Source organism: Zavarzinella formosa DSM 19928, from assembly GCF_000255705.1.
Taxonomy (GTDB): Bacteria; Planctomycetota; Planctomycetia; order Gemmatales; family Gemmataceae; genus Zavarzinella; species Zavarzinella formosa.
Map to the genome: position 1 here is coordinate 1,463,348 of NZ_JH636439.1, position 57,671 is coordinate 1,521,018.

35 protein-coding genes and 1 tRNA gene (2 of these 36 running past the window's edge) are annotated in these 57,671 nt (G+C 57.2%); 16 read left to right on the forward strand and 20 right to left on the reverse strand.

What is annotated here, in order from left to right; translation table 11 throughout:
• The 3 genes from BGIM_RS0106850 to BGIM_RS0106860 form a co-directional block, all read left to right on the forward strand.
• On the forward strand, nt 1-4,022 hold the 3' portion of the coding sequence (locus BGIM_RS0106850) for a PVC-type heme-binding CxxCH protein (RefSeq protein WP_020469056.1). 943 nt of this gene lie to the left of the window's left edge; only the last 4,022 of its 4,965 coding nucleotides appear in the window; its start codon lies off the left edge, out of view; it ends in the stop codon at nt 4,020-4,022.
• 141 nt (nt 4,023-4,163) lie between these two features.
• Nucleotides 4,164-7,517 carry an AsmA-like C-terminal region-containing protein gene (locus tag BGIM_RS0106855; RefSeq protein WP_157368644.1) on the forward strand — a complete coding sequence of 1,118 codons (3,354 nt, stop codon included), beginning with the start codon at nt 4,164-4,166 and terminating at the stop codon, nt 7,515-7,517.
• A 17-nt stretch (nt 7,518-7,534) separates the two neighbouring features.
• Complete coding sequence (locus BGIM_RS0106860) at nt 7,535-8,833, forward strand: LptF/LptG family permease (protein ID WP_020469058.1); 1,299 nt, start codon at nt 7,535-7,537, stop codon at nt 8,831-8,833.
• On the opposite strand, the gene BGIM_RS0106865 is transcribed toward BGIM_RS0106860, so the two are convergent.
• The 4 genes from BGIM_RS0106865 to BGIM_RS0106880 form a co-directional block, all read right to left on the reverse strand.
• Nucleotides 8,790-9,908: a hemolysin family protein gene (locus BGIM_RS0106865; RefSeq protein WP_020469059.1), complete on the reverse strand. Its 1,119-nt coding sequence runs from the start codon at nt 9,906-9,908 to the stop codon at nt 8,790-8,792. The two genes, BGIM_RS0106860 and BGIM_RS0106865, sit on opposite strands and share 44 nt — an antisense overlap.
• 40 nt (nt 9,909-9,948) lie before the next feature.
• On the reverse strand, nt 9,949-12,054 hold the full coding sequence (locus BGIM_RS0106870) for a S9 family peptidase (RefSeq protein WP_020469060.1): 2,106 nt from the start codon (nt 12,052-12,054) through the stop codon (nt 9,949-9,951).
• A 32-nt stretch (nt 12,055-12,086) separates the two neighbouring features.
• Nucleotides 12,087-13,307, reverse strand: coding sequence for a zinc ribbon domain-containing protein (locus BGIM_RS59750; protein ID WP_020469061.1), 1,221 nt, complete (start codon nt 13,305-13,307; stop codon nt 12,087-12,089).
• 127 nt (nt 13,308-13,434) lie between these two features.
• Nucleotides 13,435-13,887, reverse strand: a complete 453-nt coding sequence (locus BGIM_RS0106880; protein WP_020469062.1) for an ACT domain-containing protein — start codon at nt 13,885-13,887, stop codon at nt 13,435-13,437.
• Nucleotides 13,888-14,347: 460 nt separating this feature from the next.
• On the opposite strand from BGIM_RS0106880, the gene BGIM_RS0106885 reads away from it, so the two are divergent.
• From BGIM_RS0106885 to BGIM_RS0106920, 8 genes are all read left to right on the forward strand, one after another.
• On the forward strand, nt 14,348-19,048 hold the full coding sequence (locus BGIM_RS0106885; protein ID WP_020469063.1) for a hypothetical protein: 4,701 nt from the start codon (nt 14,348-14,350) through the stop codon (nt 19,046-19,048).
• 283 nt (nt 19,049-19,331) lie between these two features.
• Nucleotides 19,332-20,156, forward strand: coding sequence for an FHA domain-containing protein (locus BGIM_RS0106890; protein WP_020469064.1), 825 nt, complete (start codon nt 19,332-19,334; stop codon nt 20,154-20,156).
• A 174-nt stretch (nt 20,157-20,330) separates the two neighbouring features.
• Nucleotides 20,331-20,639 (forward strand): preprotein translocase subunit SecG, encoded by a 309-nt coding sequence (secG, locus tag BGIM_RS57070; protein ID WP_238537539.1) that lies wholly within the window; start codon nt 20,331-20,333, stop codon nt 20,637-20,639.
• Between the two features lie 28 nt (nt 20,640-20,667).
• Complete coding sequence (locus BGIM_RS0106900) at nt 20,668-21,564, forward strand: YicC/YloC family endoribonuclease (protein ID WP_020469066.1); 897 nt, start codon at nt 20,668-20,670, stop codon at nt 21,562-21,564.
• 71 nt (nt 21,565-21,635) lie between these two features.
• Nucleotides 21,636-22,223, forward strand: a complete 588-nt coding sequence (gmk, locus tag BGIM_RS49065) for a guanylate kinase (RefSeq protein WP_063607876.1) — start codon at nt 21,636-21,638, stop codon at nt 22,221-22,223.
• Nucleotides 22,220-22,468 carry a DNA-directed RNA polymerase subunit omega gene (locus BGIM_RS0106910; protein ID WP_020469068.1) on the forward strand — a complete coding sequence of 83 codons (249 nt, stop codon included), beginning with the start codon at nt 22,220-22,222 and terminating at the stop codon, nt 22,466-22,468. Before gmk ends, BGIM_RS0106910 begins: the two co-directional genes overlap by 4 nt.
• Before the next feature lie 21 nt (nt 22,469-22,489).
• Nucleotides 22,490-23,998, forward strand: coding sequence for a hypothetical protein (locus tag BGIM_RS0106915; RefSeq protein WP_020469069.1), 1,509 nt, complete (start codon nt 22,490-22,492; stop codon nt 23,996-23,998).
• Nucleotides 23,999-24,013: 15 nt separating this feature from the next.
• Nucleotides 24,014-24,958, forward strand: coding sequence for an SGNH/GDSL hydrolase family protein (locus BGIM_RS0106920; RefSeq protein ID WP_020469070.1), 945 nt, complete (start codon nt 24,014-24,016; stop codon nt 24,956-24,958).
• On the opposite strand, the gene BGIM_RS49070 is transcribed toward BGIM_RS0106920, so the two are convergent.
• Together BGIM_RS49070 and BGIM_RS0106930 are read right to left on the reverse strand one after the other, a co-directional pair.
• Complete coding sequence (locus tag BGIM_RS49070; protein ID WP_020469071.1) at nt 24,948-25,877, reverse strand: amidohydrolase family protein; 930 nt, start codon at nt 25,875-25,877, stop codon at nt 24,948-24,950. The genes BGIM_RS0106920 and BGIM_RS49070 overlap by 11 nt on opposite strands.
• A 60-nt stretch (nt 25,878-25,937) precedes the next feature.
• A complete protein-coding gene (locus tag BGIM_RS0106930) occupies nt 25,938-27,200 on the reverse strand; it encodes a PQQ-binding-like beta-propeller repeat protein (RefSeq protein ID WP_020469072.1) in 1,263 nt (420 codons plus the stop codon).
• 196 nt (nt 27,201-27,396) lie between these two features.
• Here BGIM_RS0106930 and BGIM_RS0106935 point away from each other — a divergent pair, with 196 nt between their 5' ends.
• The gene (locus tag BGIM_RS0106935) at nt 27,397-29,118 is read left to right on the forward strand and encodes a POT-type proton-dependent oligopeptide transporter (protein WP_020469073.1); all 1,722 of its coding nucleotides are present in this window, start codon (nt 27,397-27,399) and stop codon (nt 29,116-29,118) included.
• 79 nt (nt 29,119-29,197) lie between these two features.
• On the opposite strand, the gene BGIM_RS0106940 is transcribed toward BGIM_RS0106935, so the two are convergent.
• The 9 genes from BGIM_RS0106940 to BGIM_RS0106985 all read right to left on the reverse strand — a co-directional run bounded on the left by BGIM_RS0106940 (nt 29,198) and on the right by BGIM_RS0106985 (nt 45,311).
• Nucleotides 29,198-31,426 carry a helicase HerA-like domain-containing protein gene (locus BGIM_RS0106940; RefSeq protein WP_020469074.1) on the reverse strand — a complete coding sequence of 743 codons (2,229 nt, stop codon included), beginning with the start codon at nt 31,424-31,426 and terminating at the stop codon, nt 29,198-29,200.
• Between the two features lie 12 nt (nt 31,427-31,438).
• Nucleotides 31,439-33,661, reverse strand: a complete 2,223-nt coding sequence (locus tag BGIM_RS0106945) for an AAA family ATPase (protein WP_020469075.1) — start codon at nt 33,659-33,661, stop codon at nt 31,439-31,441.
• A complete protein-coding gene (locus BGIM_RS57075; protein ID WP_020469076.1) occupies nt 33,658-35,331 on the reverse strand; it encodes a hypothetical protein in 1,674 nt (557 codons plus the stop codon). The genes BGIM_RS0106945 and BGIM_RS57075 overlap by 4 nt, the downstream gene beginning before the upstream one ends.
• A 127-nt stretch (nt 35,332-35,458) precedes the next feature.
• Nucleotides 35,459-37,396, reverse strand: coding sequence for an alpha/beta hydrolase family protein (locus tag BGIM_RS0106955; RefSeq protein WP_020469077.1), 1,938 nt, complete (start codon nt 37,394-37,396; stop codon nt 35,459-35,461).
• Nucleotides 37,397-37,456: 60 nt separating this feature from the next.
• Nucleotides 37,457-38,791 (reverse strand): DUF1501 domain-containing protein, encoded by a 1,335-nt coding sequence (locus BGIM_RS0106960; RefSeq protein WP_020469078.1) that lies wholly within the window; start codon nt 38,789-38,791, stop codon nt 37,457-37,459.
• A gap of 37 nt (nt 38,792-38,828) precedes the next feature.
• The gene (locus BGIM_RS49080) at nt 38,829-41,045 is read right to left on the reverse strand and encodes a DUF1549 and DUF1553 domain-containing protein (protein ID WP_020469079.1); all 2,217 of its coding nucleotides are present in this window, start codon (nt 41,043-41,045) and stop codon (nt 38,829-38,831) included.
• Nucleotides 41,042-43,489 (reverse strand): PPC domain-containing protein, encoded by a 2,448-nt coding sequence (locus tag BGIM_RS0106970; protein WP_020469080.1) that lies wholly within the window; start codon nt 43,487-43,489, stop codon nt 41,042-41,044. Before BGIM_RS0106970 ends, BGIM_RS49080 begins: the two co-directional genes overlap by 4 nt.
• A gap of 350 nt (nt 43,490-43,839) precedes the next feature.
• Nucleotides 43,840-43,923, reverse strand: a tRNA-Leu gene (locus BGIM_RS0106980).
• Nucleotides 43,924-43,976: 53 nt separating this feature from the next.
• Nucleotides 43,977-45,311 carry a UDP-glucose dehydrogenase family protein gene (locus BGIM_RS0106985; RefSeq protein WP_020469081.1) on the reverse strand — a complete coding sequence of 445 codons (1,335 nt, stop codon included), beginning with the start codon at nt 45,309-45,311 and terminating at the stop codon, nt 43,977-43,979.
• A gap of 155 nt (nt 45,312-45,466) precedes the next feature.
• Here BGIM_RS0106985 and BGIM_RS49085 point away from each other — a divergent pair, with 155 nt between their 5' ends.
• The 3 genes from BGIM_RS49085 to BGIM_RS0107000 all read left to right on the forward strand — a co-directional run bounded on the left by BGIM_RS49085 (nt 45,467) and on the right by BGIM_RS0107000 (nt 50,094).
• On the forward strand, nt 45,467-47,524 hold the full coding sequence (locus BGIM_RS49085) for a vWA domain-containing protein (RefSeq protein ID WP_020469083.1): 2,058 nt from the start codon (nt 45,467-45,469) through the stop codon (nt 47,522-47,524).
• A 507-nt stretch (nt 47,525-48,031) separates the two neighbouring features.
• On the forward strand, nt 48,032-49,069 hold the full coding sequence (locus BGIM_RS0106995) for a tetratricopeptide repeat protein (RefSeq protein ID WP_020469084.1): 1,038 nt from the start codon (nt 48,032-48,034) through the stop codon (nt 49,067-49,069).
• Nucleotides 49,066-50,094, forward strand: coding sequence for a tetratricopeptide repeat protein (locus tag BGIM_RS0107000; protein ID WP_020469085.1), 1,029 nt, complete (start codon nt 49,066-49,068; stop codon nt 50,092-50,094). Before BGIM_RS0106995 ends, BGIM_RS0107000 begins: the two co-directional genes overlap by 4 nt.
• A gap of 42 nt (nt 50,095-50,136) precedes the next feature.
• Here BGIM_RS0107000 and BGIM_RS0107005 read toward each other — a convergent pair whose 3' ends face one another.
• Nucleotides 50,137-51,705 carry a glycerophosphodiester phosphodiesterase gene (locus BGIM_RS0107005; RefSeq protein WP_157368646.1) on the reverse strand — a complete coding sequence of 523 codons (1,569 nt, stop codon included), beginning with the start codon at nt 51,703-51,705 and terminating at the stop codon, nt 50,137-50,139.
• A 155-nt stretch (nt 51,706-51,860) separates the two neighbouring features.
• Here BGIM_RS0107005 and dnaK point away from each other — a divergent pair, with 155 nt between their 5' ends.
• Nucleotides 51,861-53,675, forward strand: a complete 1,815-nt coding sequence (dnaK, locus tag BGIM_RS49090) for a molecular chaperone DnaK (protein WP_020469087.1) — start codon at nt 51,861-51,863, stop codon at nt 53,673-53,675.
• Between the two features lie 23 nt (nt 53,676-53,698).
• Here the strand turns inward: dnaK and BGIM_RS0107015 are convergent, their stop codons facing one another.
• The 4 genes from BGIM_RS0107015 to BGIM_RS57085 form a co-directional block, all read right to left on the reverse strand.
• Nucleotides 53,699-54,328 (reverse strand): ExbD/TolR family protein, encoded by a 630-nt coding sequence (locus BGIM_RS0107015; protein WP_020469088.1) that lies wholly within the window; start codon nt 54,326-54,328, stop codon nt 53,699-53,701.
• Nucleotides 54,325-55,053, reverse strand: coding sequence for an ExbD/TolR family protein (locus BGIM_RS49095; RefSeq protein WP_020469089.1), 729 nt, complete (start codon nt 55,051-55,053; stop codon nt 54,325-54,327). Before BGIM_RS49095 ends, BGIM_RS0107015 begins: the two co-directional genes overlap by 4 nt.
• A gap of 15 nt (nt 55,054-55,068) precedes the next feature.
• Nucleotides 55,069-55,758 carry a MotA/TolQ/ExbB proton channel family protein gene (locus BGIM_RS57080; protein WP_020469090.1) on the reverse strand — a complete coding sequence of 230 codons (690 nt, stop codon included), beginning with the start codon at nt 55,756-55,758 and terminating at the stop codon, nt 55,069-55,071.
• Nucleotides 55,759-55,923: 165 nt separating this feature from the next.
• Nucleotides 55,924-57,671 carry the 3' portion of an Omp28-related outer membrane protein gene (locus tag BGIM_RS57085; protein ID WP_020469091.1) on the reverse strand. It continues 46 nt past the right edge of the window, so 1,748 of the gene's 1,794 nt are visible here — the last part of the coding sequence; the start codon falls outside the window, past its right edge — the gene reads right to left on this strand; the stop codon is at nt 55,924-55,926.

Sequence of the window (57,671 nt, forward strand, 5' to 3'; positions counted from 1 at the left end):
AGATCGACGACTCGAACACTCCCGGCTTCATCCCGGTGGAAACCAACAAGCCCGGCCCGCTGCCGGGCAAGAAACATTTGTTCCTGAGCGGGGAAGAGTCCGTTCAACGGATGAAAGTGGGCAAGGGTCTTCAAGTCAACTTGTTCGCGGACGAGAAGCAATTTCCCGAATTGGTAAACACCGTCCAAATGCAATGGGATTCGCGAGGCCGGTTGTGGGTGGCGACTTGGGCTTCCTACCCGCACTGGAAGCCGAAAGATCCCATGAATGACAAACTGGTGATCTTGGAAGACACGAACGGAGACGGCAAAGCCGACAAGTTGACGGTGTTTGCCGATGGGTTGCACAATCCCACCGGCTTCGAGTTTGCCAATGGCGGCGTGATTATCGCCCAAGCCCCGGACTTGATTTTCTTGAAAGACACGAATGGGGACGACAAAGCCGATGTGCGAACGCGAATCCTCAGCGGCATCGATTCAGCCGACACGCATCACACATCAAACAGCTTTGCCCGCGATCCGGGGGGGGCGTTGTACTTCCAAGAGGGAACCTTCCACCACACGCAGGTTGAAAGCCCTTGGGGGCCGACGCAACGATGCGCCAACGCCGGGGTGTTTCGCTACGAACCCCGTTCGCAAAAGTTTGACGTGTATGTTTCCTTTGGCTTCGCCAATCCGCACGGACACGTTTTCGACCGATTTGGCCAAGACATCGTGGTCGATGGCACCGGGGCCAATCCCTATCACGCCGCCCTGTTCTCCGGCCATCTCGACTATCCGAACAAGCATGGCCGGCCGCCGCAGGTGTATCAACAACGCACCCGACCTTGTCCGGGGATGGAATATCTCAGCGGCACGCATTTTCCGCAGGAGTTTCAGGGCAATTTGCTGGTGGGGAACGTGATCGGCCTCCAAGGCATTTTGCGGTATCGCATTTCACCGCAAGATTCCAGCTTCAAAGGCGAGGAACTGGAACCGATTGTCTCCTCCACCGATCCGAACTTTCGGCCTGCCGACATCAAGATGGGGCCGGACGGGGCCATTTATTTTTGCGACTGGCACAACCCGATCATTGGCCATATGCAGCACAATCTCCGAGATCCCAGCCGTGCTCACGAATATGGCCGGGTGTATCGGGTAACACACATAGACAGGCCATTGCAAGAACGAACCAAGATCGTCGGGGAGCCGATTGCCAATTTGGTAAATCTTCTGGAATCGACCGATGATCGGGTGCGAAATTTAGCCCGGTTGGAACTGGAATCTCGCGACCCCAAGGAAGTTTTGGCGGCGACCCATGCCTTTTATGACCGCAAGGATTCGACACCGGCGGTGCGTGAACTGCGCGGAATGGAAACGCTGTGGCTGCATCAGCGGCTTGACATCCCGGATGTCGGGCATTTGAAAACCATGCTCAAGGCCACGGACCCACGCATCCGAGCGGCGGCCGTCCGGGTGCTTTGTTACTGGCGGGATCGGGTTCCTGACGTGCTGGAAGAACTGAAGACACTGGCCGCTGACGAGGCCGGGAATGTGCGGTTGGAGGCTGTTCGGGCGGCCAGCTTCTTAACCACGCCGGAAGCGGTGGAAGTGCCGTTGATCGCCCAAGACAAGCCGATGGATGTGTATCTGGAGTTTGTCATCGGCGAGACGATGAAAGCCCTCGATCCGCATGTGAAAAAGGCACTCTCAGCCAACAAGGAAATTGCCTTCAGTACCCCGGCCGGGGCACGCTATTTCCTCAAGACGGTCAGCACCGATCAACTGTTGAAGATGAAGCGCACGCCCGGACTGTACATGGAACTGTTGTTCCGCGCCGGCGTGCAGGACAACGTCCGCAAGGAAGCGTTGGCCGGTTTGGCGGCAAACACCAAGAAGGGGGAACTGGCGGTTCTGTTGGGTGCCATCAAGACCTACGACCAGCAAGCCAGCCAGGCCGAGGGTGTGGGCTACGATCTCGTTCGCTTGCTCACCGACCGACCGGCGAGCGAGTTGCAAGCTTTCCGTAAGGAGTTATTGGATCTGGCCGACAATGCCAAAACCCCGGTGATTCGCCGACTGGCCATCGCCGCCCTGTTTACGGCCGACGGTTCGCCGGAAGCCATGTGGGCCGACGGTCAAAAGTCACTCGTTGCGTTGCAAGACACGGTGAACGCGGTGCCGATGGTGCGTGATGTCTCGCTGAGGGCCGCCATTTATCCGAAACTGGTTCAATTACTCGCTGGGCTGCCGTCTGGCTTGGCCGCCAAATTGCCGAAAGGCAAGCAAGTCAACGGCCGGTATGTTCGCATCGAACTACCCGGTAAACAGCGGACGCTCACGTTGGCCGAGGTGGAGGTAATCAGTCAGGGGGCGAACATCGCCCGGAATGGTAAGGCCACACAAAGTTCGGTGTCCAATGGCGGCACGCCAGATCGCGGCATCGACGGGAAGAAAAGCGGTTCCTACGGCGATGGCGGCCAAACCCATACCCGCGAGGGAACGGACAATCCTTGGTGGGAAGTGGATCTCGGGGCCGAGTATCCCATCGAAACCATCAATGTGTTTAACCGGACAGAAGGTAATCTCGGCAGCCGGTTGAACAACTTCAAACTGGTGGTTCTGAACAATGGCCGCCGGGAAGTGTTTTCAAAGGACAAGAACCCGGCTCCGGCGACCTCGGTGAGTTTCACGGTGGGCACCGAATCCGTGGATCAAACAATCCGTCGGGCCGCCATGCTGGCGATGACCACCGTGCGAGGGAAGGAGGCGGACACCTTCCGCAATCTTGCCCAGTTCGTCGCCAAGGACGAAGACCGGGGAGCCGCGTTGCAGGCGATGCTTCGGCTGCCAATTGCCGAGTTCCCCAAGGATCAGGCGAAGACGCTGCTGGAGACGTTGACGGGTTACATCCGCAATTTGCCGACCACGGAACGCACGTCGCCGACCGCCCTTGATTCGCTGCAACTGGCCGACTCTTTGGCCAGCCTCCTGCCGGTGTCGGAAGCCCGTGCGGTTCGCAAGGAACTGGGCGAACTCGGCGTGCAGGTAATCCGGGTGGGAACGCTCACCGATCAGATGCTCTACGACAAAGACCGGATGGTGATCCAAGCGGTCAAGCCCGTGGAATTTGTCTTTGAAAATACGGACATCATGCCGCACAATTTAGTGTTCATTCAACCGGGTTCACTGGAGGAGATCGGCAATCTGGCCGAAGCCCAAGGCACGCAACCGGGGGCGTTGGAACGACATTACGTTCCCGGATCAAACAAGATTCTGCTCGCCAGCAAGCTGCTACAGCCGCAATCGAGCGAGAAGATGTCGTTCGTCGCCCCGAAAGAACCGGGGGTGTACCCGTATGTTTGCACCTACCCCGGCCACTGGCGTCGGATGCACGGTGCCTTGTACGTGGTCGCCGATCTGGAAGGGTATCAGGCCGACCCGGAAGGGTATCTCGCCAAGAACCCGCTGCCGATCAAGGACGAGTACCTGAAGTTTAACCGGCCGCGCAAGGAATGGAAGCTGGAAGAACTGGCCGGAGTTGCCGATGCGATGAAATCCGGCCGGTCGTTTGCCACGGCGAAGCAAATCTTCACCATCGGCAGTTGCGTGTCGTGCCACAAGATGAACGGCGTCGGCCAAGAATTGGGACCGGACCTCACCAAACTCGATGCCAAACTGTATCAGCCGAGCGAACTGCTCAAGCATATGCTGGAACCGTCGCTGAAGATCGACGCCAAGTACAAGACGTACACATTCAACCTGAGTTCCGGCAAACCCGTCTCCGGGATGATTCTGGAAGAAACCAAGGACAAAGTGCTGGTGATCGAGAATCCGCTGGCGAGCAATCAGCCCAAGGTGATCGCGGTGGCCGACATCGACAGTCGTAAAGAATCGCTGAGTTCCATCATGCCGAAGGGACTGTTGGACAAGTTGACCAAGGAAGAAATCCTTGATCTGATCGCGTACATCATGGCAAAGGGGGACGCCAAACACCCGCTCTTCCAAGGATTGCATGATCATCACGGAAAGCATGACCATTAATGTTTGAATAATCGACCAAGCGAAAGAAATTTGTTCTTATTGGTGTTTGATTGATACCTGCGTTCTGGACTTGCGTAATCCAGCCGCCGAGTCTATCCTCCGGCGATGTGTGGCATGGAACGCCGCCATTGGGAGCAAGGCATGACGCCTGCACGCCGGGGGCTGATTCGGCTCGTTCGCGTGTGCTTCGTTCTTGTGGCCGTTGGCTACGGGGCGTGGTGGCTCTATGACTACGCCTTCAAACCCGGCGAGGTGCGTCGCCGGGTGTACGAAGCGTTGGAAGGCAAATTCGACGGCGTGGACATCGAACTCGGTTCTGCCCGCATGCGGCCGTTTCTCGGCGGCGTCAACATCACCGACCTCAAGCTGATTCGCCGGGACGACCCCAGCCGCACGCCTTTTCTGCATGTCCCCAAAGCCACCATCTGGTTCGACAAATCGCTGGCGTTGCAGAAATTGCCGCTTGGCAAAATCGAGTTGGAGGATTCGCACATCCGTTTGATTCGGGATGCCAACGGCTCGTGGAACGTCCAGGGATTGATGACTCCCGGCAAAAAGGGGGACGGCCCTGCACCGGTGTTGGTTCTCAAAAAGGCCCGTGTGAGCATCATCGACCAGAAGCAGGGGCTTTCCGGCGAGCTTGAAATCAAGAACACGGATTTGACGATCGTCAACGATCCCGAAACGCTATACACCGTCGAGGCCCGTGGAGAGGCCAGCCCGTTGGGCAAGTTTCATCTCAGTGGCAAATTTGAGGAAAATCTCGGAGCCAGCGGTCGTCTGCAAGTTCGCGAGGCAACCATCGGCGCCTCGCTTTCCCGGTTGCTTTCCATGTTGAAACCCGAGGCCGCCCAAGCCATTGACGGACTCGATGGACGCCTGGGACTGGATGTGAAACTCGATTGGAAGGCGAACCGGCCCATCATGCGCGGTTTGGATGTGGAGGTCAACTTCGGCGAGGGGGTTTACCGAAATCCCGACCTGCCCGCCGCTGTCACCGATCTGACTGCGAAGTTTCATTTTCGAGACGGAGAACTGAAGGCCGATCCGATCACCGGTAAATTGGCCGGGGCCAACTTCCAGGTAAAACTGGACATGGATTTCCGCGATCTGATGAATTTGGATCCGAAGGCCCCTCCGCCGGACATCATCGGGACGATGGACGAACGCATCCGACGATTGGAAATGGAGATCAAGGATATCCAGATCAACGCCGAATTGTTTGCCTTGCTCCCTCCCAAATATCAGGAAATCCAAAGTGATTACCTTCCCAGGGGGGCGGCCGACTTTAGCTTCGAGCAATACCGGGAGGGGGATCGCACCATTCGCAAAGGGGTCTTCCATCCCAAGGGGATGTCAGCCACTTATGAGGGGTTTGCTTACCCCGTGGATCACATTCGTGGAACCATTGATGCGACATTCAGCCCGGACCAGCCCACGAAATTGGTGTTTGACCTTGCCGGAGAAGGAAACGGTCAGGCCGTCACCTGCAAGGGGACGGTGACGCCCGGAGCGGAGCGGGATGTTGACTTGGTGATTTCCGGTAGTTCGGTCAAACTGGACAAAACGCTCATCGAGGCGTTGCCGGGAAAAATCCCCAAGTTTGTGCAAAGTCTTCGGGCAACCGCCGTGGGGGATTTCACGGCCAAAATCCGGCACAACGCCCGCATCCGTCAAGAACACGGGCCGGATGTGAACGACAACGAATTCGATATTTTCATCCGGGACGGGTCGTTGAACTATGATGAGTTCCCGTATCCGTTGAAAAACCTCACGGGCAATCTCTATATTCGCACGGTGCCGGATCATCCCACCATTCAACCAATGGCGCCGGGTCAAAACCCGGTCGTTGGCGACTCCGAAGTGGGGTCGGTCGCCTTCAAAAATTTCCGAGCCATCGGACCGGGCGGGACGAAGGTGAAACTCAGCGGTGGCAAGGTTCCGGAAGAGGGGGGGATGCTTCTCTCCATCAATGCCTACGCGGAATCGATGCAACTGTCAGGGGACTTGCAAAAGGCCGTCGGCAAACTCCACTTGGAAAAGGCGTGGAGCACTTTCGAGCCTTCCGGCCGGATGAATTGCAACATTGAAGTGAGAATTCACGAACGCTGTCCGAAAGGTTCCAAGCAACCGGTTCAGTTCATGCCGGCCCGCGATTTGGAACTCGGGCTGTCCTTCAACGGGGCGTCGATTTGCCCGAAGTTCTTTCCGTATGCGATTTCGGAACTGGCGGGCAAAGTTTACATCGCCAAATCCCGAGTGGAAATCCACGAATTGCGGGGCCGACACGGTCCCACGGAGGTGAGCCTCTCCGGCGCCGAGATTCGCCTGCCTGCCGCCGGTGGATTCTGGGCAAGTTTGTCTGACTTGAAGTTCTCGCCGGTGGTGACAGATCGGGAGTTCCTGACAGCGTTGCCAAAGGGGCTTCGCAGAGCCTGGGAAGGGCTTGAATTCAACGGGCCGGTGACCATTCACGCGAAAGAACTCGTGATCGACGACCAGGGAAAGCGACCAGAACCTTTGCCCAACATTCCGCAGGTCGCGGGAGTCGTTCCTGTCACTGCCCGCGGAACAATGGGTTCGACGCTTCCTGTCGCCCAACCGACTTTTTTCTGGGACGCCACGCTGACGTTTCAAAATGCGAGTTTTAAGACCGGCATGACATGGGAAAAAGCCACGGGGCAATTTGCGACCACCGGACGTTATGAGGGAGACCGGCTTGGCCGAGTGAAGGGCAATCTGGCCGTCGATCAGGCGATGGTTCTCAAGCAACCCGTCGAAATGGTCTCGGCCCATTTGGATGTGGATCCCTCGAAACCGGACATCCTGCTGTTCCCGTGGATCAAGGCGAAAATCTATGGCGGCGAGGTTGGGGGGCAAGCCAGGGTCGTGATGGGATCGCCTTTGAAGTTTGATCTTTCCCTCAGTGGCACGAGATTGCGACTGGAGGAGATCGCAGCCGTCAACAAGCTCGGGCCGAAGACGCATCTGACGGGCCTGTCCACGGCCCGGTTGAAGCTCTCCAATCCCGTTGATCCGACGACAAAAATACCGACCCTTGAAGGGGAGGGGGAATTCGACATCCCCAACGGCAAACTGCTTGACTTGCCGGTGATTTTGGATGTCATCAAGCTCGCCCGCCTGCGGCCAATGGACGAGACCATGTTCGAGGAGGCTCATGCGGTCTTCCGAATTCGCGGGAACCGGATGAAGTTCGATCAATTGGATCTGATCGGCAATGCCTTCAGCCTTGGCGGCGAGGGAGAGATGAACCTCGACGGCACGCGCGCAGGCTTTGAATTTTACACCGTCTGGACGAACATTCGGGACTTCTTCGGCGGCAAGGGGGAGATTCCCGCCCGCCTGAGCAGCAATCTGTACAAAATCAAGGTCTCCGGCAATCTCGGAGACGAAAAGCCCCGCGTGGAGCAGGTTCCCCTGCCCGTCGTGATGGAACCCGTCCGGCGGATGCTCGACCGGGCGGGCGGCAGGTAACCTCCGGGAGACAGATCTTGATATTCGGCACGATCAACAGAATGATCCTGATGGAACTCATCAAGGTCTTCCTAATGGCCCTGACGGGCCTCACCGGCATGTTCATGCTCGGCGGGGTGATTCAGGAAGCCTCCCAAAAGGGGCTGAGTCCGGGCCAGATCCTGGTTGCCATCCCGTTGATCATTCCGAACACGTTCCCGTATACGATCCCGGCGACAACGCTTTTTGCCACATGCATTGTCTACGGCCGAATGTCCGCTGACAGTGAAGTGTTGGTGCTGCGGGCTGCCGGGGTGAACATTTATCATTTGCTTTGGCCGGCAATTTTGCTGGGGATCGCCACCACCCTCGTCACCGCCGGCCTGTATTACGACCCCATTCCAAGATCCCAGCGAATTCTCCGTGAACAGTTGCTGAAGGATGCCGAGCAGGTGATCTACAGCCTTTTGAAACGCGAGGGGGGCCTGCGGCAGAACAACCTTGATTTCGTTCTGTATGTCCGGGACGTGCAGGGCAAGGATTTGATTGACGTCGTGGTGAAGAAGCGGAAGGCTGACCGCACGGGATACGAGTTGGTGGCTCGCGCCCAGACAGCTCGAATCCGCGTGCAATACGTGACCGACGTTCCCGAGGGTGATCCGGATGATCCCGAGTCGAAGGGGACGACCACCCGCCGGATCACCAATCCGGCGCTGCGAGTTGGCGGCCGATATGAACTGGTGGTGGTTATGGATCGTTGCGTGGTGGATTCCTTGAAGGGCGACACCGCGGCCGATCTTCACTATCAGGAATACTCCACCGCGCTGCCGGAGGCGATTTTCGGCAAGGACACCAAGGACCGGCCTTCTTCTCAGACGTGGAACGAATTGTTCGAGCGATTGGATGAGCTGCGTGTTGATATTGCCGATCAGGAAGCACAGGTCCAGAAGTTGGAGGCGGACAAGGAAAAGAAACACGATCTGAGCGGAAAAACCAACGGCGAAGTGGCCCGGGACATCCGAATATACACGATTTCGACACTCAATCGTTTCGTCGCCGGTGTCAGAACAGAGATGCAAATGCGGCCCGCGTTGTCGATGGGGTGCATGTGTTTTGTTCTGATTGGTTGTCCGGTCGGCATCTGGGCCAGTCGGTCCGATTATTTGAGCATTTTCATGATGTGCTTTCTGCCGACAATTTTGATCTATTACCCGATCCTGATGGCCACGCTTAATATGGCCAAGGACGGGAAGGCCCAGCCCTTTCTTGCCTGGACGCCCGATGTGGTGCTGGCTATCGGTTCGATGTTCCTGATTCGCCGCCTGATGAAACGTTGAGGCCGGTTTTTCCTCGTCGAGTCGGCGAAGAGGCCTCGTCGTGTTCGTCCTCGATGTCGCCGACAATTTCTTCGAGGATATCCTCAAGCGTAATGAGTCCGAGGAGTTTTCGTTCCTTGTCACGCACCAAGGCCATCGGTCGGCGGGTTCGCTTGAACATTTGAAGTGCGTGGGTGATTGGATCGTCGGCGTTGATGTACTCGGCCGGGTAAAGAGCGTCCTCCAGCACGAGCACGTTTTTGAGTGTCAGGAAATAGAACAGATTTTTCGTGTTCAAAATCCCCACCACATTTTCTTTCGTCCCGTCATACACAGGCAGCCGCGTGTGCCCGCACTTGCGCACGATGTCAAGCACCTTGTTGGGTTTGGTGTGCAATTCAATGGCATCCATCCGGTCGGCGGGAACCATGCAATCCCGCACTTTTTTGTCCGTCAGTTTGAAGACGTTTTTCACAAACAGGGCCTGATCCGATTCCAGCAGGCCGGCTTCCTGAGTGTCGTCCACCATCATTCGCAGTTCTTCGACGGACATCTTCGTTTCGTGATGGCCGCCGTCCGCGACACCGAGCCGTCGGAGTAAAAAGTGGCCGCTGGCGTTCATGAGGGCGAGGATCGGTCCGGTCACCAAGGAGAAGACATTGAACGTCCCGGCGGTCCACAGGGCCACCCGGTCGGGGGCGTGGATGGCGAACATCTTTGGAACCTGCTCGCCGAGGATCACATGCAGGTACGTGATAAAGGCAATCGACAAGCCCGTGGCGATTGTATGGCGGGTGAAGGCGTCACCCGTCAGCCCGATGAACACAAAGAAAGGTTCGAGCATTTGCTCGAAAATGGTTTCGCCGATGGCGCCGAGCGCGATGCTGGCCAGGGTGATTCCCAGTTGGGCGGCGGCGATGCTTTTGTCGAGATTGCCTTGGGCTTTCTGCACGGACTTCGCGCCGGGAACATTGGTCTGAACCAACTCCTCGACGCGGGTTTTGCGAAGCGAGACCAGGGCGAACTCGATGGCCACGAAATAGCCATTGATCGCGATCAGAACGGGAATCGCGATCAGACCGAGGATAATCAACATTCGGGCTCCGGCTTCCGTCTCGGGGTTGAGGGCGGGGCGATCACTTGCCCCCCGGTGGAACGTATTTCGTCAGCCATGCGAAGACTTCTCTGTGCCAAAATTCGCTATTCTTCGGCTTCAACACCCAGTGGCCTTCATCGGGGAAGTTGACGAACCGGGATGGCACGCCCATGCGTTGCAAGGCCGAGAAGAGTTCATGCCCCTGACCGATGGGACAACGGAAATCGAGGTCGTTGTGAACAACGAGCATGGGGGTTTTGAATTTCTTCAAATTCCCGGCCAGTTTGTGCGGGCTAAACTCGGCATATTTGCCGGGCACCTCCCACGGCAGGCCGCCGTGTTCAAATTCGTCGAACCACAGTTCGTCCGTGGTGCCCCACATGCTCTCAAAGTTCCAAACGGAGCAATGCGAAATCAGGCACTTGAATCGCCCGGTGTTCACGGCGAACCAATCCATCATGTAGCCGCCGAAACTGGCGCCGGCCGCCCCGATACGATCCTTGTCCACATAGGGGAGTTTCTCCACATAATCGGTCGCCTTCATCAGATCGCGGTAACACTTCCCGCCCCAGTCGCCGGAAATGTCATCGACGAATTTTTGGCCGTTCCCCGTTGATCCTCGCGGGTTGGGCAGGGCGACCACATAGCCTTGGGCCGCCCACAGGCTGGGGTTCCAGCGGTTGGACCAGCCGTCTTCCCAAGCGGATTGCGGGCCTCCATGCACGAGAAATGCGACAGGCCATTTCTTCGCCGGATCAAAGCCGGGGGGCTTGAGAATCCACATCTGCATTTTGATGCCGCCTTCGACCTCAATGGACACAGACTCCGGTTTGTTCACGTTGAGCTTGGCCAATAGCTCGTCGTTGGCCCCGTAAAAACGCTTCAAATTGAGAACGCCGGGTTCGCTTTCCTTGCCGCCGATCATGATTTCATTCGGATGTACATAGGAAGATCGCATGCACACGAACGATCCGCTTGATCCGAGCGAATGCAGGCTGGTCAGGTTGCCAATGCCGTTTGGATAGTGCGAGGATTTGCCGTCGGTTGAGAATGTGTAGGTAGCAACCGAACCCAGTTCATCAACGAATGCGTGCAACGTCTCCGGTCCTGTCCATCCAAACTCGCTGATTGAAATGTCTATCTTTTCGCTCAGGTTTTTGGGCTTGCCGGAGAACGCGCCGTCCGGCGAGCAATCGACAACCAGAATGTCCCACTTGTCGGCCTCGTAACCGGCTTTTTTCTGGCTGCGATACGCAATCTTCTTGCCATCGGCGCTGAATCGGGGGGAGTTATCCGCCGCCGGGTTGTCTTTCGTGAGGCTTGGCCAATCAATGGACTTGTTGTCCAGTGTCACCCGGCAGATGTCGTAATTGGTGCTCCATGCCTCGTCCTTGGCGGGAACCGCCGTGAAGACGATGTGTTTGCCGTCCGGAGTGAACGTGTGATCGTCCCCGGCGCTGAACGTCGAACTGGTGGGGTTAGCATCCCGGTTTCCCGGCGTGACATCGCGAACGTCCGTCCCGTCGGCTTTGCACACAAAAATGTGCTGCCGTTTGTCTTCTATATATTCGTCCCAATGTCGGTAAAAGAGCCGAGAGAAGACCTTCGCCTTCACCGGGCTTTTCTCGGCTTCGTCGATTTTAGCTTTGTTTTTTGCGTCGCTTTCCGCGAATGGCAGCGTGGAAAACTCCGGGAAGACCGATGAAACAAAGGCGATCATCGTGCCGTCCGGGGACCAGAGGCCATTGCTTGCCCCGGTGGAGATCGTGGTGAGTTGCCGGGCCTCTCCGCCGTTGATCGCAATCACCCACAGTTGATTGCTTCCGCTTCGGTTTGATTCAAAGAGAAGAGATTTGCCATCGGGACTCCAACGCGGGTGGCGGTCGCTTTTTCCTGCGTTCGTGAGACGGCTGGCCGCTTTGGTGCGGTCGGTGGGAATCAGCCACAGGCTCGTCGCCGTCTTGTTGCTTTCAAAGCTGACTTCACCGATCTGACAGGCGACCAGATTGCCATCCGGGCTGATTTGCGCGTCGGCGACTCGCTTGAACCGGAACATATCGTCGATGGTCATGGCCCGCCGGTCATCGGCAATGGCCGGGAATGTCGTCATCAAAAGCAACCCCGTGAGGAGTGAAAATTGTTTCATGTGGGTTGGAACCTTCGGAGGGGGTGAGACGATCATGCCCGATAATCGATTCGATTTTTGACCTTCATCACCACGAGGGTGATCCAAGTGTTGAGACCGGCCACCGCGAGGGTGGTCACCAGTTTGTACAAATGTCCCATCAACTCGGCGGTTTCTTTGCCGTTTCGATCCGCATTCATGTTTCCGGTCGGGACCGCCATCAGGAAGATGATGCCGAAAACGACTCCCAACACCAGCATCCCGCCGGCCGAACTGGCGTACCCGATCATGCTTTTCAAGCAAAAGCGGGCCGTTTTATTGTCTCCCGCGCACAACATGACTGATCGCAGAAACAGCATCAACAACACAATTCGACCAATCTCCGCGAGATTGGCCAGCATGGGAAGCGCCGGGAATGGAACAAAGCCCAACCGGCCGCTGAAGGCGATTATCCAGAACATCCAAGTGGGAATCGCCGCCGACTGGGTCACGAAACAATCCCATACCAAGCCGGATCGGCCGCTGCCGACCGTCGCGCCGAGATAGGCGAAGGGAGTGCTTGGGATGATGATTAACAACAAAAAATGAAGCAGACCGCATCCGGCCATCGAGATGCTAAATCCCATGCCGCCGCGATCACGGGGGCCTGACACGGCAAAGCCCAAACCGACCAACCCGGTGAGCCATCCGCCGACGCCCAACATCCCGGCGATAATGTCCAAAAATTCCGTGTTGTCCGAGATCCCGCACATGGCGAGGAACACACGGAAGGCCACCAAGCCGAGCGCCCCGACGATGATCCAACCGCAGATCATGAGCAACAGACAAGCCAGTCCCGTGCGGTTAAACTGCCCCTCCAGGGCTTGTTGATTCTCTTTGGAGCGATCCCGGTTCTTGCGACGAGGGCGATCCCGGTCGTCATCATCGTCGTCATCCCGACGACGGCGACTGGACCGGCGATCCCGGTCATCATCGTCGTCATCGTCATCGTCATCGTCCCGGCGACGACGGCTGGACCGGCGATCCCGGTCGTCATCATCGTCATCGTCCCGGCGACGGCGACGCGGTCGGTCATCGTCCAAGTCAAGGTCGTCCTTGGATCGGCTTTTCTTTTTCTCACCGGCATCATCCGCGTCTTTTGATGCGGATTTGGAAGGGAGTCCGTCGCTCGACAGGAAAACATGGCCGCAGGCCGGACATTTGACCCGGCGTGGAGGGCTGTCGTCCGGAAATTTGGATTTCCCCTCGCACTCGGGGCAGGTGATTGTCGGCATTCGCGAGTACCTCGCGGCATCGGTTACTGTTTGGACGGAACCTTTGGCCGTTTTGCTGATGGGAGTTTCTGAATCGCCTATCTTACGAGAGCGGTTGCCGTGTCAAACAGAGTGGCCGACGATACTTTTAACGGGATTTGGTCGTCACCTTGGCGTAACCCACATCAGCCATGATGCTGGCGGCCCGGTTCGCATCAGCCACGGAATCAAACGTCACATAACCGACAAACTTTGAGCCGATCACGGTGAGAATGGCCCCGTGGAGGTTGATGCCGGCTCCTGCCCAGGCATGCTTGATGCGGTGGGCCAGTCCGGCCGTGTTGTCCCCCTCGACACGCATGACGATGGGATCGTTCACTTCGTTGAGGCCGACGGCCTTGGCCGCCCGAACCTGATCCAATCCCACAATGGGGGCCACGCACAGCGTGCCAAACCCCGGCCGATCCGAGTGACGCTGGGTGTAAACGTATTCCAAATCGGCCCCGGCTTCGTCGAGCCGACTTAACTTGTGGGCCACTCCGCCCGGTTCATCCTTCACGTCCACCGCCCATACGTGAATCCGGTCCATTTTGAAGCTCATGGTTTCCCTTTCCGGTCCCCTGACAAGTTGCAAATGGATGATACAGGCTGCGTCGGGTGATGCAACCAGAAAACACCACTTGGGAAAACGAGGCAATACCGCCCGCGAGATGATGTTAAGCCGGGATTCGCGGATCAGGCCAGTCCGCCCATCCCCTTTCCGGCTCCTCGCTTTCGGCATCATTGTTAAATGATGTGTTTTCATCGTCCCGTCAGGAAATGTCGAATGGATTTGCGGAATTCATCCCCAAATGGGGCCAAACTGCCTTGACCCGTGACGGACGTGTGGTTATTCCCCGGTCGCATTCAAACTCACCCACACTCCGGGGGAGCCTGCGCGGAATTTATTCGCGCAGGCAATCCGGCCATGGGCCAACAGCGGGGGAGCCGACCGGTTGGGGGATCGGTCGGCAATTCAGATTATGGCAAACATTATGTCGGACGGGGAAAGGAGGCCGGGTGTGTTCCAGGCTAAATTGCAGGGATGGCGGCGACTGGCGGCGGGCTTGGCGCTCGTTCCCGGCCTCACGGGTGTCGGAATCGGCGCCCTCGGCCTTCAAGGCCGTGTTCTTGCGGAGGACAAACCGGCGGCGGTCGTCAAGGCGGACGAAGCCCGCGACTTGATGCGTCAGGCCCGCGAGGCCTACGATGCCAAGAACTATGGCAAGGCGAAGGAACTCGCCGAAAAGGCCCGCTCCCTGCGCGCCCCGTCCCAGTTCTTTGATGACACGCCCGAAGATCTTCTGGCGGACATCGCCAAGAAGAGCGGGGCCAAACCCGGCGGGGCGGCCAAGCCGACCATCACGGACCCGCGTCGGCTTATGGGCATGGCCAAGCAATCACTCGAATCCGGTGATCTGGACAAGGCCCAGGACTATGCCTCAATGGCTCAGGCTAACGAAGGATCGGTTCGCTGGGGCTTGTTCGACGACACGCCGAGCTCCCTTTTGAAGGACATTCAGAAGGCGAAGACCAAGCGAGACCAGCATCAGGCCGACAAGTTGTTGGCCGACGCGAAGGCACTCCTCGAACGGCAGGCCGCCGACAAGCGGGAACGCCTCTCCAACCTGATGATGGCCGAGGAAAAGGCCCGTCAGGCCGGCAAACTGCACGGTCCCTACAGCGTGTGGGATTTCGGCGACCGTCCCGAAGAGATCATCGCCGATTCCCGCAAGATCCGGGACAAGGAAAAGTTGACGGGCATCAAGCCTGTTGACACCAAGCCTTCCAATTCCAAGGTCGGCGATACGCAGACCGCCGATGCGCGGAACCCCAAGAAGCCGGTCTCCGAAAGCGGAAAGACCCCGGCGACGACCGATGGCAAGACGCCTTATAGCGAGGTGGCTCGCGATCCGAAGGCAACGGCCAACGTGACGCAAAAGGCCGAGGTCATCGCCCTCATGAAAGAGGCGACGGCCCTGAAGATGCAGGGGAACTACCCGGCCGCCCGCGAGAAGCTGATTTTGGCGAGCAAGGCCAACGTCTCGTTCTCCAAGGAGGAAGACTCCCCGGTCACCGAACTCAACCGGTTGAACGGTCTGGCTCAGCGCAAGATCAACACGTTGTGTGCGGAGGCCAAGTCCAGTGTCGCCCGCAAAGACACGGAAACGGCCAATACGAAGTTGGAACAAGCCAACAAACTGGCCTTGGCGATGAATCTCGATGTCGGCCCGGTGCAGGAAGTGATGGCTTCCATGAATCCGGTGAAGCCCGCCCCCACCAAAGTGGTGAACGGCTCCGGAACTTCCGCCAAACCGGCGACGAACGATGTCGCGGTGGGGATTGTCGCCCCGCCGGTCTCCTCGATTCCGTCGGTCATGCCCGACAACTCGGCTCCGTCGATCAGAACAGTGGCCGGACTGGACAAGGGACCGGGTGTGATTCCCGCCGTGGTGCCTCCCACGGTGACGCCTCCTGCCGATGTGGCTCCGGCGGTGGCGACGAATATCGCCTCGCCTATCGGTGATCCGGCGCTGACGCCAGCTCCGGTGGCTGTGCCGGTTCCGAGAATGGCGCCGATTCCGGGCGAGACGGTGAAGGTTTCCCAAACTCCGGAAATCAAGACTCCGGCGTTCGTGAACGAGCCCGCCAAGACGCCCTCGACGACGGTTCAGGCGCCGTTGCCGCCTGTTGGTCCGACCCCGGCGATGTTGAACGAGGCCGCCAACGTTTCCGCTCCTCCGTCGATGGTGGTTCAAGAACCGTTGCCGACTGTTCGTTCGACGGCTCCGGGTGCGGATGCCCGAGGGCGGGAAATGCTCAACCAAGCCCGGACTGAATTGAGGAAGGACAACGCGGATGGCGCCCGCAAGTTGGTGATCGAAGTCATCAACGGGCCTTATTCCTGCAAAGAAGAGGCCACGGGCCTGCTGAATAGCATTGAGGCCGAAGAATCCGCACGGAAGCTGAACAATGCCCGCCGGGCATTTGAAAATGGCATGGCGGCATTTAACGCCAATAATTACACATCGGCTCTGGCGATCTTCCAGCAGATCGAGCCAATGCAACTGAATGCCAAGAATCGTGCCCAGCTTAGCGAATTTATGTCTGCCGCCGCCGCCCGTCAAAAGGCGGCCATTCAAGAAAACGCCTTGGTGCAAGCGGGCGGCACGGATGTGAAGCCCGGCCTGCCGCCTCGGCAGGTTCCGCAAGCCACCCCGAGCGAATTGCCCGGCTCGGTTCCGACGCCGCGTATAGGCGCGGACAACCTGTTGAAGCAACAGGAAGCCTTGTCTCAAGTCGAGTTCCAACAGCTTCGTTCGCAGGGTTTGAAGGTGGAAACCGAAGCCACCGCTCGCTTTGGGAAGGGTGAAACGGACGCCGCCTTGCAGGATCTCCAGAACTTTGTCTCCAAAGTTCGCGCCACCAGCCTCGACGTTGGCAAGCAAAACCTGCTTGTCCGGCCGATCGAAGCCCGGATGGAACGGTTGAAGATTCTGAAGCACCAGACGGATTTCCTCACGAAGGAACGCAGTGACCGCACCGGCATCAAGGCCGAAATGACGCAGGAGGCTCTCTTCCGCCAGAAGAATCAGGAGGAAGTTGCCCGCCTCATGAAGTCATCCAGCAAGCTGGTGGCTGAGCACAAATATTCGGAAGCCTATGCCCAAGTGCAAAAGGCCCAGGCGATTGACTCGGACGATCCTTCCGTGAATGCCTCGCTCCAAATCATCAAGACGATGATGCGCAAGAAGGAGTTTGACCGGGTCAAGAGTACGCAGGAAGAGGATAACTTCACTCAACTGAACGAGTTGATGGAGCACCCGCTGGTCAACAACAAAGATCCGTTGAAGTTTTCAACGGATAAGGACACTCGGGAGCGTATCCTGAATCGTCCTGACTATTCACGCGGCATCGGCATCATGCGGTCGCGGACGGACTCGGAAAAGGCGATCGAGCGTAAGCTCGGCACGCCGGTCAGTGTCAGCTTCAATGCGATGCCGCTCGAAAGCGTGGTGGAACATCTCCAAACCGTGACGGGCATCAACTTCGACCTCGATACGCGGGGTTTGAAGGAAGGAAACATTGATTCGAAGCAGACCATCACGGCGAAGCTGAACAATGTGTCCCTGAAATCCGCGTTGAACATTATCTGTCAACAGGCCGGTCTGAAGCATGTGATCGAGAACGAAACGATCCGGGTGACCACGCCGAAGAATGCCGCCGGTCGACAGGTCGTGCGGTCGGTCCCGGTGGGTGACTTGGTGATTCCGGCTCCGAACTTCGGAGCCGATCCCGGCTTGTCGCTGCCGGAAGCCCTGCAACGCGCCATCCCCGGCAACAGCGGCAGCATGAGCGGGCCGGGAGCGTCGATGCGGAATGGGCGCAATGCCTTGCCGCCTGGGACGAGCGTGAGTGACAGCGGGCTGCCCGGACTGGGCGGGCGGTTGATGAATCAACCGATCCACGGCGGGGCTGGCTCCAGCCAGGTCACCGGCGGAACGCTGGAACGGGAATTGATCCGGCTGATCACCACCACCATCAAGCCGGATAGCTGGATGCAACAGGGTGGCGAGGGGACCATCGAGTATTACCCGCTCGGTTTGGCGATGGTTATCAATCAGTCTCCGGAAGTGATTGAAGAAGTTGAACGGTTGCTGGAGTCGCTGCGTAAGCTCCAAGATTTGGAAGTCTCGATCGAAGTGAAGGTCGTCGCCCTCGGCGAAACCTTCTACGAGCGGATCGGTGTTGACTTTGCGATGGGTATTCGGACGAACGCCAGTCCCATCGCCAGCGGACCGGGCACCGTGGTCGGGGCGCCGAACAACCAGAGCTTCAGCGGAAACGTGGTTGGTTTGCAAACGCCTGGTGTGCCGACCCCTGACTTGAACATTCCGATCCGGGCGACGAGCTTTAGCAAGGCGGTTCCTCCGTTCGGCGGGTTCACGAACTCGTTCGCAGACGGCGGCCTCTCGCTGGGCCTCGCGTTCCTGAGCGATATTCAGGTGCAAATGTTCTTGGAAGCCGCCCAAGGGGACACTCGAACGAACGTGCTTCAGGCTCCGAAGATCACCTCCCTGAACGGGACGGCCGCGATCATCTCCGTGAACGACTTCCAGTTCTTCCTCACGGGGATGCAGGTCACGTCCGTCGCCGGTCAGTTGGTGTTCACGCCGCAGAACATTCCGTTCCCGGTCGGCACCTCGACGCAAACGCCCACGAGTCCGTTGAACCCGACGCCTTCGTTGACGAGCAATCTGCCGGGGATCACGCTGTCGGTCCAGCCGGTCGTCTCGGCCGACCGCCGGTTCGTCCGGATGAACATCCAGCAGTCGTTCATCAACCTGATCTCTGGAACGGCCCAAGTGCCGATCACCACGATCATCACCCCGGTCTTCGAGAATGGCGGCCAGGGTCAGCCCACCCCGTTCACGCAGTTCCTGCAACAGCCCCGGTTCTCGAGCATCGACACCCAGACGGTGGTCGTTGTTCCGGACGGCGGCACGGTGGTGATGGGTGGTCTCAAGTACATGTCGGAAGGCCGCAACGAATACGGTCCTCCGGTGTTGAGCAAGATCCCGTACTTGAACCGCCTCTTCAAGAACGTGGCCTACGGTCGTGAAGGCCGGTCCATCCTGCTGATGGTGACCCCGCGGATCATCATCAACCGGGAAGAACAACTCCGTCAAACGGGTGTGTCGTCTGATGATGACAACAACTGATGATCGAGACAAACTTGTGACACAGTGAGTTTCAGAGAACCCCGCCCCAACATGGTGCGGGGTTTTTTGTTGCTTTTCAACCGGAAATTCTTGTTGTCAGCGTCTTCAGAAACAGTGAAGTGTGATTCAAATCTTTGAGACAGTTTGTATGCCCAAATCTCGGGCAGGAAGTTACAAAGCCCCTCAAAAAAACTTGCAATTATTCTTTCGACGTATTACGATCAAATCATCCCCATAATATCGCCTTTCGATCAATCCCCTCTCTCCTCTCGCGGGGTTTGCCATGAAATTTTACCTGATTGTCGCAAAGGGCAAAAAACAAGGACTGCCAATTCCCATTGAAGTGGATCTGTTTCTTATGGGATCGGACAAGATGTGCCAGCTCCGGGCCGAGCATGAACGGATTGGCGAACAACATTGCGCGTTGGTCAATCGCGGGAAAAAAGTTTTCATTAGCGATCTGGACAGCGGACACCCAACGCTCGTGAACGGCGAAATCATGGAGCCGGGAGTTGAGTGGGCGCTTCATTCGGGGGATCTGATCGAGGCGGGGCCGCTCAAATTCATGGTGCAATATCGTGAAAAGGCGCTCTCCCAACGAGATCTGGAGGAATGGGCCTTGAGCTGTCTCGATCAGGCGCAAGATCGAAAAACGGCGATGGACAAACTGGAACATGCTGAGTTTCATTCCACCGAGTTTCTCAATGCCTCTTCGGCAGCCTCGGCCATTCTTGAGCGTCTTTCAGCCCAAAAGGGAGTTGTGAAGGGACGGCTCCGCATCTCGCGAGATGAACACGTCACACTCGTCCGGCTCAACTCCATCTATCTGGTCGAAGACGCCGAGCTGGCCCTTCTCAGCCGGGAACTTCACGACAATCTCAACCGGCCGAATCTGAAAGTTCTCCTCGATTTGAAAAACATCAAGCGGATGTCCAGCACGGCTGTTGAAATGTTTGCCAATTTGAGGATCTGGCTTCGTCCCTTCGGGAGCAGTCTGGCGATGTGCCGGGTGCGATCCGAATTCGTCGGGATGTTCGCCACTTATCCGGCCACCCACGATCTGCCGATTTTCGACAGCAAGGACAAAGCCCGCGCCTCCAAGTGGTGAGGCGAGAAACATCCGGCCCCCCGTCCCGTGTTTTTGCGATGAGCTGTTCGTCCGTCCAACTCGTCGAATTCCCCGGCGGGTCTACCCGGCCTCCCCGGAACATTTATAATTGAATCTTTCGCGGGGAAACCGTCAATGAATGACGGGGCATCCAACCGCGATGGGAGCCGAATCGTGTTATTCGCAGACGCCTCCGTCAGTTTCTTTTCACACACGTTGAACATCATCATCGTGGGCTTGGGTTTTCTTCTAATGCTCACCATCCTGATCCAGCGTGGCAAGGGCGGGGGATTGGTCGGGGCGTTCGGCGGGGCCGGCGGTTCCAGCGCGTTTGGCTCCAAGGCCGGCGACGCCTTCACCCGGATCACGCTCATCATGGCCGGGATTTGGGTCTTCCTCATCATGATTCACGTTAACCTGGCCAAGAGCGATCTGCGGAGAAACACCACCGCTCCCGAATCGGAAACATTCATCAACAAGTAACTGGCCCCGGGGTCATGGAGTCCGACCAGTGTTGTTGAGCATGACCGGGTTTGGCGAGGCGCGTCATCAAAGTGACCACCTCAACTTGGGGGTGGAAGTCCGAACGGTCAACAATCGGTACCTGAAGGTATCGGTGCGAGGTTCCGATCCGTATCCGATGCTGGAAACGGAACTGGAAAAGGTCGTCCGGCGGTTCATTCGCCGGGGAACGGTGACGATCCATCTGCGATGCGATCGCCAGTCATCCGGCACGGACTTCGTCATCAATCCGATTGCCCTCCGCAGCTATGTCGAGCAAATCCGTGTGATTACCCAAGCGGCCAATTGCCCGGACCTGGCTCCGATGCTCATCGGGCAAGTGCTGTCTCTCCCCGGAGTCGCTCCGCAACCGGGGGGCCACACCGGTCGGCCGCCCGACGAGGAAGTGGCGGCTGTCGAGGCGACGTTGGAAAAAGCCCTGGCCGAACTTCAGACCATGCGACAGGCCGAGGGGAAGTCCATGGCCGAGGAACTGCTGAATCTTCGAGGGGCGATCCATCAGCAATTGGCGGGAATTCGCACCCGGATTCCGGGAGTGGTCGCCGGACACCGGAGCCGTCTGCGGGAACGGGTCGGGACGGTGCTTTCCGAGCATCAGATCAGCCTCCGGGCCGAAGATCTGATTCGTGAAGTCGCCATTTTTGCCGACCGCAGCGATGTTTCCGAGGAATTGACCCGGCTCGAAAGCCACCTCGATCAATTCGACACCATCGTCAATCGGGAAAACGACAGTCCCGGCCGGAAACTGGAGTTTTTGGTTCAGGAAATGGGCCGGGAAGCCAACACGATTGGTTCCAAGGCGGGGGATGTGGCAATCTCCCTGCATGTGGTCGAAATCAAGGCCGGCTTGGAAAAGGTCCGGGAGTTGGTTCAGAACATCGAATAGTTGCCGGTTATCGCAGACCCAACCCGTCCATAAGACAATTCTTCGTGAACTTTGTCATCACCCGCGGCGAAATGACCCTAGGACCACTGATCATCGTCTCCGGTCCGAGCGGAAGCGGGAAATCCACCCTGATTGGTCGGATGATTGCTCGCTTCTCGCCCCGACTGAGACATTCAATCTCGGCGACGACCCGCAAGGCGCGTTCCGGCGAAGAAGATGGTATCCATTATCATTTTTGGACGCCAGAACGGTTTGAACAGGGAATCGCCGCCGGGGAGTTTTTGGAATACGCGACGGTGTTTGGTCGGCATTATTACGGCACTCCGAAAACGGAAGTGGAGTCGTACCGGGAAGCCGGGGTCGGCGTGATCCTTGACATCGACGTGCAGGGAGCCGCCCAGATCAAGCATAATTGTCCGTCGGCCTTCCTGATTTTCCTCATGACGCCCGAGGGAGAATATGCAAAGCGACTACGGGCACGCGGCAAAGACAGCGAAGAGGACATCATCCGGCGGATTGCCGAGGCCCGTTCCGAGTTGACGCGGGCGAATGAATTCGACGTGCGGTTACTCAACGACGACCTCGAACAGGCGTCCGACGAACTTAACCAGATGATCGACGGTTTGTTGAATGGCAGGTTTCCGGAGAAAGCATCATGATGGATGAACTGAAGGAAGAAGAAATCGTGAACAAGGTGGGGGGGCGTTTCAAGCTCTCCACGTTGATCCAAAAGCGGCTGGCCGCGTTGAACACCGGATCGAAGCCGTTGGTTCACATGCGTGGCGAACCCATGCAAATCGTGTTGCAGGAAATCATTCAGGACAAGATCTATCTGGATCAATCCGGCGACTTGCAAGAGCGGGAACAGCAACTTCCCGCCCAAGAAGATTCTGCGGACGAGTAACCCCAATCAGGAGCGTCACCCGTGGCTGATCTCACTCCGCTTCCGACGGCCCAGCGTCCCACCGACGGCGCTTATCAACCCGTCTCCGGCTATGCCGTCGCGGCGGCGGCGACCGCCGGGGTTTTCGTGCTGTTTCTGGTTTTGGTGCTGTTTAGTGCGATCACGTCCCGCCGGGCGGCGATGTCTTATGAGTTGATCCTCCTGCCGGTCGTCGGCTTGGGCTTGTCCATTGCGGCCCGTTCCCATTTGAAACGATCCGAGGGGACGCGTTCCGGCCAAAAGCTGGTTACTGTCGCGTGGTGGGTTTGTGTGCTTGGCGGGGCGGGGTATGCGGCTTATCTCTATGCGAACGAGTTTTTCATCGAGCGGGAGTCCCGGACCTACGTTGACAAGTTTTTTGAACAACTTCAAAAGAATCGCCCGCACCAAGCCTACGTGTTTTTAATTGATCCTGTCCAGCGGGATGCCGCCAGCCCGGACAATCCGGACTTTTTCGAGGCTCAATTCGCGTCCGGGTACGGAAACTTCCGGAATCTGGATCTTGTCCGGCTGGTGCGCCGGAACCCGAATCAGGTCGAGTTTGAGCATGTCGGTTCTATGGACATCGGGCAGGAAGCCGAGGGCTTCAAGGCCACTCAAATCTACCGGATGACAACCCCCGAGGGAATTTTTGACGTCCGCCTTGGCTTGAAGGCCGCCGAAGCCCGCAAGGGGGGCAAACCACTCTGGCGAATCAATTCCAAGCCAAACGTCGCTATTTCCACGAAGCCTGACAAACTTTCACAATACGGTCGGCTCGTTCAGGATTTGGAGGGAGAAGCCAACGGAGTGGTGCGTACTTGGATGTTTTTTGCCTCCACCGGCCGAATGTTCCGGGCGCACCTGTACACATTGCCGGGCGAGGAGCGTGAGTCGCTGGAGAAGGGGCTCAATCAACTGGCTTTCATGGGTGGTTCGTTGGCCACGCAATGGACGCTGACTCCCGGCTTTCTGCCGGAGGACCGTCGAAAAGCCCGTGAAGCGGCGATCAACGGCGGGATTGCCGTTGCCGGCGGATCGGTGTCCATGTCCCTCGCCGGTTGGACGGCCTTCGACGATCTTCTCGACAGCGGGTTCTTCCGACGGGATGACGCCAACACGCCGTTCACCCCGGAGATGATCCTCAAATTGCGAGCCTATTGGCGAAATCCGCAATTGGGATTGGTCAATCCTGATCGACCACTGCCTCCAAACGTGCTTCCTTCCGAAGCCGCCAGGTTCATTTTTGAGAAGGACGAACTGAAGGTCGTTGTGCCCGTTTATTGGTCAACGATGGACATGAAGAGCTTTTACAAATGTGACGTGACTCTGTCGTGTGTCGACCCTGAAGTGATCCGGATTTTGTCGGAAGCCCGGCAAAAAGGTGTGTCCGCGCTTGATAACAGCGACTTGACGCTACGCAATCTGCCGTCGCGACGATGGAAAATCACCTCATTGCAAACCGATTTGGAAGTCATTTTGCCCCCCCAAGGTCCGGCCCCGCCTCGCTGATCGTGAGAGATTGCCATGTATCTGATCGCATTGGCCGTGCTGGCCATGTCGCCCGCGAGAGAACCCGAAGCCCGTCTTCCCGCCGACGGGCAGCGGGTCTTGTTCTTGGGCGACAGCAACACGTTCGCAGGCGGTTTCATCGCTCGGTTTGACGCTTACCTGATGACTCGGCATCCCGAGCGGAAAGTCGAACTCATCAATCTTGGTTTGCCGAGTGAAACATGTTCCGGTCTCTCGGAGGCCGACCACCCCTATCCCCGGCCGGATGTCCACACCCGGTTGGATGCGGCGCTGGCCAAGACCAAGCCGAACATTGTCGTCGCCTGTTACGGGATGAACGACGGGATTTATTCCCCGTTCGATGAGGGTCGTTTCAAAAAGTATCAAGAAGGCTATGCGGCATTGATCGCCAAGTGCGAAAAGGCCGGGGCCACTGTTATTCTGATGACACCCGCCCCGTTTGATGCCCTGCCCTTGAAAAACAGAGTACTTCCGGCGGGCGAGCCGAAATATAGTTGGGTGAAGCCGTATGCGAAGTACGATTCCGAAGTGCTGACAAAGTATTCGGAATGGCTCGTTGGCTGGCGCAAGAAAGGTTACCTTGTCGCCGACGCTCATTCGGCCCTGTTGAACCACCTTGAAGAAAAGCGAAAGACCAATCCCGAATACCGCGTCTCCGGGGATGGCATCCACCCGGATGGCAACGGGCATGAGGTCATCTTCCGCGAGCTGCTGAAGACCTTTGGCGGTTCGACCGAGGATTGGAAATTGCCGGAAGCTAAATTGTGGAAGCTCATTGAGCAACGACAGCAAATGCTTGGTCTTGCCTGGCTCACAGATGTGGGCCACAAACGGCCAGACACACCGAAAGGCATCCCGCTGGAAGAAGCCACCAAAAAGGCCGTAGAACTGGAAAAAGAAATCCGGGCGATGGTGAAACAGGCTTCCGTCAAACCTTAATGTTCACCCCATAAGCCTTGATCGCGTTCCCGCTCAACACTTTGGCCCTCGCCCCGGCGGGCTTTCCTTTCAGGTATTCATCAACGATGCCGAAAACGGTGCCGTAACTGGCAAAGCGATCAGCCACCGGCCAGTTGCTTCCGAATACCAAGCGGTCCTCGCCAAAAGCTTTCCAGACCACATCAATGGTCGGCCGGTAATATTCCACATCCTTCGGGGCGGTTCCGTCGCTTTTGCCGGTCCCTTCGACAAGAGCCGAGAGTTTGCAGGTCACCATCGGATGATGGGCTAGTTTGGCGATGTCGTCTTTCCAAGCGACCGGGATGGTTTTTCCGTCGATCCGCACGTTACCGATGTGATTGAGGACGATCTTCAGCTTCGGAAATTGTTTGGCGGCGGCCAATACTATCGGCAGCACATCCGGGCCGCCGTTGATGTCAAGGGTCAACCCGGCGTCAATCATCAGTGAGAACTTGTTTAAGATTTTGGGGTCTTTCATCACTTCCTTCAATTCCGCGTTGTTGATGCGAAATCCCCGGTACAACTTCCGCTTTGCCAGTCGCGAGAGATGTTCGCCAAATTTCGGATCGGCCGGGGCCAGTCGGCCGACGACACCGACAATGATCGGGTGGGCATCGGCCAAGTCCAACAACCAGTCGTTGTCGGCCAGGCGGGGCGAGGCCTCGACAACCACCGTGCCGCTGACGCCATATGGCTTCGTGAGCGTCACGAACTCCGGGGGCAATACGGATCGATATAGGCTCTTGTCGTCCTTGCCCGGCCAGTCAACGCCCTCGGGCCGTTTGGGGTCGTAAAAATGGGTGTGGGTGTCGATGATCGACGGCTTTTCGGCCGCATGGGTGATCGTCGAAGCCATTCCCCCGGCGAGGACGGTGGCAAATTCCCGGCGGTTCAACATGGCGTGTTCCCGATTGAATTGATTGTTGGTGAATGACCGTTTTAAGCCACACTCGATGGGTTATTTCTTCGCGGCCACGTCATAACACCAGATAGTTTCCTTCTCGCGGATGTACATCTTCCCGCCGATCACCACCGGGTGCGCCCAGCAGTTGCCGTTGCCGTTTGGAACCTTGAAGGAACTCAACAGGTTGTATTTCGCCGGGTTGGCTTCCGCGAGCGCGACGACGCCGTTTTGAAACCGGACAAACAAGAGGCCGTCCGCAAAGGTCATGCTGGCGGAACGTTCGCCGCCGGAGTCGTCCTTGCGGGTCCAGGAGATTTTGCCGGTCTTCGCGGCCGCGCACCAGATGTTCCCGGAGTCGTCAAAGTCTCCGTACAAATACTCGCCCACTTGAATCACGCCGCCATGTTTGTTCTTCAGTTGGGGGCTCCAATATTCCTCCTTGACGTTGATCTTGCCCCCTTGGCCGCTCAGGGTCAGCAGGGCGGCGCCCCGGCCATAGCCGGCGACGGCGAACAGTTGGTTCCCTTTCACAATCGTTGTCGGAATATTGGCCGTGTTTCCTTGGAACCGTTCCTTCGTGTTTCCGTAACGCCACAGAAGCGTGCCATCTTTGGCCGCAAATCCGACGAGGCTGTTGGCCAGCAAGGTAACGTATTGCTTCACCCCGGTGGCATTGCTGATGACCACGGACGAGTAACCGGCTTGATCGCCCCCGGTGACCGCGCCCCTCCATACCGGCTTGCCATCTTTTTTGTTCACGCAGAGCAGGGTGGCCGCCGCACCGCCGGGCGTGCAAACCAGGTTTTCGCCATCAACAAGCACGGACTCGGCGTAACCCCAACCCCCTGCTTTGCCACCGTGTTCTTTGCCGAGGTTGGTTCGCCAGACTTCGGAACCGTCTTTGAGGGAAACGGCCAGAAGATCGCCGTATTGCCCGAGGCCATAGGCCATGTCGCCGTCGATGGTCGGCGTGCAACGGGGGCCGGGATAGCCGCCGCCGCCGCCGACTTCGCCCACTTTGGTCTGCCAGAGTTTTTTGCCGGTCGAACGGCTTGTCGCGATGAGATAACAGCCATTTTTGCCGATGTCTCCCATCGTGACCACGAAGTCTCCCTGGATGGCGACGCTGGAAAAGCCCAATCCAACGTCGTCTGATTTCCAGGCAAGCATGGGGCCTTCGGCCGGCCATTTTTTCAAGAGACCTTTGTCCGGGGAAAGATCGTCCCGCTTGGGACCGCGAAATTGCGGCCAGTCCGTTTCGGCCGCCCATGCCGGACTCAAAACCACCAGAAACAACAAGGTGACAAAGAATCTCATGAGAGCCTCGACGAGGGGATTTTGTTCAGTTTTCAAGCTTGAACGTCCGCGAGTATAGACGCCGCACGAACGGACCGCAATGCGGGACTTTCGGCAAGTTTGACCGATTGCGTGCTTTTCCCGGTGACGGCGAGATGGTAGGATGCCTTCACTTCTCCCACATGAAACCGAATATTCCCAGCAGCGGAGACACTCTGTGAGCGACACTCCTCACCCGAATGACGATAATGATCCGTTCTTCGACAAAGCCGCCGCTTTGGAGAGGGCTTCGACTTTGCCCGAGCATACCGGCCATCCGACTGGCTTCTGGTTCTTTATCTGGGGGGAGTTCGCCGAGCGGTGTTCGTATTATGGGATGCGGGCGATTCTTGCCCTGTACATGACGGAACGGCTTGGCGTGGACAAAGGCGACGCCGGCACATACATGTCGTTGTTCATCGCGGCCTGCTATTTTCTGCCATTGCTCGGCGGCATCATCGCGGATAATTTTCTTGGCAAATATTGGACGATTGTTGGTTTTTCGATCCCCTATGTCGTCGGGCAGGTTCTTGTCGGCGTCGAGGACAAGTTATTTGTGATGATCGCGCTTGGGTTGCTGGCAATGGGGTCGGGTGTCATCAAACCCAACATTTCCACATTGATGGGTCTGACATATGACCAGCAGCGGCCGGGGCTGGAGCAGTTACGAACCAGCGCGTTTTCTTGGTTTTATCTCGCCATCAATGTCGGCGCGTTTTTGTCACAATCCACCATGCCCTATTTGCGACAGGAATACGGGTATCGAGTGGCGTTTATGTTCCCTGCCGCATTAATGACCATCGCCTTGATCGTTTTTGCTTGTGGTAAAAAGTTTTATGCCAAGGAAACAATCGGAGCGGCGGCGGCTGAAGACGATCCGGACGGCCCTTCAAAATGGGCCGTGCTTGGCAAGATCGGCATGCTGTTCGGTTTGGTCATGATTTTCTGGGCCATCTTCGACCAGTCGGCGAGCACATGGATTTTCTTTGCCGACACGTACATGGACTGCCATATGTTCGGCAAAGTAATCTCTGCGGATGCCATCCAGTCTTACAACGCATTGTTCATTATGATTTTCCTGCCGGTGAGTGTTTTGCTGTTCAAGACACTTGCCGCCGTCGGCTACAAAATTCGCGCGACCGACAAGATGATGGTCGGTTTCATTCTGACGGCGTCGTGCATGGGTGTCATGAGTTACGCCGGATTCAAGGCGGGCAAGGCCGAGAAGGCTGTCAAGTTGACCAACCCGAACGGCACGATCATTCTGGCGAACACAAAATCAGAATTCAGCAGTCTCAATGGCCAGCTTGATGTCCCGTTTGAGAACGGACCAACCTTGTCGGCGACCGACTTGAAATACAACGAAAAGAACAAGAAGGTGACCTTTGCAAACGGGAAGCTGATCTTTGCGAATGGTCAAACATTGGATTTCTCCAATGGCGTGCTTGGCGACACTTCCAACTCCTTGTTGAATGCCGACATGTCCTCGCAAATGAAGGAATCGGAGATCAAGCCCACGTCAGACGCAGATGTGCAAGCGGCGATCAAGAAAGCCGCCGATGGGGCGACTGTGACGCTCGAAAACATCGATTATGTGAAACCGGCTGAACGGGTCACGGTCTGGTGGCAGGTGTTCGCTTACCTTGTCCTGACACTGGCTGAAATCCTGATCTCCGTGACCGGGCTTGAACTGGCTTTTGTGGTGGCTCCCAAATCCATGAAAGGACTTGTCACCGCTTGCTGGCTGTTGACGGTGGCGTTGGCGAATCTGCTCATTAACGCGCCGATCACGCAACTTTATCCGCTGATGGAGCCTGGAGTTTACTTCGCCATGCTGGCTGGCGCGGCTTGTGTGGTGACGTGTTTGTTCTTTTTGGTTGCGATGCGATTCAATCGATAGTGATTTTTGGCGAACAGAAACTATCAACTCATTGACAACACCGTGAGTTCGATTCTCACGGTGTTGTCGAAATTCAACCTCACTCTTTGGTCCCATTGCCAATGGCCGCCGTTTCCGTAGCCACCCGTTCGGGGGACCATGCCCCTTCGTGGGCGGTCAGTAGTTGTCGGCTTTTGAAACTCACGCCATCGACGCCGCCCGGCAGTTCGGGCCAGCGGCCGACGAAGGTTCCTTTCGCCGCCCCGACGCGGTCGGCCACCCAAGACGGCGGCGGTCCTTGGGGGGCGAACCAGTCTCGCACACGTTCAACATCTTGGGAACTTTCCAAACGGCCGATCAGCTTGGTGCTGCAATTGCCGAACACATTGTAATCGACCGACCTCGGGCTTTGCGTGCAGACGAGGCACGCCACCCCGTATTTTCGGCCTTGGGCGAACAGACGCAACAGTGGCTTCTTGGCTGGAGGCTGGGCGGCTCCGGCCGGAAGATAATCTTTGGCCTCGTCTAGATAAAACAGCAGACGCGGCCGGCCGCCGGTGCTGCCGGAGACAATCATCCAGCGGTACACCTCGACGGCCAGCGAGGCCACGAAGCCTTGTTTTTCGGCGTCGTCTGCCAGGGCATTCAGGTAGACGACATTGAAGGGAGTCCGGCCCGGTGCCGAGGGAGTGACCAGCCAGCCAAGATCAAGCGGCCGGCCGCCGGTGAACAGGCGGGAGGATGGTCCCTGTTCCAAGTTGTTCAACTGCCGGGCCAACCTTTCCCGTTCGGCCTTCCGGACGAATCGGTCCGGGTCTTCCAATCCGGCGGCCGCCGGATCCCGGAGGGCGGCGGCGATGCCCCCCAAACTCAGATCACGGGTCGATCCGGCAGTCAACGCCCGGAGCAGTTGATACACGAACGTCTTCTGCGATTCGATCTCACCGCTTGCCTTGGCCAGCGTGACCAGATGGCCCGCCGTCGTCGCCAGCAAGTCATCCACGTCCGCCCCGCCGGTTTCTGGCAGCTTTAACGGATTCAGGCTCACCCGCACCCCGTGATCGGTGCCCGGCGTCAGCACGCGCACATCCGTTCCCTGCCGGAAGCGGGTGGCCCGTTTTCGTGTGGCCGCTGACAATCCGGCCGGATCGGCCGGACGCAAAAATTGAACCAGATCCCCTTGGGGATCGATGGCCAAGACGGCCACCCCCGCCAGCGCGGCCTCTTCGGCAATCACTTTCGCCAGCCATGTTTTCCCGCTTCCCGCCGCCCCGACCACGGCGACATGCGTGGGCAGGCTGGAGATCGGAATCTCAGTGGGCTTGCCATCATTGCCTTGGCCAATCCAAAGATTTTCCCCGGCGACTGGTTCCGCAACTGGGGGCCGAACTTCCGGCCGAACCGGAGCGGCCGTTTCGGTCGTCCAATGTTTCAGCCGTTCGCCGGTGGCCACCGGGCCGAGGCGTTTCGGGCACTCATCACTCCATCGGCATCGAGAACACACGGCCGGTTCGCCCGGCGGCTTCAAGCCGGTTCCAGTGGTCTCGTCAAAGCGAACCCATTCCCGCATCGACGCCAGCAAGTTGAAAACGGTGGCCCGGCTGGCCTCCACTTCCTTCCAAGACAGTTCGTGCAACTCCCGGCGGGGATGCAAATACAGCACTCCCGCCGATGGTTTTGTCCCATGTTGGACATGGTGCATCAACGCATAGAGGCCGACCTGAAACTTGTCAGCCGAACTTGGAGGCAGGAGCTTGTAATCCAAAATGCGATCCGCGCCGGAACGCCAGTCGTGAAACACATAATCGAGAATCCCGGTGACATGAACCGGCTCGCCCGCCGCGCCGACCGGAAACGTCACATCGACCCGGCGGCGTTTGTCCGCGAACAATTCCTCGGCCACCGTTTCGGTTTCCCGGCCTTGTCCAAAGGCGTAAATCAGCACGTCCGCGAGTTCGCTGGTGTAATTCTTCACCACATTCAAAAACGCCTGTTGCTGCTCGCCATCCTTCGCGGCCAGTGCTTCGTGATCAACGCATTCCCAATAGAAGACCGACAAAATCGCGGCCGCCACGGCATCCCGGTTGGGCTTTGGTGTCAGCACGGCGACGAGTTCCGGCAGGGCAAACAACCGGCGATGTTCCCGGTGAAACACATCAACAGAATTGTGAAACAAGCCTCCGGCCGCCGAACCTTCATCGCCTTGCCGCCAGAGACGGGTCGGCCGGGCCGCCGGGTTTGTTTTGGCTTGGACAGCGTCAAAATACAGGATGCGCGGACAGGTCGACGCCACGCATACCTGAGTCACGTTGAAATGAACGGGCGGCATCGGAGACACCAATCAGGAGGAGGTTCCGCTGGCTGTCGGACGGCGAAGCGGGAGCAGGAAATAACCTTCCTTGAGTGGCCTCATGCCGATGCTGCCGGTGTCAGCCATAACCTTGGCCACCGCGTCAATCCGAGTCCGGCATGCGGTGATATCCAGCCCGTATCGTCGGTCTGGGGGCAATTCGTTCAAAAACTTGCGGGCCAGTTCTTGGGTGCCATCCCCCATGCTAATCGCCAGTTGACCGGATAGGAACCGGCTGATCTCTTCATCCGTCAGAACGATTGGTTTGAGCGGTGGAGGGGATGCTTTGGCCCCGACGATCCGGCCGAGCAAGGCATGATTCTTCAATCGATCTTGTCGACGATGCGAGGCGATCACCTCGTCTTGAGTGAGAGGACGCGACCGGCTGTTGGAGGAACTGATTTCCAAATCCGAGGCCAGCCGGGCAACAGCGTCAAGCGCCTCCAGCGAGGCATACTCGGCGAACGGCAATTCTAGGTGCTCGAACCCCGCGACACCTTTCAATTCATCGTAATACTTCCGGCCTTTGGCCTCGGCTGACTTCCCGAGTGTTAATTTCTTCCGCTCATCTGTCACAAGCAATGCCCGGTCGGGCCGCTTGGTGTTCTCTGCCATCCGACGAAGGACGCCCGCCACACTGGTGGCATTTCCCTCGGTCACAAACACCAGTCCGATGGTGGTTTCCCCTCCCTCGGAACGCGGAATACGGACAAGCAATTCATAAGCGGCCCCATTGGGCAACGTCTCAACCGCCAAACCAACGCCGCCTGCGTTGAGCAGGGTGGCCGTCAACCCTCGCAAGTTGGCCTCATGCGGCGGGAGGCTGTTTGGGTTTGCGCGATGTATGGCCAATCGCGCTTCGATTGCCTTGCCGACTTCTTCGTCAACCAATTCTTCGGCTGGCTTGGCTGGCGTGATCTTTTCGGTTAAGTCGGGGCTTTTCGTCGCGGGCGGCCAGTGTCCAAGCCACGCCGACTTGTCAGACGCCTCAAAGAGCGACTGCTGCATTTCCTCCCAACGTCCTCTCGCCTTATCGATGGCCATTCTTGGCCGCATGTCAATCGACTCGCCAAATCGTGCTTTGAACCAATGTTCGCCCAAGGGAAACAAGCTGTCTTTTTTGAAATGCCGGGCGACTTCGGGAACTCCCTCGAACTGACGCAGAAAACCTTCCAGCCGAGCCTCAAGAATGTTTCTTGTTTCGGTCGGCGTCAGGCGTGGCATGGCTATTTTGTTTGCGGTCAACCGATCCCATGTGGCCTGCCTGACAATTTCCAATTCTTTGAGGCGAAGCAGTTCGGATTGAACTTCGGAGAGGACTAACAAAGTGTTTTTCAACTGATCGTTCAGATCATGGATCAATCGAAGAACGCTATGAGCTTGTTCACGGGGAAGAGTGTGGATTTGGTCAAAACAAATAATCAACGGCTTTCCATTTGCCCGCGAAATCTGCGCCAGCACGGCCAGCATCGCGGCGCTATCGGCCGCATCGAGCGGATTCGTTGCGTCTGCCGCGCGCAGACCGATCAATTTAGCTTCGTCTTCGTCCAGAGCATCTCCACCCAACCGACGAACAGCAGCCGTCGCCGCAGCGTCGCCGGGTTTTCCAATTTTTTCCAATTGGGCTGATGTCAAAAACACATAAAGAAGGCTCATCGCCGTCCTGGCTGACCGCGATCCGCCGACCTCGGCCATGATGCCCGGCGTCAGTTGGTTGAACAATTCCTTCAAACTTGGAAACGTGATCTTCTTACCCGCTGGCAACACAGTCCGAACCACGCCTTCCAACAAGCGATAGAGAGGTGTTTCATGCCACGGGGAGGAAAAGCCGTTCGTCAGTTCACTGACGACGGCGTACAGGACGGCCCGGTGCAACCGTTCCGGGGAGGCATGAAGTTCCAAAAAATTGATCGGGTGGGCATGTCGGCCGGTTCTGGCCCAGTCGTCCAGTCTTCGCAGCAGGTTGCTTTTGCCCGAGCCGGATTCCCCCCACACGACCACTGCGACGGCCTCGTTTTGGTTGCAGGCGCGTCGGGCGAGACCGGACAGCAAACGGAATTCCGTGTCGTGAATGCTGGGAACGTCCACGGGTTGTTTGCCGGTGGCCGTCACCCGGTGATGGCCGAACGGGTTCTCGTTGCCGAGAGCGGTTATAAACGCTTCGGCACTCTCGGTTTTGGCGATGGTTTGGACGGCGGGCAAAAGCGAGTTCATAAGCGACCCTTGGAGACGTACAATAACAATTCGCCTTCTTCCCGGATGGCGGCGTCTTTTTGTTCCGGGGTGAGGGCATCCGACCGTTCGTCGGACTTGAGCGAGTATCGTCGATCAATCCGCAGTTGCCGCAGACCGGCGTCAAATTCGGATCGTGACACAGCCGGGAGGGCGGCCCGCAAATCGACAAGGCTGACAAAGTTGTTCGACCCTTGTTCCCGGTCAAGCCGGGCGAAGGCCGCGTCGAAGGCCGAGACAAAATCAAATGCCGATGAAGTGTCGGGAACTGGCGAGTGTGTGTTGGCCGGATGATGTTCGACCTTGGCGGATGCGGAACGAACGTCGGCGATACGGAAGTAATGCCGTTTGGGTTGTTTGCCGCCGATGGAAATGAACCCGATTCCGGTCGGCAGGTTCCGGACAACGTCGTCCTTTTCCAACACCGCTTCAATGAGCGTTCCGAGCGGCTTGCCAACTTTGGCGGCCAGATCCTTGGCCGCGAAGGCGTGAGCATCGGCCTGAACATTCTCGGTGATCAATTGGGGCAAAATGGCCATCGTCAGTCCGGCGACATGGTCTTTGAGCGCCACCAGTTGGCCGAGCGTGTCATGCTTCCCCTGAACAACAGCCTCCGCGAAAACCGGGCTCTTGACAGCCTTGGACATCTCGTCCGAACCCAACCCGGCCGATTCCTCCAAGTTTGTGAGTGTCGCCAAAGGCTTCATGTTTCGGAGAGCGTCCACCAACTTCGCGGCGTCGGCATCGGGCTTCAACTTGGCTTCCGCCGCCTTGGCCGCTTTTTCTGCTTCTTTGGCTGCTTTTGCGGCCGCTTTGGTTGCTTGCGCCGTCGCTGCTTTCTCGGCTTTGGCGGTTTCCTTGGCCGCTTTGGCCGCGGCAACTTGTTCAGCCTTTTCGGCGTCTTTCTTGGCTTTCTCGGCTGCCTTGGCTTCTTTTATTGCAGCCATCTTTTCGGCTTTTTCCGCTTCCTTGGCAGCTTTCGCTGCTTTCTTTGCCTCGTCCTTTTTGTCTTTCTCGGCCGCTTTTTCTGCTTCTTTGGCAGCTTTCGTAGCCGCTTTGGCTGCTTGTTCTGTCTCCATCTTGGCTGCTTTGGCCGCTGCTTTCGCTTCCATTTTTGCCGCTGTTTTGTGTGCTTTGTCTGCGTCTTTTGCCGCCTTGGCCTCTGCGGCTAGTTTCTCGGCGGCGAGGGCTTGTTCCCGCAGACAAAGGGTGAAGGTCTCCCCCTTTGGAAAGGCAACCGCGAACGGCGGCAGTTGGCCGGATGTCGCCAATGAAGAGACATTCGCGATGAACGCGGGCCGAAGCCTTTCATCCAACGTGTTGGCCAGTTTTTCCAAAAGCCACGGCGGCTTCCCGGTTCCTCCCTTGGACAAGACCGCTTCCAGCATCAACGGGCTGGCGGCAAGGGTTGCGATGTCTTCAAGTAATACGACCGGGGAATTTTCCTGGCCCTTGATGGCCACGACGGCTTTCTCGGCAAACCCCTTGCATTTAATTGTTTTGTCGAAGATCGCCTTGTCCGGCGCCGGGTCAAGGCGAATCACCAATTTGTCGAGGGTAACAGGATAAGATTCGCCTCCGGTCAGTCGACAAGCGGTAAGTTCGCTGAGGAGTCGGTCGGACAGTTCGGCAACGAGTGACAGTTTCGGCATAGTTTGTTTGGAAGGCAGGACGCCGGATTGTTTGAGTTTGGATTATTTAAATCTGAACAGTGAGTTTACTGCCGACGGGCAGGGCCGACACCTGAAAACCGCCGAGAAGCGGGATGTTTTGGCTTCCTTATTTTCGCTCAAATTTCCCTTCGACGGCGGCCAGTTTGTAGATGGTTGCCGTTTTGTCAAAGGCTTTATCCTTGGCATTCACCAGCGTCAACTTCACGTTCGGAGCCAACAAGCCGAGAGCGGTCGGCAAGTCGATGACGCGATCCACGTTCAGGAAGTACGGCCCGTCGCGATGAGATGCGGGAGGATCGAGTATCGTGATTTCATCGACAAGTCCCGGACTCAGCAGGCAGGCACAAGTCGCGAGAATTCCAGCCTGGCCCGAGGCGAATATCCGGATTTTCTCGTCCGGTCTCTTTTTTGGCAAGCCATTGAGGAAACCGCGAATGTCTTGAACGCGGCCGGTGTCGGCAGTGCTTCCGAGAAGGGCCAGCGAGCGTTCGACGGTGTTCGGCGGGTTCTTTCGCGTCCATGCCCGATCCAATCCTCCACGCGGACAGATCGCGAAGACAAAGGCATTCTTCTCATACTCATGGAGCCAATATTTGGCCGTTTTGGCCACGTCGTCATTCGGGTTCAATACGACGATGGTGCGCGAGCGGTCTCCGGCCGATGACGCCTGAAGGAGTTTGCCCTGAAATTCGATGTCGCCATCCGTCGCAAAGAGATCAAACGCCCCGCTCATGGATCGCATCACACGAACCTCGGGTGCTTTCTCCGGCAATGCACGGAAACTTTTCTCCCGCAGTTGTTTCACCAGACCGGCTTTCCATGTGGCGAAATCTTCTATCTTTGTCGGCCGTTTCACATCGGCGGCGGGCACAAACAATTCATCCGCCCGGTCGTTGATCTGGTCCTTCGGCAAGTCTTTGTCTTCCGGGAACACTCGCAGGTCTTTGCCCTCGATCTTTGGGAAGTCAGCGTCTTTGATCGGAGTGGTATCATTCTTGAGGTGCTTGTTCAGGAATCCGAAGATTGCCAGTCGCAGGTCGGGGCGATAGTCGTGTCCGCCCTTTGAGACGTGTTCTTCCACAATGTCTTTTTTGCCGAGCATTTCGTAACACGTCCGCATCCGGGCGATGATGCGGCGGTTGCCGTCCATCGGGAAGATCGGGTCGGTGTCGCTGTTGGCGAACAACAGCGGTTTCGGGGCGTGCAAGGCGAGGGCGGTGGTCCATTCCCATTGAAATGTGTTGATGTAAAACATGCAGTCGCAATGGCCGTTGATGACCTTGTTGCTCACATAGCTTTCCAAGTCGCTCATGCCGGAGACGGGCACGGCTACCTTTACACGCTCGTCGGCGGCCGCCACCCACACCGTCGTTGCTCCGCCGCCGGAAATGCCGGTCACACCGATGCGATTCACGTCCACTTCCGGCCGGGAACATAGGTAATCGATGGCCCGGATGCCGTTCCAGCATTCGACGCCGGCCGGAGTGTAGCCGCGATTTTGCCACCAAAAGCGGTTTAAGTTGTAGGTGCCGTGATGCTTGCCCGCGACTTCGCCAAGTTGCAGCGTGTCCACGACGAGACAGACATAACCGTTGGTGCCGAACCACATGCCGTGGTCTTGAAAGGCGGTTTTGTTGCCGTCCCGCCCCCGGTTTGAGTGGCCGCAGACATAGAGGATGGCCGGTCGTTTTTTGTCGGCGGGAGTGTTCTTCGGCCGGTAAAGATTACCCGTGACATAGAGGCCGGGCTTGCTTTGGAAGTGGATGTTTTCGACGATCACGCCACTGCGTTCAAGCGTGCCGGTGATGGTGGCCTTCAGCGGTGTCTTCTCTGGCAACGGGCTGAGGCCAAGCATTTCGAGAAACTGTTCCCGGAGTTTTGGCCGCTTGGCCTCCCATTCAGCGGCCGTCTTCGCATCATCCATGAAGTGAGCGGAGAGTCGCTTCGCCTCGGCGGAGAGATATTGGTGAATGGCTTCGTCGGCCTTCGTGGCCTCGGCGGCTGGGGTCATTGACATGGCGATCAGCAACAGAGATGTGAGCACGGCTAGGTCTCGTTTGGGGGCTGGTGAAGCTGGTCAAATCTGTCCGGTCAAAGTGATCTCTCAACACAATTCATGAATCGCTTTGCCCTCGGGGACAATGCCCACCGGGCGACCTGATGAGTCTTCAAAATTGGTGTCCAGTGGAATGCCGAGCGTCTGGTATAACGTGGCTAACAGATCACCGGGGCTGACCGGCCGTTCGCGAACTTTGCCGCCGCGAGGTTCGCTGGCGCCGACCACCATGCCCCCCTTAAGACCACCACCGCCGAGCATTACCGAGAAACAATTAGGCCAATGATCGCGGCCGGCATTGCCGTTGATGAGCGGAGTGCGACCGAATTCGCCGGCGCAATAAATCACCACATCGTCGAGCATTCCCCGATCTTCAAGGTCTTCCACCAAAGCCCCGATGGCGGCGTCGAGTGGTGGAAGATGCTCTTCCATGCCTTTCTCGATGTCGTTGTGGTGGTCCCAATAGCCAGTGTTGATTGTCACGCAGGCGGCTCCCGCTTCGATTAACCGACGAGCCAGAACGGCGCTTTGCCCGTATTGATGTCGGCCGTAACGGTCCCTCAGTCGCGGGTCTTCCTTGCTGATATCGAAAGCGGCTCGAACTCGTTCGCCGGTCACCATCTCCAATGCTTGGGTCTTGAAGCCGTTCAGGCCGTCGAGAACCCCGGTTCTGTCGGCCTCATGCTGAAGGTCGTCAAATTCCCGAAGCAACTTTGCGCGAGAACGGACGCTCGACAATTGCAGTTCTTTCGGCAACGCCAAGTTCGGCACGCGAAAATCCGTCGCGTTGGGATTGGCCCCCACTTCAAACGGGTTGAAAGCAGACCCGAGATAGACGGCCCCCTGATAGCCGAATGCCTCGGCCTGCGGGATGGCGAGATAAGGAGGCACCAGACCTTGATTGACTCCTCGAACGCGGGCGATCACGGAGCCAAAAGACGGTTTTTGCGGGGCATTTCTGGCCAATGTTGGCCCGAAATATCCCGTTTGCATCCAGTGGGCCGACGGGGCGTGGATGGCGTTTTCATGATTGACAGAGCGAACAATCGACAGATGCTTCATCACTCGGGCTTGCCGGGGAAATCTCTCTGTCAATTGAATGCCGGGCACGGTAGTGGCGATTGGCCGATACGGGCCGCGAAACTCGGCCGGGGCATCGGGCTTCATGTCGTAGGAGTCTTGCTGGCTCAAGCCGCCATGCGTCCAGAACACAATCAACGACTTGTTCGCCCGTTCGCGCGAGGTTAGAGGAGAATCCGCCGTTGCCCGCAACTTCAACAAATCCACAAGGCCCAAACCCAACGCGGCCGCCCCGATCTCCAGAAAATTTCGCCGACTGACGCCCGTGCCGGTGTCACCTCGTTTTGATCGGATTTTTTGCATGTGCCATCTCCGATGAGATCGTTTTGCCGACGGGTCATCAGTGGTTGAATAAAAACTCATTCGTGGCCAGAAGCGACCAGAGCAAAGAGGCATATGCCTCTTTCCGGTCTTTTTGCGATTCGAGAAAGCTCTGGGCGAGCGCCAGTTCCCGAGGCCGTGGCGGGCGGGCGAAAACACCCATGAAGATTTCACGGATGTTTTCTTCTGGTAACTGTTTGTTGTTCGCCAGTTTCGCCACCAAGCCTTTTTCGGCGGTCAACTTCTCTTGAATCTCCGGGGAACCGACCAGCGCCAGCGTTTGGCCCAAGGCTGGTGCGTCCACCCGTTCGCATTCACAAGCCGAGTTGCGAAGCGGCCGGCCGAACACGTCCAGGAAGTGGCTGGGCACCGCTTCATCCGGCAGGTCGATTGCCCGTGTGCCTCGGGGGAAGTCGCCCGAGACGCTTCGGAATTTGGTCGGTGATTGCAACGTCTGACTCATGGCATCCAACAAGACTTCAGCGGACAATCGGCGAGGATAGTAGCGGGCGAAACTCTGGTGATCGTCTTGATTGCTCGCGTTGGATGCCGAACTCAAGGCATAGACAGACGAATTGCAGATGGTCCTGATGAGCCGTTTGACATCATAATTGCCGGCGACAAAATCACGAGTCAGGACGTCGAGCAATTCAGGATTGCTTGGCGGGTTGGTGCTGCGGGCGTCGTCGATGGGGTGAATGATCCCCCGGCCGAAGAAATGGCCCCAGAGGCGGTTAGCCATCGTGCGGGCGAAGTAGGGGTTGTCGGCCGCCGTCATCCAGCGGGCGAAACTTCGACGGGGATCATCATGGCGGTTAAGCTTGAAGTCCGGCCCGCCGGGCGGGCGTGGTTGCATCGCCTGGCCTGTCCGGGGATGAATCACTTCGCCTTCGTCGGCCAGATAGATTGTTTCTGAAGTCGGAACCTCGGCATCAGCGAAACCACCCCGGCGGCCGACACGGGCGAAAACGGCCGCCAATTGGTAGTAGTCTGCCTGACTCCACCGTTCGGCCGGGTGATGATGGCATTGGGCGCATTGAATGCGAATGCCAAGGAAGGCTTGGGCGGTCGATTCTACATATTCCGGCGTGGCCCGCACGGTGCGATACCAGACCGTCGCGGGATTCTTTTCCTGACTGCCGACGGCTGTCAGGATCTCGGTCACAAAGCGATCATACGGCATGTTGTCGGCAATGCTGTCGCGTATCCAGCCCGCAAACAAAGCGGTTCCGGCCCGTTGCTGACTGGTTCCATAACCGCGCCCGCGATTCCGCAGGATGTCGGCCCATTTCAGGGCGAAATAACTGGCGTATTCGGGCCGGTCGAGCAACCAGTCGATTAGTCTGGCACGCTTGTCCGGCCGGGTGTCGGCGACATAGTCTTTCACCTCGTCCGGCGTGGGGAGGGTGCCGCAGATATCCAACGAAACTCGGCGGATAAATTCCCCGTCAGTGGTTGGCGGCGACGGACGAATGCCCAACTGCTTCCATTGGGCGGCCACATGGCGGTCGATGAATGATTGCCCGTTCGCTTTTTCCCAAGCCGCCAACGATTCGGCATCGGCGGCTTTGACTTTCGCGTAAGGCGACGTGCCGTGGAAGACGGCGATTTGATCCGCATAGCGAACCATCACAGCGAACAGCCCGCTGCGATTTTTGATTCGCACCGTTCCATCGTCGCCGACCTCGGCCAATTCTGGCTCATTCGATTGAAAGACAGCCTGACGGGTCACATCACGAGTGATGCCGTTTGAGAAATGAGCCGTGATGCGCAAAGGCTGCTGGCGGGTTTCCGCGTTAAAAACGCGAGATTCCGGTGAAATGGTGACCCGAGACAGCACTGGGTCGGAAGGTGATCCTCTTGGCGCGCCTTCTTCGATCCACCGAACAAGCGTTTCCCAATCGGCCGATCCTGCTTCCAGTCGTTTGCCGCCGCCGTGAGCAACGAGGCCGCTGGCTTTAAGCAGAAGCATGCTTTGCGCCGGAGCGGCCATGAAAAGTCGGCGGCCTCGAGCTTCCTTGGCGATGGCTTCGTGATCCAGTTCCGGCTCGTAGCCAAACAACGAAAGTTTGAAACCGTTCTGACCCGTTGCCTTGCCGTGGCACCCTCCGCTGTTGCAGCCGAGTTTGGTCAAGATCGGCATCACATCGGTGTTGAAGTAGATTTGTTGAGCCTGCACGCCGGTATTCAGTGCAAGCAAAACCAAGAAGGCCGTGATGGAGTTCCAAGCTTTCATTCGGTGATCTCCAACTCCACAAACCGGCTGGCGTGATAAACCGGCTGATCTTCCACGGTGCCGACTGCCTCCAAGCGGAGAAATATCTGACGGCCCAGCGGGGCAGTGTCCGTGGCGATCACTTGAATCGATCCCGAGTCTGACTGACCGACGAGGGTGACGCCGCGTCCCCGCACACCGGATTCGCCATCCGGCGAGACCAACTCTGTGTGAACCTTGCCAATAAACCCTTGTTTCCGCGTCGCGGTGAATTGAATCTGGATGATCTTTCCCCGGCCAATTGTTCGCGGCGTGCGCGGGTCGATCTCCAAGCTGATTCGTGACGGCCGAACATTGATGGTGATTGGATTGCTGGCCAGTTTGAGAATGGTTTTGTTGCCGCTTTTGCCATTTTTGGAAGACTGAATTTCAACCTCTGCCTGTAGGGCGAATGTGTGAAATCCCGGAGCCAGAGATTCGGGCAGGAAGAAACTGATTGCCCCCTTTGTTTTCCCGGCGGGAATGGTGACAAGTGTGTTTCCCACCCCGCGAGGCAGGCCGACGGCGCTCACATGAATCGGCCCTGTCGGTTCTTCAAATCGATGCTCAATGTCGAAGGCGACATCCAAAACACTTTCTTGAAAGACGGCTCCTTCATGAACAGAAACTGTCAAAAGAGCTTTGGCTTCCGTTGCGGTCGCCAAAGGGACATCTTGAGTTAGGCGGGCGAATGAAATTGACTGGTCCGGCCATATCAGTGTGCCACCAAGGGCGCGGCGGCTGATTTCGGCGCCGTCAAGATTTGCATGGCCGATGAGATTCAGCGTCCCGGCATACGAAGGGCAATCTCGGCGGGCACTCACGATGAGAGGAACTCGGTCCTGTCCCGGCCCGATCCATACATCGGGACATTGAATGCCCGAGGGCAGATTCTCGGCGGACACTCGGATCGGGCCATTTAAACCGCGACGCCGGATGGCAATCACCTCAGCCATTTCCCGTCCGCCGGCTCCGACATTCAAGCCCGCTTCCTGATTCGCACGGCTGGGAATCACGGCCAGATGAAAATCCGGCTCCTCGCGACGAACACTGAGTCGGTAAAGGCGTCGAGGATCGCGGTTTGTCCCGCCGATCCGGTTGCGAACCGCGATCAGATAACGGCCATCCGCCGGAGCGACCCAACGCCCGGCCGGATCGGAATGGGCCGTGGGGAATTTCGCTTGGCCGGGATTATCCAAACATTCGGGTAGCTTCGCCAATTCCTTGCTGTCCGAGGCATCGAGTACCGCAACGGCCAATTCAACAGGTGAACCAATCCGTTCGCCGAAGGACTCCAGCCAGAGCGCCTCGCCTCGTCGAGCTTGGACGGCAAACCAATGTTTCTCATCCCCGTCGGTCAACTGCCCGTTGACCTCGCAAGGAATCACGATTTCGCGGGCTTGATCTGAGTGTTGATGGCCCGATTGAATGGCGATCACCGGCACATCGGTCAGGCCGATCAACACCGGCGCATGGCTGCCGGGATAGTGGTAAGAGAAGGTTTCCAGCACCATCTGATTCGGCTGCAAGGGGGGGATGGGCCGAACATCCCCAGATCGTGGGGCAGTGATCTCTACTTCGACGCTGTCTAATTCCAGATGATCTGATTTCCTGTTATCGGTTGCTTGTGGCGGCAGCAGATTTCGACCAAACAATTTCACCTTTGTGGATTTGCCTCGTTCAACCACACAGGGGAAAGCAAACTCCACCCGAGGTTTGGTGTCGATATCCAGCCGATAAAAATGATTGGGGGAACCGAGGTAACTGAGGTCGAAAATCTTGGCGGTGTAGGTTCCGTCGGCGGGTGCCCGAAAATCAATAAGCGGATCAATGCCTGTATGGCCCCGGTTAACGGCCAGCCGTTTCCCGGCAGAGTCATATACCTCAAGCACCGCGCGTAACTGCGAATCAATTCGCCGGGCTTGGCATTCAAGAACGATTCGCTGACCGGCTTTCGCATCGAATTGATAGCAGTCCACATCGCCCGGTTTTTCAATTCGGCCGTTCACCGTGACATCAATCTGAAATTTTTTGGCCGCGTCGGGCGTGTCGTTTGGTTCTTTCTCCGTGTGTTCCGCATGATGACTGACGAAAAACGCCCTTGGCGAACTCATTCCGTGTTTGCATACCGCCCGCAAGTCATAGATCCCCGTCGGGGTTTGCGGCGGGATCGTCAGCGTGAATTGGTTCGCGTCGATCTTCTTGGCGACGAGATTCGGAATAGTCGATCGAATATCGCGAAGGTCTTCAAGAGCGACGCCGGCAATGGAAACGGTTACCGAAGTCCCCGTCTGACCGCCAGGGGGAAAAACAGAATGGAGGGCCGGGGCTGGTTGTTGCGCCCGCGCCGCCTCACAACCGCACCACACGATGATGCAGATCGCCGCAAACAATCGAACGTTGACTCCACATATGTTGGAAGTCATCGAATATCTCAAATGCAATGGTTACAAAACGAACAAGGCTGGCGGGAACCGATCACGGTCGCGGGGAGGTAAAATCTTCAACTAACACAGGGTACCATCTGTCTTGACGTGATGCAATAGTCAGAATCTTTATGTGTCAGGTTGTAAGACCCAATAGAAATGTCCGCTTTTCCGTGTGGCTTCTTGAAGAGATTATTGGGGGACCCAATCATTGAATTGGTGTAATTCTTCGAGGCACATTCCACCCTGATCCACGGTCGGAAAAACCCTTGGTGGGAGTTGAGTTTGTCGTCCAAGAAAAAAAGGCAAACACCACGACTTTCGTCGAAAGTGTTTGCCTCTGTTGGTAATGCCGAGGACAGGACTTGAACCTGCACACCCTTGCGAGTACTAGCCCCTCAAGCTAGCGCGTCTGCCAATTCCGCCACCTCGGCATCTTGGTAGGTGAAATTATGCGATTCCAAGCCTTCTCGTCAAGGGTTCAAAATCAATCGATTTGAAGTCCGCGACCGATGCCGTGATACTCGAACCCCAGTGTCTTCATGTTCGTTGGTTCGTACAGGTTTCGACCATCGAAAATCACGGGTTTGTTTAACACCCGTTTCATCTCGTTGAAGTCCGGCGTTCGATAATCGGACCAGTCGGTGACGATCACAAGGGCATCGGCTCCCTTGATGGCCCCATAGGGACCATCGGCATAGGTCAGTTTTTCGCCGTACTCAGCCCGCACGTTGTTCATCGCCTCGGGATCATGAACATGCACCTTTGCCCCAACCTCCAGCAAAGAGTCGATCAGAGTGAGGGCGGGGGATTCACGGATGTCGTCTGTACGGGGCTTGAAAGCCAGTCCCCATACGGCGATGGTCTTCTCCTTCAATGTTTCGCCGAATCGCTTGCTGACTTTGCCGAACAACACCTGCTTTTGAGCTTGGTTGACTTCGTCCACGGCTGTCGAAAGCAACAGTGGCACGCCCAGATGCCGGCCCATGCCGAGAATGGCTTGAACATCCTTCGGGAAGCAACTGCCGCCGTAGCCCGGACCGGGATGGAGAAACTGGAAGCCGATTCGGACATCGTGACCGATGCCACGACGCACATCATTGATGTCAGCCCCCATTTTTTCACTGAGGCGGGCCATTTCGTTGATGAACGAGATCTTCGTGGCCAGCATCGCATTGGCGGCATATTTGGTCATTTCCGCGCTTTCGGGCGTCATCGCCAGAAACGGGTGTTCCGTGCGGAGGAACGGCGCATAAAGTTCCCGCAAGACCTCGCCCACTTCTTTCTTCCGGACGCCGACTACCACGCGATCCGGTTTCGTGAAGTCATCGAGGGCGGCACCTTCCTTTAGAAACTCCGGGTTGTTCGCCACATCAATGTGGTCGCAACCGGCGGATTGCAAGCGGGCCGAGAGTTTCGCGTTTGTCCCCACGGGTACGGTGCTTTTCAACACCACCACCCGAGAACCGGGGGGACCGGCGGGCAAATCCTTGAGATTTCGGGCGATCTCATCCCCGACGGCCCAAATGCTGCTCAGGTCCGCGTCCCCGGTTTTGCTCTGCGGGGTGCCCACCGCGATGAAGATCAACCGGGCCTCGCGGACAGCCGTGGCGAAATCCGTCGTGAACTTGAGACGGCCGGCCTTGGTGTTTTTATGAACGAGTTCCAACAAGCCGGGTTCGTAAATCGGGATGTTGCCGGAGAGAAGCGTATCGATCTTTTTCTTGTCCCGATCCACGCCAACCACATCGTTGCCACTGTCCGCAAGACAGGTGGAGGTGACCAGACCGACATAGCCCGTGCCGATGACGGCGACTTTCATGTTGCACTCCGTTGAACGCTTCGCCCGTTGTTATACGGCCACGCCGAACCGGAAAAAATCACCCAAGGGGAAAACTTTTGCATGGGTCGCTCGTCAAACAAGTGATCCATTTCGACCGTTTCCCATCCACTCTCCATTCCAAAGGGAGATTCCCGATGCTCCATCAGCGTTTTGCCCGCAGTTATTGGGTGCTGGCTGCCGTTTTGCTCGGATTTGCCGGGTGCGCCAAAACCGATCCTCCCGTGGCTCAACAGCCAGAACCGGCCGTGGTTGCCGAAGCCAAGAAAGACGCCAAGCCAGTCGGTGTTGAATTCGACGCTTTGCGCCAGCCGGCACGGGGTGTTGAAAAAGAAAATGTCGCCAATGTGGAATCGCCGAAATCAAATGAAACCTTCGGATTGAAGAAAGATCCAAATTCGCATCCACCCGTGGCAATTCCCGCGCCGCTTTCTCCAGCAAGTGACCCGAAACCTTTTGCAGCGAGGGGATATGTAGCTCCTCATCCGACACCAGACAGTTCGATCATCGGAGGCTCTGGCCGGACAGGAGTTGAGGGCGCTCGTTACAAACAATTTGACCAACTGAAGAGAGGGGAGAAAATTGTAAATGGAAAGGCCCAAAATCGAAGCATTGACCGGCTTCGGGCAAGCGAGGCAAAAGGTGACCCCGGACCGCAGAATGCCGCCTTGCCGGGCGGCCCACAGGGTTTATTGGCTGGCAAGGCTTTGAAGGATATGGCCGATGGCGAACGGTATGACGACGCCGATTTTCAAGGGGAAGCGTATCAGCATTTGGAAGACAACGCCTTCAAAACGGTGAAAGTCGATCCACTCTCAACCCTCTCGGCCGCCGTGGACACGGCTGCTTATTCCAACGTGCGGTCGCGGCTCAACGAGGGCATGTTGCCCCCCAAGGATATGGTGCGCATCGCCGATTTTCTCAACTATTTCCCGTATGACTACGCAGCCCCGACCGATGGCAAGCCGGTCAATTTCAAACTGGAGATGGCCGCCTGCCCGTGGAACGAGAAGCACAATTTGTTGAAGGTTGGCCTGAAGTCCAAGGTGATCGAGAAGGACAAGCTTCCCGCCCGTAACTTGGTGTTTCTGATCGACACCTCGGGTTCAATGAATTCGCCGAACCGATTGCCGCTGGTGATCGAATCGATGAAGTTGCTCGTCGAACAACTCACCGACCGCGACCGGGTGAGCATCGTCACCTATGCCGGTGCCGCCGGTCTTCGCCTCCCGCCGACGCCAGGGAACCAGAAAGAGAAGATCATCAACGAGATCATCGGCCTGCAATCCGGCGGTTCGACCAACGGCGAAGGGGGCATCAAACTCGCCTACGAACAAGCGGAAAAGACCTTCATCAAAGAGGGAATCAACCGGGTGATTCTGGCGACGGACGGCGACTTCAACGTCGGCGTCTCCGACAACGCCCAACTGATCCGGATGATTGAGGACAAGCGGAAGAACGGCGTTTATCTGACCATCCTCGGCTATGGCATGGGCAACCTGCACGACGACCGGCTCGAACAACTCGCCCACCACGGCAATGGTCATTACGCCTACATTGACTCGCTCGACGAAGCCAAAAAGTTGTTCGTGGAACAAGGGGCCGCGCTGGTCACGGTGGCCAAGGACGTGAAACTCCAGATCGAGTTCAACCCGGCCAAGATCGCCGGTTATCGCCTAATCGGTTACGAGAACCGCATCCTCAAGACGGAAGACTTCCGCAATGACGCGAAGGATGCCGGGGACATGGGCTGCGGCCACACCTGCACAATGCTCTTTGAGATCGTCCCGGTCGGCGAGAAAGTTCCCTTGTCGGATGTCGAACCGTTGAAGTATCAGACCACCCCGCAACTGACCGACGCCGGGAAGAGCGGCGAGTGGCTGACGACCCGGATGCGTTACAAAGACCCGGAAACGGACAAGGCCTCTGAAGTCAGCGCCAGTTTCGATGGCAAGGATATCGCCAAAGACGCCAGCAAGGACTTCCGATTTGCGGCCGCCGTCGCCGCCTATGGCATGTTGCTGCGGGACAGCGATTATGTCGGCAACGCCGATTTGGAGAAGGTGCTGACGTGGTCGAAGGGATCGCTGGGTGAGGACAAGGGAGGCCATCGGGCCGAGTTCACCCGCTTGGTGGAAAAGACCAAGGACATCGTGACGAAGAAGCGGGAGCAAGTTCCCCAAGAAAAGAAATGACTTCGACATTTGGCTGGCCTCCTTCAACGCGAATTGAAGAAGGCCGGCGGATCATTTTCCGCGTTTCACGCAGCCAAAAATCAATCTGATCTTCAAGAGCCTGAACGCCAACGCGTTACAGGCTCTTGTATTTTACGATTTTCAAAATGGTCAAAAACCACCCCAAAAGTGACATGGAAACACATCAAAACAGCCATCGTTGACCATTTTTGGACAGTTGGACACCCACCCGGCTGGTCAAAATCAATGGGCCAATTGAACACTATTTTTCAAAACCCCCGGCAAATCGACACGTCGCCTGATGATTTTGGGCAAATGCGCAGAGATTTTGAGCCTTCAAAAATGGCCCATTATGGCAAATGCTCGATCATGGCCTTGCGGCGGTGTGCTGAAAGATGCCTCTTGGCGAGCCTATATTTGTCCCGCCAAGAGGGGCGAAGCCTCTCTTCTGAATCCTGTAAACTATCAGGGTGAATCACCCCCCTCAATGCTGGCCGGGAGACGGATGTGAGACGTGTCGGCGGCCTTCTGTTGGTCATCATTCTGCTCGCTGCGGTCGGGTGGGTGGGCTGGCGGCGCGCTTCCGTGACGGTTGATCCGCTGGCCGAGGTTCGGGCGGGAGTTGGTTCCAAATCAGCCGGGCCAAAACTTGCGAAATTGCGGCGAGAACTGATTGGAAATGCGGAAGTCCATTTTTTGTCAGCCCGACAGGCCCGCCTTGAAGGACGCCCGGACGATGCTCTTGGCCATTTGGACCGGGCAGAGTCCCTTGGCTGGTCTCGAACCCGGATTGAGCGGGAGCGAGTTCTTGTGTTGGCGAGTAACGATTATCCTCATGCCCGAGAATTGTTGAAGAATCTCTTGGCCGAGTCGCCGGATGATGCCGAGGTTCTGGTGGCGATGGCCCGAGGGGAATTGAAAGCGGGACGCCAGAAATTGGCCATCGAACTGGCCGCAAAGGCAATTGAGATTTCCCCCGGTCATGCAGACGCTCTGGGGGTCCGGGGAGCGGCCTGGCTGGAAGCCCGGCGACTGGACTTGGCGAAAGCCGACTTGCAAGCGGCCTTCGACGCCGGGCCGGATTCGCTTGTGTATGCCCCGGCGAGGCTGAATCTGGCCACTTGTCTCTTGGATCTGGGCGAATTCTCTCAATCGCTGGATTTGTTCCGGGCGGCTCGTGTTGATGAACCGGATAATTTGCTGGCCCTGTTCGGCGTCGGCCGGGCGGCCAGTTATCTCGGCAGTCTTGAGGAGGCTGAGACTGCTTTTCGAGACGTGCTGGCACGCCGTCCGGGACATTTGGAAACGTTGCTTTCGCTTGCCCAAGTGACGGAGCAACGGGGCGATTTGACCGCCGCCCTTGGATATCTTGAACAGGCGGAACAGGCCGATCCAAATCGACTGGCGACGCAAGCCCGATTGGCCAAGTTACTCGCGGCGCTTGGTCAGCCCGAGCGGGCCTCGAAACATGAAGCCCGTTATCGCGAACTGGACCCGACCCGCAAAACGTCCGGCGCGGTCCCCAAGGCAAAGGAATCACCATGAACCGATCCATGCTAATGGTGATGATTGCCGGGCTGCTGGCGCTGGTCGCCGTTTTTACGGTCAGAAACTTTCGTCGAGATCCGGCGACAAAACAAGATGCCGCCGGTGCGGTGGAAGACTTTGGCCGAGATGAGATCGAAGCCCGAGAATCGCTTCGCATTCATCCGGAAGATTGCCGGGCAAGATTGAAACTGGCCACGTCATTGCGTCGGCAAGGAAAAATCAGCGAGGCGGAAGCCGAGTTGATCCGGGCCATTCAAGACAAACTGCCCCAAGAGGAGGGGCGGCGGGAAGTCGTGCTTCAGATGGCCCCCAAGGACTGGCCCGAGAAAATGGAAGGGATGTTTCAGCAAGTTGTCCGCGAACACCCGGATGATCGGGAAGTATTGGCTGCCGTGGCGGCTTCCTATTCTGCAAAGGGACGTTGGGAAAACGCCGAGCCACTTTATTCACGCCTTGTCGTCGTCGAGCCGGATCGGGCCGAATGGCGGTTCCAACGCGGGGTCGCACGGATGAGGACGGCCTATTTCGTCAATGCGGTCGAAGACTTCCGGGAAGTGTTGAAAGGCGATTCGTCCAATTATCAGGCCAGATTGTTCCTCGGGCATTCCCTGCTTGGAGATGCCCGGATGTCGGACGCCGAGCGGGAATTGGAAACGTGTCGCCAACAACGCCCGGAGGCGACCGAACCGCTGGTGGGTCTGGCCGATTGCGCGATGGAAAGGAACGACTTGACTGCGGCCGAAAGTCTTTTGAACCAAGCGGCCAAACTGGATAACAAATCCGCCCAAGTGTTTCAAGAATTGGCCAAGTTATACCTTCGCCAGCAGCGGACGCCGGAGGCGATCACCGCGTTACGACGACTGTTGGCGCTTGACCCGAATCACCGTCAGGGGCATCTTCAACTCTCGCAAGCGTTGCTGGCGATTGGGAACAAAACGGAAGCCAGCCAGCATGAAGCCATCTATCAAGAGCTTGACCGCAAGGAAGAAGAACGGTTGAATTCCAAGCGTGGTGTGCGCTGAAGTTTGCTTGCGGAACGCGGAAGGTCTTCACGACTTCATCGTTCATTTTTTATCCGCGAAGTGCAATTCCATTGCGCGCAACATACGCGCCGGGTGATCGGTTTGGATCAGGTCGATTCCCCATTCAATTGCCTGCCGATAATCCTTGACAGATTCGTGCCAGCCGAGCGAATCGGAAAACACTTGGATTCCTGCCGCGTGGCATTTGTCGATCATGTCTTTTGACAAGATCGCCCATTTCGCATCGACGGCGAACGGCTTTAATTCAACGATTTTGTCGAACTCGGTGATCTTGTTGAATGACGCCATTCCGCGCGCGGTCGGTTCGATTTTCTTCAATCTCGTCAGATATTCCACCGACTGGCAAACGGCCGATCGGTCAAGGAATTTTCGTTGCCGCAAAATGATGGCCAGATTTTCCGGCGAGATGTCTTTGCAATCCAGGTAGGCATGAGTTCGGTCTCCCATCGCAGTAAGGGCTTCGTCGAGAGAGGGTACTTTGGCTCCCGCGTAAGGCTTCCCGAACCAAGATCCGGCTTCCAGTTTGACGATCTCGTCGCTGGTGGCATCGGAGAATTTACCCTTGCCGGAAGTGGTGCGGTTGAAGGTGTTGTCGTGGAGCAGGAAGAATTTGCCGTCCTTCGTCGTGCGGATGTCGATCTCGGCGTAATCGGCTCCCAGCGAGGCGGCGAGTTCAATCGCCGGAAGCGTGTTCTCCGGGGCATAACGATTCGCCCCGCGATGATATGCGACCTTCACCGGCCATGTCGGATGTTTGGCGCGGAACAGGGACATGTGAACTTCCAGCGGTTTGTCGGTTTGCAGCCAATCCACCCCGGCGGCGATCATTTGCGACCAAGTCTTCGGGTTGTCCCATTTTACACCGGTGACTTTCGCTTGGGTTTTGACACCCGTCTCCCGAAATGCTTTGCAGACAACGGGGGTAACATCATCCGCGTCGATTTCGACGGCCGCGAGGCCATGCTTTTTGGCAAAGGCCGTAGGCTCTCCCATGACGGGTCGCCATTTGGTCATCACCGGAACCTCGTTCTTTGACAGTTCGCGGATTTTGGCGATGGCCTCCGGGCGATCATATGCGACCACCTGTTTTTCCATCCCGGCATCGATGATTTCCTTGACGAGCAAGGCCGGATCGGCGCCTTTGCAATCGAGATAGAAGTTCACTTTTCCCTTGCCGATCTTCAGGCATTCGGCCAGAGAGTGAAGTTTTTCACCGGCAAATCGCGGGGAGAAATGTGAACCCGTGTCAAGCGACTGCAATTGCTCCAACGTGTGTTCCGACACCAAACCTTTGCCGTCGGTCCTTCCATCAAGACGGTCGTTGTGAAAAACGATGTGCCTGCCGTCTTTCGTCAGGCGAACATCAATTTCCACCCACTCGAAATAGTCTTGGATGCACATTTCGATGGCCCGGCGTGTGCTTTCGGGCGCGGCCTTGCTTATTCCGCGATGAGCCACCACCTGCACGGATCGCGGCGGTTGAACCGGCTCGAAGAAAGCGAACGGAGTCGGCTCGGCGGGCATCGCCAACCCGGCTCCGAGAAGGGCAACAAACACGGCCATGATCGCGTGGCGGGAGAATGCGGGCACGCTCAACTCCAAATGTTGGATCAGGTAAGAATAACGTATTCCCGCTGTGAGAAGATCCGGTGTGGCCGTGCGGGTTTCTTCAAATCAGAATCTTGGTGATAAAATGTCTTTCGGCTTCTTTGGTTTCATGGCCCTCCGCTTCCTAAAATTCTGAGATGAACCCATCTGTTGTCGGTATCGATCTTGGCACGACCTTCAGTCTCGCGGCCTACGTCAAAGACGGCCATCCGGCCGTTGTCCGCGATGAGGGGGGCAATGCCCTTGTTCCCAGTGTCATCAGCTTCCATGACGACGGTTCCGTCCTCGTCGGCTCGGCCGCCCGCGACCGGGCGTTAAGCGACCCGGACCACACGATTTTCAGCGTCAAACGCCTGATGGGCCGGACGCTGGCCGACTTGCAAAAAGAACTGAAACTCATCCCGCACCAGATTGTCGAACGGGAAACCGGCGACGGCCGCAAGGTCTTGCAAGTCCGCATCGGCGACCGGGAACACACGCCCGAAGAACTCTCGGCGATGATCCTGCGGGAAGTCCGCAAGCGGGCAGGGAACCCCACGAAGGCTGTCATCACAGTGCCCGCGTATTTCGATGACAGTCAGCGGCAGGCCACACGGGACGCCGGACGCATCGCCGGGCTGGATGTGTTGCGAATCGTGAACGAACCGACGGCCGCCGCTTTGGCTTACGGGCTAGACCAGAAGAAAACCGGAATGGTTGCCGTGTTCGATCTCGGCGGCGGAACGTTCGATTGTTCGATCCTTTCCATTGATGACGGCGTGTTCAAAGTCCTCAGCACCAACGGGGACACTTACCTCGGCGGGGACGATTTCGACCATGCGATCATGGAATTGGTCGCTGCAGAGATGGGCGTCGATTTGGGCCAACGAAACCCGCAATTGTTGCAAGAATTGCGGGATCAAGCCGAGAAGGTCAAGATTGCCCTCTCATCGGCGGAGTCGGCCGAATTCGTCATCGGCAATTTCCGACGGACATTTACCCGAGCCGAGTTCGAGGCGTTGATTGCCCCGCACATTGACCGGGCGTTGGAAAAATGCCGCAATGCCCTGCGAGACGCGGAACTAAAGAAGACGCAAATCAACGATGTGGTGATGGTCGGCGGTTCGACCCGGATTCCCTATGTGCGGAAACGAGTTGGCGAGTTCTTTGGCCGCACACCTCACACCGAACTCAACCCGGATGAAGTCGTGGCCATCGGCGCGGCCGTTCAGGCGGATATTTTGACGGGCGGCCGACGGCACATGTTGCTGTTGGATGTCGTGCCGTTGTCGCTTGGCTTGGAAACGCTCGGCGGCGTGATGGACAAGGTGATCCAGCGGAACACAACCGTTCCCGCGCGGGCGACGACTCGCTACAGCACATCGGCCGACGGGCAGTCAGCCATCCTGCTAAACATCTACCAAGGGGAACGTGAACTTGTCAAAGATTGCAAGGCTCTCGGCCAGTTCAAGCTCGCGGGCATCCCGCCGATGCCCGCCGGGTTTCCCCAAGTGGATGTGACGTTCCTCGTCAACGAAAATGGCATGTTGACGGTCAGCGCGAAAGAACAACGCAGCGGCCAGCAGGCCAGCGTGACTGTGCAAGCCGCCCACGGCTTATCGTCGGATGAAGTGGATCAACTGGTGATGGACAGCGTCGCCCACGCACATGCCGATTTCACGGCCCGCCGGTTCATTGAGTTTCACAACAAGGCCAAGGCCGATTTGAAACACACCGACAAGGCGCTGGCCGAAACGGGCGACAGCCTGACGTCCGAGCAACGACAAACGGTGAACGAGGCCCGCGAAGCCGTCATTGCTGCCATGAACGGCAACGATGTGGAAGTGTTGCAAGATGCAGTGACCACGTTGGGGAAAGTCACCACGCCGTTGGCCGAGTTGTTGATGAACAGCGTCGTGAAGAAAGCCTTGGCAGGCAAGACGGAGGCCGAGGTGAATGAGCAAAAGATTTGATCTTTCGGGGCTTGAACCAATAGTTATTCCTTGGCTTGCCGGGTCACCCGAATGATCTCGGAGATTTTCGCCCCGGCGGCGGCATCTTGGATCTTCACGACGGCCCGCCAAGGGGCTTTCGGATCGATTTCCTCGGCCAGTTTGGAGTAGCCTGTTTTCTCCAGCCATTCCTTGAGTTTGGCCTCTAGGCTGTCTTCCGGAACCACTTCATTCTCCACCCGATAGACCAGTTGATCATTCTCCATCTTGGCCGTTACGCGGATGGTGAACGTTCTTAATTCCGGATCTTTGATGACTTTCTGGCCTTGCGTTCCCGAGCCTTCGGCCGGCGGCGGGGTGAATTCCTTGCGGAGTTGTTCGTAAGTGGCTGTCAGCATGAAGAAGATCAACAGCACCAAGGCCACGTCGATCAACGGGTTCATGTCCAGCTTGGTTTCGTCTTCCGGTTTCGGTGGCGGCGGCGGTTCAAAGTCGGCCATCGCCGTTTCAAACACCGGGTGGAGTTCCAGCGATTGCCACTCGTGTTCGCCCGGTCCTTGAACCTCGTCGGTCGGCTCCCAGATGCCTTCCTTCACCCCGTCCAGAATTTCTTCGGCCGTCACTCCGTCCACCGATTCGGGGGAGCCTTCGTGTCGCACGTTGAAGAGGTTCATGGTTGTTTGCCCCGTTCGTTCACTTCGACGGCGTATTCGGTGATCTGTCCCAGTTTCACCCGTTTTTCCAAGGACTTTAACACTTCCTCGACCACCTCGTAAGGGATGTCCGCGTGGGCGGCGATGCGAACTTTTGGCGGATTGGAAATGTGGCTGAGGCGTTCATCGAGTTTCAACGCGAGATCCACATCGTTGGTGAGATTATCGTCTTCGGGAAGCGGGTCTTGCGTGCCCAATCCCAACGAATAGATTTGTCGGCCGTCCTTGAGGTCGATGTCCACTCGCAACACAGTCGGGTCGGCTTCCAGCTTTGTGCCGTTTTGCATATCCGGCACATTGATGCGGGAGATCGCCGCCACGGTGGCGGTCATCATGAAGAAAATCAACAGCACCAGCGAGATATCGATGAGCGGGATCATGTCCACGTCATCGTCTTCATCCTCTTGGTGCTTCTTCCAATCAAAATCCATCTCCACCGGTTCCAAGGCGGTGGCGACATCCTGCGGGCGGTGTTCAAATTCCTCGGGTTTGGTGAAATAAGCCTGAAAAGCGACCACGCCGCCGAGTTGGAACCAATCGGCCGTGCCGGAAGGCTTCACCCGGTCTTCGGCTTGCACCTTCCCCTGTTGGATCCAATCCGTGATAGCGTGATAGGGGACTTCCTTGATGACGTTGTTCGCGCTTACGAACCAGACATCGAAGAATCGCTTCGGTTGGTCGGCCATCGTAGTTCTCCCGAATCAACGACGGATGGGTTCGGCCATTTTGGTGACAGACCGGCCATCGCCGGTTTGCTTTGGCTTGAGATTCTGGAACAACACCAACAAACGTTGGGCGGCGGCCTTCAATTCGGTTTCAAAGGTCGCCACGCGGGCCTTGAACATCACATGCGTGAACACCAGCGGAATGGCGATCATCAATCCCCCGGCCGTGCCGAAGAGGGCGAGACCGATGGCCCCGGCCTGATTGGTCACGCCCGAGGCTCCGCCGGATTTGCCGGCTTCGCCAATGGCGTTGAACGTGTTAATCATCGAGAAAACGGTGAGCAACAGCCCCACCATCGTGGCGATTTTGGCAATCCCCAAGATGGGCGGGAGAAGGAAGTTCAATTCTGGGAGGATTTCCAGTTCAATGGCGTTGGCCATCGCCCGCTTCATCGCGGCCATTCCCCCACGGGAAGATTCCAGTGCCGCCGGGTAAAGTTTGCTCGGGATGAGACCCCCGTGAGACCGTGAAAACTTCAAGGCTCCTTCGACTCCCTCCCGTTGGAGCTTTTCTTGAAACTCGGGCAGGAAGTCTTCCATTCTCGTCCGGGCGTTCATGTTCAGGAGCCAGCGCCAGACGACCAGCGACGCGGCCACCAGTGAAATGAGCAACATCGGAACGAAGAAATACCATTCGTTGGTGATGAAACTGAGCAAGGCTTTCATGAATCGACCCGCTTGCCAGACAGAAGGGGAGATGACACTAGATTGGCAGAAAAGACCCGGCTCTTCAAGAAGAGGCCGGGTGAAATCCCCCGATTCGCCAGTGGGAGAGTGGAAATGTGTCGCCGGTGCGGAGTCCCGGCGACTGCTTTGTCAATCGGCTAACCGTTACTTCGCCGGGACTTCGAGTTGAACGGCGTTCAACACTTCGCCCGTGGAATCATCCTGAACAAAGACCACCACTTTCAACTTGCTGGTGTCCATGCCCGGAGCGGCGTTGGCAAAAGTCACCTTTTCGGTCTTGGTGTACTTTTCCTGATACTTGGTGAGGTCGCCTTTGATTTGAGCCAGATCGAGACTCATCGACTTGGCCGTCTTCGGTTCCTTGATTTCCGTGCCGGCCACGCCGCCGACAAAATGCCGGACGACATGGTGGTGATAGCGAAGGGCGTTGCCGCCCACATAGTGGATGGTGTCTTCGGTCACGACGACGCGGAGTTTCAAATCCTTCGGCTCTTTCACGCCGTCAACGGTCACATCGATCTTGAGTGTTTCCCCGCTGCGGCTGACTTTCCCGCCCAAAGCGATGTCCGTTTTCGCATCAAGGCGGGTATCCACGGCCTTGCGATAATCCTTGAATTTTTCCTCGGAATGTTCCATCAACCCGCCGCTGGAGGCATCGATCTTGCCGTTGAAAAGGCTGGTCGGCGTGCCGCGAACATTCTTCGGGAACAGTTCGCCGTAATAGCTAAAACGGGCCACCGTGTCCGCGTTGGTCATTGGGTCCGGGCCGGGGATGTGCATGTGATATTGGAGCAAGATCACATCCTTATGGTCATAGGTCTTGGAGAGGGCGTCAAACGCCACGTCGGCCGCCACGCAGGGGGGGCACTGGGCGCCGGTGAACAACTCCATCAATACCGCCCGGTTTTGGCCGGCGGGCCGATCCGCGGCTTTCGTCACTTTGAAGGGAGGGGTGTTGGCCAAGTATTCCTTGTCCAGCGTGGTTTCCACGGCTTCGTATCGGGCGGTGGTGGCTTTCAGCAATTCTTTCTTCCCGGCTGTTTGCTGCACTTTCATGGCAACCTTCAACACACGGGATTGCTTCGGCAGCGGGTCTTTGTCCGTCAGTTTGCCGACCACCTTATCCAAGGTGGTCATGGCCAATTCGGAATAGTTCTTCTCGTCGCCAAGGGTGTCGGCGATGCTCAGATCCGTTGTTTCAGTGATTTTCGAGCCGAACGTGCCAGCTTCTGTTTCCACAAGGGAAATCCACCCGGCGACTTCCTTCGGATCGGCTTTGATGCGTCCGGCCGCCTGAATCAATTGAAGAGCGGCGACCACGGCATATGGGCTGTTCTTTTCGGCGGTAATCACGGCCCGCCAGGCATCCGGCGATTCGGCATCGGCTTTCTCCTGGGCTTCGGCGGCTTTCTTCATCAATTCGGCTTTTTCGTCGATGTCTTTTGTTTGACGTGCTTTGAACTTGATTGAGGCCGCCGAGTTCATCAAGCGAGTGGCCGCGAGAAACGTTTCCGGCGGTTTTGGCTGGCTGGAGAAGAAGGTGTTGTCCAGTTTGTCGCCTTCGGTCGCGGTGAAATATCCCCGGTTGGTGAGTTTGTCGTCCCCAAAGGTTCCCCGGAATGATTTGCCGTCCGCTTGCAATTTCCCGGTGAAGGAGAGGGCACGAGTGCCAACCTTCACATCGACCGTGGCAGTGTCCCCTTTGAGGCTGAACGACACAAATTTGAACGGGCTGTCCTTCATGAAAGCCACCGGGGTGGCTTCGGATTTGCCGTCTTTGGTTTCCACTTTCAGGATGACGATCGGTTGTTCCCCGGTCGGCCCCGGCCCGTAGCCCAGCCGCCAGTTTCCATCTTTGAAAACGGCCGAATTATCAGCGGCGGCGGCCGTGG

Excerpts from the sequence above, each read along its gene's own strand:
- BGIM_RS0106855 (WP_157368644.1), top strand. The coding sequence starts at position 4,164 with ATGACGCCTGCACGCCGGGGGCTGATTCGGCTCGTTCGCGTGTGCTTC.
- BGIM_RS0106865 (WP_020469059.1), bottom strand. The coding sequence starts at position 9,908 with ATGTTGATTATCCTCGGTCTGATCGCGATTCCCGTTCTGATCGCGATC.
- BGIM_RS0106870 (WP_020469060.1), bottom strand. The coding sequence starts at position 12,054 with ATGAAACAATTTTCACTCCTCACGGGGTTGCTTTTGATGACGACATTC.
- BGIM_RS59750 (WP_020469061.1), bottom strand. The coding sequence starts at position 13,307 with ATGCCGACAATCACCTGCCCCGAGTGCGAGGGGAAATCCAAATTTCCG.
- BGIM_RS0106880 (WP_020469062.1), bottom strand. The coding sequence starts at position 13,887 with ATGAGCTTCAAAATGGACCGGATTCACGTATGGGCGGTGGACGTGAAG.
- BGIM_RS0106890 (WP_020469064.1), top strand. The coding sequence starts at position 19,332 with ATGAAATTTTACCTGATTGTCGCAAAGGGCAAAAAACAAGGACTGCCA.
- gmk (WP_063607876.1), top strand. The coding sequence starts at position 21,636 with ATGACCCTAGGACCACTGATCATCGTCTCCGGTCCGAGCGGAAGCGGG.
- BGIM_RS0106910 (WP_020469068.1), top strand. The coding sequence starts at position 22,220 with ATGATGGATGAACTGAAGGAAGAAGAAATCGTGAACAAGGTGGGGGGG.
- BGIM_RS0106920 (WP_020469070.1), top strand. The coding sequence starts at position 24,014 with ATGTATCTGATCGCATTGGCCGTGCTGGCCATGTCGCCCGCGAGAGAA.
- BGIM_RS49070 (WP_020469071.1), bottom strand. The coding sequence starts at position 25,877 with ATGTTGAACCGCCGGGAATTTGCCACCGTCCTCGCCGGGGGAATGGCT.
- BGIM_RS0106930 (WP_020469072.1), bottom strand. The coding sequence starts at position 27,200 with ATGAGATTCTTTGTCACCTTGTTGTTTCTGGTGGTTTTGAGTCCGGCA.
- BGIM_RS0106940 (WP_020469074.1), bottom strand. The coding sequence starts at position 31,426 with ATGCCGCCCGTTCATTTCAACGTGACTCAGGTATGCGTGGCGTCGACC.
- BGIM_RS0106945 (WP_020469075.1), bottom strand. The coding sequence starts at position 33,661 with ATGAACTCGCTTTTGCCCGCCGTCCAAACCATCGCCAAAACCGAGAGT.
- BGIM_RS57075 (WP_020469076.1), bottom strand. The coding sequence starts at position 35,331 with ATGCCGAAACTGTCACTCGTTGCCGAACTGTCCGACCGACTCCTCAGC.
- BGIM_RS0106960 (WP_020469078.1), bottom strand. The coding sequence starts at position 38,791 with ATGCAAAAAATCCGATCAAAACGAGGTGACACCGGCACGGGCGTCAGT.
- BGIM_RS49080 (WP_020469079.1), bottom strand. The coding sequence starts at position 41,045 with ATGAAAGCTTGGAACTCCATCACGGCCTTCTTGGTTTTGCTTGCACTG.
- BGIM_RS0106970 (WP_020469080.1), bottom strand. The coding sequence starts at position 43,489 with ATGACTTCCAACATATGTGGAGTCAACGTTCGATTGTTTGCGGCGATC.
- BGIM_RS0106985 (WP_020469081.1), bottom strand. The coding sequence starts at position 45,311 with ATGAAAGTCGCCGTCATCGGCACGGGCTATGTCGGTCTGGTCACCTCC.
- BGIM_RS49085 (WP_020469083.1), top strand. The coding sequence starts at position 45,467 with ATGCTCCATCAGCGTTTTGCCCGCAGTTATTGGGTGCTGGCTGCCGTT.
- BGIM_RS0107000 (WP_020469085.1), top strand. The coding sequence starts at position 49,066 with ATGAACCGATCCATGCTAATGGTGATGATTGCCGGGCTGCTGGCGCTG.
- dnaK (WP_020469087.1), top strand. The coding sequence starts at position 51,861 with ATGAACCCATCTGTTGTCGGTATCGATCTTGGCACGACCTTCAGTCTC.
- BGIM_RS0107015 (WP_020469088.1), bottom strand. The coding sequence starts at position 54,328 with ATGAACCTCTTCAACGTGCGACACGAAGGCTCCCCCGAATCGGTGGAC.
- BGIM_RS49095 (WP_020469089.1), bottom strand. The coding sequence starts at position 55,053 with ATGGCCGACCAACCGAAGCGATTCTTCGATGTCTGGTTCGTAAGCGCG.
- BGIM_RS57080 (WP_020469090.1), bottom strand. The coding sequence starts at position 55,758 with ATGAAAGCCTTGCTCAGTTTCATCACCAACGAATGGTATTTCTTCGTT.